Genomic DNA, 56,105 nt, shown 5'->3' on the forward strand with positions numbered 1-56,105 from the left:
GCCAGGATGACGCGCTGCTGGACATCTACCGCAAGCTGCGGCCGGGTGAGCCGCCGACCAAGGAGTCGGCGCAGACTCTGCTGGAGAATCTCTACTTCAATCCCAAGCGGTACGACCTGGCCAAGGTGGGCCGCTACAAGATCAACAAGAAGCTGGGCGTCGACTCGGAGATCACCCACGGCACGCTGACCGAAGACGACATCGTCGCGATGATCGAATACATCGTGCGCCTGCACGCCGGCGAGGCTTCGATGGGTGAGGTCGTCGTGGAGATCGACGACATCGACCACTTCGGCAACCGCCGCATCCGCAGCGTCGGCGAGCTCATCCAGAACCAGGTCCGCCTGGGCCTGGCCCGTATGGAGCGCGTCGTCCGTGAGCGCATGACCACGCAGGACGTCGAGGCGATCACGCCGCAGACCCTGATCAACATCCGCCCGGTCGTGGCGTCAATGAAGGAGTTCTTCGGCACCTCACAGCTGTCGCAGTTCATGGACCAGACCAACCCGCTGGCCGGCCTGACGCACAAGCGGCGCCTGAACGCGCTCGGCCCCGGTGGACTGTCCCGTGAGCGGGCGGGCATGGAGGTCCGTGACGTGCACCCGTCCCACTACGGCCGGATGTGCCCGATCGAGACCCCCGAAGGCCCGAACATCGGCCTCATCGGCTACCTCGCGTGCTTCGGGCGCCTCAACCCCTTCGGCTTCGTCGAGACCCCATACCGCAAGGTCGTCGACGGCAAGGTGACCGCCCAGGTCGACTACCTCACCGCCGACGAGGAGGACCGCTACATCATCGCCCAGGCGAACTCCGCGCTGACGGAGGACGGCAGCTTCGCCGAAAACCGGGTGCTCGTACGGCGCAAGGGTGGCGAGTTCGAGCACATCCGCTCGGGCGACGTGCACTACATGGACGTGTCGCCGCGCCAGATGGTGTCGGTGGCCACCGCGATGATCCCGTTCCTCGAGCACGACGACGCCAACCGTGCGTTGATGGGCGCGAACATGCAGCGGCAGTCGGTGCCGCTGCTCAAGAGCGAGGCGCCGCTGGTCGGCACGGGCATGGAATACCGTGCCGCGACCGACGCCGGTGACGTCATCAGCGCCGAGAAGGCGGGCGTGGTGGAGGAGGTCTCGGCCGACTACATCACCGTGATGAACGACGACGGCACCCGCACCACCTACCGGGTGGCCAAGTTCAAGCGCTCCAACCAGGGCACGAGCTTCAACCAGAAGCCCATCGTCGCCGAGGGCGACCGGGTGGAGGTCAACCAGGTCATCGCCGACGGCCCGTGCACCGACAAGGGCGAGATGGCGCTGGGCAAGAACCTGCTGGTGGCGTTCATGCCGTGGGAGGGCCACAACTACGAAGACGCCATCATCTTGTCTCAGCGGCTGGTCCAGGACGACGTGCTGTCCTCGATCCACATCGAGGAGCACGAGGTCGACGCCCGGGACACCAAGCTGGGCCCGGAGGAGATCACCCGGGACATCCCGAACGTGTCGGAGGAGGTCCTGGCCGACCTCGACGAGCGCGGCATCATCCGGATCGGCGCCGAGGTCGTGCCCGGCGACATCCTGGTCGGCAAGGTCACCCCGAAGGGTGAGACCGAGCTGACCCCGGAAGAGCGGCTGCTGCGCGCGATCTTCGGTGAGAAGGCGCGTGAGGTCCGCGACACCTCACTCAAGGTGCCGCACGGTGAGCAGGGCAAGGTCATCGGGGTGCGGGTGTTCTCCCGTGAGGAGGGCGACGAGCTGCCCCCGGGGGTGAACGAGCTGGTGCGCGTGTATGTGGCGCAGAAGCGTAAGATCACCGACGGTGACAAGCTGGCCGGCCGGCACGGCAACAAGGGCGTCATCTCCAAGATCCTGCCGGTCGAGGACATGCCGTTCCTGGAGGACGGCACCCCGGTCGACATCATCCTCAACCCGCTGGGCGTGCCCGGCCGGATGAACGTCGGTCAGGTGCTGGAGACCCACCTGGGGTGGATCGCCGCCCGCGGCTGGGACATCTCGGGCATCCAGGAGGCCTGGGCCGAGCGGCTGCGTGACAAGGGCTTCGAGAAGGTCGCCCCGCGCACCAACGTCGCCACCCCGGTCTTCGACGGCGCCAACGAAGAAGAGATCATCGGGCTGCTCGACAGCACTGTCCCCAACCGTGACGGGGATCGGCTGGTGGAGCGCAGTGGCAAGGCCCAACTGTTCGACGGCCGCAGCGGTGAGCCGTTCCCCTATCCCATCGCGGTCGGCTACATCTACATCCTCAAGCTGCTGCACCTGGTCGACGACAAGATTCACGCTCGGTCGACCGGCCCCTACTCCATGATCACCCAGCAGCCGCTCGGCGGTAAGGCGCAGTTCGGTGGCCAGCGCTTCGGTGAGATGGAGGTGTGGGCGCTGGAGGCGTACGGCGCCGCCTACGCCCTGCAGGAGCAGCTGACCATCAAGTCCGACGACGTCCATGGCCGCGTGAAGGTCTACGAGGCCATCGTCAAGGGCGAGAACATCCCCGAGCCCGGTATTCCGGAGTCTTTCAAGGTGCTCATCAAGGAAATGCAGTCGCTGTGCCTGAACGTCGAGGTGCTCTCCAGCGACGGCATGTCCATCGAGATGCGCGACACCGACGAGGACGTCTTCCGCGCCGCGGAGGAGCTCGGCATCGATCTGTCCCGGCGTGAGCCGAGCAGTGTGGAAGAAGTCTGAGCGCGTTAGAGCTTCAGGCCGTCCCGGCCGGTACCCGACCGGCCGGGACGGCTGGGATTTAGGCCTGTTTTGAAGCACCGCGCATGTGCGCGACGCTGGCGGCGGGGCGGGCGGCGAGGTGACGGGCCTTGCCCCGCTGCGTGCACATGCCGGTCAGGATCTGGGTGAGCTGATCCGCGGTCAGGGTGCGCTCGGTGATGATCGAGCGGAGGTGGGTGGTGGAGCGGATCATTTCCCGCGAGCGGTGTCGCGCCCGCTGCGCCACTTGGCGGCATGCGGCAGCACGAACAAGTACAGACCAGTGAACAGGAGCAGGGCGAGCGGGAGCAGTGGCACGTAGGACACCCAGACGACAGGCTCCTCCTGTATCAGGGCGATGGTGGTGACGATGACGGTCACCGTGAAGGCAATGGCCAGCCAGCGGTGTATCTGCCGAACCCACTTGTTCCCGTTCATTGAGGACCTCCTTTGAAGGCGCGCGACCCCAGGTCCCAGTGAGCCACCGGGTGGGGACGTTCAGCCGGTTGTAGACGTTGGTGATGGTCGACGGCAGCACCCAGACCTTTGTCGTGGGTGAGCCGATGCTCGGTGTGGCGATCGAGGCTGAGACGCGGGAGCGCTGATCGGCACTCGCCGGGCGGGTCAGCGAAGCTCCTGGATGCGTACCTGGTTGCCCGCGGGATCGCGGAAGGCGCAGTCGCGAACGCCCCACGGCTGCTCGGTCGGCTCCTGGATGACGTCGGCGTCGGTGGCCTGCAGCTTCTCGAAGGTGCCGTCGAGGTCCCGGGTGGCCAGCAGGATCCAGCCGTAGGTGCCCTTGGCCATCATCTCGGTGATGGTGCGGCGCTCGTCGTCGGTGATGCCGGGATCGACGGCCGGGGGCGCCAGGAGGATGGACGTGCCGGGCTGGCCGACAGGGCCGACGGTGATCCAGCGCATCGCGCCCTGTCCGACGTCGGTGCGAACTTCGAAGCCGAGGGTGTCGCGGTAGAAGGCCAGGGAGGCGTCCGGGTCCTCGTGCGGGAGGACGGTCGTGTGAATGGTGATGTCCATGGCCGTCACGTTAGCTGCGGCCCGCTGACCAGCGCTTCTCGATTCCTGATCGGTCTGGTCACCTGGCTCACCACTCGTCGTGGGCTGTCCGTACCGGCAAGACGCCCGACCAGGCCACCGCCTCTGAGGAGAGCCGCACCTGACAGACATCCGTTCACGGATCAGCCGCTCAAGCGCCGGCGCAGCAGGCAGAACTCGTTGCCCTCCGGTCGGCCAGGACGTACCAGGATTCCTCGCCCGTCTGACCCACGTCGGCGGGCTTGGCGCCGACAGCCAGCAGGCGCTCGAGCTCTTCATCCTGGTCACGATCGGTGGGGTTCACGTCGATATGCAGCGGCAGCTTGCCGGCCTTCGGCTGGTCGGTCGGACTGAAGACGATCGTCGGCTGGAGTCCGCCGAAGCCTTCGTCCTCAGGACCGATCTCGACGCTGTTCTCGACCCGATCGAGGACGACGTAGCCAAGCACGTCACACCAGAACGCGGCAAGGAGTTCAGGGTCTCGACTGTCGATCACCAGTTCACTGATACGGCATGCCATGCGGTTGCCGGTACCCGCCTCGGAGCTCGCCCATGCGCGCGCCGAGCCGATGGCAACCGGCCGCGAAGTCCGTGAGGGTGCGGGAGAACAGCCCCGGGTGCTCGAGGTTCCACAGGTGGCCGGCGTCGGGCACCAGGCGCAGCTCCGCGCCGGGGACGGCGGCGGCGATCCGCCTGGCGTGGGCGATGTTGGGCCTGTCCTTCTCGCCGCTCAGCACCAGGGTCGGCACGCCGATCTCGCCCAGCCGGGGCAGCAGGTCGAGGTGACCCAGCTCGCGCAGCCCGGCCAGCAGGGTCCGCTTGCCGGCCCGGCGCAGGTCGTCCACGGCGGTGGCCACGTACTCAGGGCGGCCGCCCGAATACATGCCCTTGAACATCCCGGCCAGCACGTCGGCGGGCAGCAGACCCATGATGGCCCGCTGCACCGCGTCCGTCCTGGCCGGCTTGGCGGAGGCTCCGGAGACGACCAGCCCGGCCAGCCGTTCCTGGACGGCCAGTGCCGTCAGCAGGGCGACGGTGCCGCCGCCGGAGATGCCGACCAGGTGTACGGGCTCGGGCTGCGCGATGATCACCTCACTGATGGCGGCGGTGGCGCGGTCAAGGGTCAGCGGGCCGGGGGTGTCGCCGTGGCCGGGCAGTTCGGGGGCGATGATCCGGTGTTCGGCGCCGAGGGCGTCGATCTGGGGTTGCCAGGCGCGGGGCCCCGATCCGAAAGCATGGATCAGTACGAAGGCTGACATGGCTTCTCCAAGTCTTGAGGTGCGGAAATATGCTGACCGGTGCCGGACATGGTGCGCCTGCGGATCGGGCCCGCGATGAGGAGCGCGCCCAAGGCCGAGAGCGCGCCGACGAGGCCGATGACGTTCCACAACATCTGCGGCCCCAGCGGGAGCAGCGCGGTGCCGAGCACCGGCGCGACGACCGCGCCCGCCGCCCAGCACATGCCGGAGACGCCGGCGTAGGTGCCCTGCTGTTCCGGAGGTGCGAGTGCCGCCACGATCGTGGGCAGGGTGCCTGCGATGACGATCTCCCCGGCGGTCCAGACCGCCACCGTGAGCGCGAGCCCGCGCACGTCGTGCACGAGCGCGGTGAGTGCGAAACCCGCCGCCACGAGTGCGGTGCCGGTGGCCAGGACGCGGCAGGGATCCCGCCGCGCCAGCCACGCTCCGGTCAGCGGCTGAACGGCAATGATCAGGATGCCGTTGAGCGCCATGGCCAGGCCGAAGTGCGTACGGCTGACGCCCTGCCCGGCCATGGCCAGCGGAAGGGTGGTGAACGCCTGGGCGTACAGCACGCCGTAGGCCATGGTCACGGCGCAGACGGCGAGCATCAGCCGGTCCCGCCGTACCGCTTGCAGGCCGGCGGCCGGCGCGGGTCCCGCGCTGGGGCGGGACTCCGGCACGGTACGCCACACCACGGCGGCGAAGGCCACCGCGACGGCCGCGTTCACGCCGAAGATCGCATGCGTGCCCTGATCGGCGAGCCGGCCGCCCACGACCATCGCGACGGAATAGCCGAGGTTCACTGCCCAGAAGAGCAGCCCGTACGCCCTCGGGCGCAGCGCGTACGGGACGAGGTCGGCCACCATCGCCTGCGAGGCCGGACGGTACGACTCGATGGTCAGCCCGAGCAGGAACGCGGTCGCCGCCACGACGGGGAACCCGCTCGCGGCGCCGAGGCCGGCCATCGCGGCGGAGGCGGCGAGCATGCCGCCGGTGAGCGTGATCCGGCGGCCGAACCGGTCGGCCAGCCAGCCGGCGAGCACATGGGACAGCAGCGAGCCGGCGCCGAAGGCCGTCATGACGGCGCCGGCCTGCGGGAGCGTGAAGCCCTGGACCTGGACCAGGTACACCGACAGGAACGGCTGCACGATCGCGCCGGTGCGGTTGATGACGGTGCCGAGCCAGAGCATCCAGAACGGGCGCGGTAACGACAGCGGGCCCGGGGGTTCCGGGGACGTCCGCGAGGTGAGGACTGCCATGGCGTTCATGGTTGACCCGGGGACCTGGAACCCCTAAATGTTTAATCCGTGGCTGAATCCTCGTCATCCTCGTTCGCCGAGTTCGACTTCACCTCTGTCGATCTCGCCAGGGTGAGGTTCGCCTTCTCGCCGGTGTCGGAGGCGGTCGCGAGCCTGCGCGTGTTGCAGGACCCCAGTCGGCAGGCGATGCATCTGCCGTGGATCCGGGCGGTCCGTCCCCGGCTCGCCGGGCTGGATCTGCGGCTGCTGTTCGCGCTGGTCCCGCTCGGCCCGTACTTCGCCGACTTCCTGACGCCCCCGCCCGCCACCCCGTTGCCGGACATCGCCGCCGAACTGGAGCTGGTCGGCGCGGCCGACCTGGACGAGGCCGTCTCCGAGGCCCGGCGGCTTCCCGGCGCCGACAGCCCGGTCGTGCGGGAGTTCCTCGACGACCCGGCGGCCGGTGTCGCGCGGGCGGTCGCCGAGCTGCGCTTGTACTGGGACGCGGCGATGGACAGATTCTGGCCGCAGATCCGCGGGCTGTTCGAGTCGGAGGTGCTGCGCCGTTCCCGGCAGCTGGCACGTGACGGCGCCGGTTCGATGTTCAACGACCTACACGAGAACATCACCTGGAGCGCGGGCCGCCTTCGCGTGCGGACCCGTGCTTGGCGGCGCAGCGGGCCGATCAGCGGCGACGGCATGATCCTGATCCCGAGCGTCTTCCACTGGCCGGACACGACCGTGATGGCCGAGCCGTACCAGCCGAACCTGGTCTATCCCGTGCCCGGCGTCGGCACGATCTGGTCGCAAGGGGCCGTGCCCACCCCCGATGCGCTGGACGCCCTCATCGGACGAACCCGCGCCCGGATCCTCGTCACTCTCAGCGACGCGGCCACGACGACCATCCTGGCGCGGCGGCTGGCGATGGCGCCCGGCGCGGTCAGCCAGCACCTGGCGGTGCTGCGACGGAGCGGGCTGATCACGCGACGCCGCAGCGGTCGCGAGGTCTTCTATGAACGATCCCAGCTGGGCGACACGCTCTGCGCCGCCTCCTGAGACCCACCTTCGCATTCCTATCGGTGCTCCCGGAACTCCGGGTCGAACTCCCTTAGACGCCCCTCGGAGAAACGCAAATGACGGGCAAGGGGCTCGAGCGCAAGAATGCGTCCCATGTCTCAGGCGATACTGCGAACCGACCGCATCAAGCTTGTTCCACTGTCCGACGAGCACCTCGAGCACGAGATCGAACTCGACGCTGACCCTGAGGTCATGCGTTACCTCGGTAACGGCCGTGCTCGTAGCCGTGAGGAAGTTGAGGTCCTCCACCGCCGGCGGCTTGCGGTCGCGAGCCGCGTTGCGGGACTTGGCTTCTGGGTCGGTTTCGTAGACGGACAGTTCGTTGGCTGGTGGATCCTGGAAACACCGGAGCGCATCGACCAAGGCCCGGTTGAAGGACAGGCTGAACTCGGATACCGGCTCCTGCGTCACCGCTGGCGCCAGGGATTGGCCAGTGAGGGAGCCCGTGAGCTCATTCGGCACGGGTTCGAAGATCTCGAACTGACCCGCATCTTCGCCGAAACCATGGCAGTCAACACCGCCTCCCGCGCGACGATGGCCGCACTTGGCATGCAGCACATCCGTACGTTCCACATGGATTGGGAAGAACCGCTCCCAGGCAGCCATCTTGGTGACGTCGAGTACGCGATTACTCGGGAGCAATGGCTCGCTCACCGAGCGACCAATACTTGAGGGCTCGTCAAAAGACCTCGCTGGTTTCCGCGTTACCGTCAGCTGGCCGGTGTGATGGTTCATGTCGGTGGCGGTGAGGGGAAGGAACGCGTGCGTGACCCTAACCGGTCCGTACACCTTGGTGTCGTAGACGGAACCGTACGGCGTCGGTCACGGACTCGTCCGAGGTCACGTCCAGGGGGACTCACCAGAGAGTCCTCGGAGGCCGGCACATCCCCGTGCTTGCCGGGGTTGGCGTGGAGCGTCTTCTCAGCCGAGGCCAGGGCGTCGAACAGTGCCAGGGCCTCCTCGCGCGGCACCCGTTCGTCGTCCCACTGCATCAGGAACTGCACGGGAACGGTGACCCCGGCGGCGGCCTCGGCCGAGGCCAACGACGTCCCGTTCAGCCCCAGCACCGCCGCGCGGATCCGCGGTTCGGCGGCGACCAGCGGAATGCCGAGAGCGCAGCCCAGCGACATGCCCAGTAACCCACTGGGCCCAGGTCCCCGAGCGCGTCCAGGACCGAGCGCCATTCCGGGACGGTCTGGGCGGCCAGCAGCGTGTGGAGCTCGGCCAGCAGCGGGACCGGGTCGCCCGCGTCCGCCATGCGGGCCTGCATCTCGGTGATGATCCGGTCGTGTTCGGCGGTCTTGGGCCGGTCGCCGTGAGCCGGGGCGTCGATGGCCGCCGCCGCGAAACCGCACTCGGCCGCCAGCCGGAGGGCGCGGCCCACGACACCAGGAGCCTGCTTGTGCTGTCCGCCGCCGTGTCCGATGAGGATCAGGGCACAGGGTTCAGCGTCTGCCGGCGTCCACAGCACGCCGGGGATCTCACCGAGAGTGAAGGATCGTTCGGTGACGCCGTCGGTCGACGCCTGCGAGGTGGCGCTGCTTCTGCGAATCCGGCAATGAAGGAGGAACGACTAGAGGTGTTCTGCGGGGATCGCTTCGTATTCCTTGCGGAGAGTCTCGAAGATCGGATGGTCTGCGGGCAGAGCGACGTCGTCGATGACGCTTATGGGGCGCACGCCGATCGCGGCGTTGGTTGCGAAGGCGGCCTGCATCCTCGGGATGTCGTCGACGTGGATGAGGGCGGTGCTCGTCCGGTCGTGGACCTGCTGGAGCAGCCGCATAGTGATTCCGTCCAAGATGTCGCCGCTCGGCCAGACGACCCGTTCTCCGTCGTAGAAGCCGACGTTCCAGGTCGTCCCTTCCGCAACGAGGGACGCCTGGTCGATGAGCAGCGCGTCATCGAATCCGTCGAGCTGAGCCGTTCGGCGGTTACGCAGCACGCCGAACAGGCCCACGTTCTTCACCTGCGGTAGATCACGCTGGTACCTGACCGTCTGAACACGCATCGGAGACAGCGGGAGGGCACCCGCCGGCCGAGTGGTGACCAGGATTCGAGGGTGCGCCGTAGCCCCTGGATGGCTCAGCTCCAGGTCGGGGTCGAAGACGGTGACTCGCACGACGATCGAGCCGTCCACGTCTTCTACTGCTTGCCGAACGTACTCACGCACCCGTTCGCGGTCCAGGTGAGCTGCGAAGATGAGGCGACAGTCGCGATCAAGTCGCTCCAAATGGTGTGTAAGGCCACGGATGCGCCCATTTTCCATACGCATCGTGGTGAAGTGGCCGTAGTTGACGAACCCCAGGGCTAGCAGTGTGTCGGGAGTGACAGGTGCCCCATCGAGTAGCGCCATGGCGCGAGTATGACACGGCCGCGAACGCCTGAAGCGTTCGGCCCCAGCCGGCGGCCGCGAGCGCGCCACCGCCTGGCGTGGAGCGGCGGTCCGATACGTGGGCGGAGGAGTCTACGCCTGGCACCGCATGTGGGCGGCGATCCTCTGCGCACACACCAGGGCCTCGGTATGTGTGGTGTCCACCTCCACGTCATAGACCACACCCTGGTGGACCAGCTCCGCCTGCGACACCGCCATTCCCCGGACCCGGTCCCCCCGGGCGACCTCGCGGCCCGCTGCGACCGAGCTCTCACACCGTACGCCGACCCACAGCACGTCCAGCCCGGCAAAAACCTTCTGCCATCGCTGCTGGGACCCTGCTCCACCGAGGAAGACGTCATCCACGATCACCCGCGCGCCCGCCCGGGCCGTTGCGGCGATGCCCTCCATCCACGCCGCTTGCAGCGCCATGAACTCCGGACCGACATTCACCCCACCGTCCGGCGCGAACTCGATCCCGGCAGCTGATGCCTGCATGGAGGCGGGCATTGCGTCGATCAGTGCGTCGACACCGAAGGCAAGCCATGGATCCGGCAGGACGGCCTGGAGACAGCGGGCGATTCCCGACTTTCCCGAACTGGAGCCGCCATTCAGAACGATCACCTGAGTCACCGGCCCACACTAGAAGCCCGTGCCCAGGATCCGAAAATGCTTTTCCAGCGGGCGTCGAGCGGATCAGTCACGCTCCTGAGAAATCAGTGTGCGAAGCTCCTTTTGCGCATAGAAGGCGGACCCGGTCAGGAGAAGCAGCCCTGACAGCACGCCGCTCAAACGTTGCTGCGGGGCATTCATCAGGCGCTGACCTTCAACTGATGGACGCGCTGCTTGGACAGCCCCATGACACGTGCGGTGTCGGGCTCCGACCAGTGGCTCGTGAGTGCCTTTGCGACCGTGACGGCCAGCTCCGCGGCACGCTGGCGTGAGCCTCGGCCAGCTCCTTCTCATGGTGGTATTCGGCTACCAAACCGGCCACGTCCTCTGGTAGGTCGAACACAAAGTCCACGCCGGGAGGGGCTTCAGGCCAAGCCCAGGCGTGGATCTCCGCCAGATCACGCTCCATCTGCGACAAGGAGCTCGCCACGCCGACGCCCTCGGTCTCCCCTGTCGGGCAACGAGACACCCAGCGCCCGTTCTCGTAGGTGATGACATAGGTGATCGTCTTGCTCATGGGCCCATCCTTTCGGTGACCGCCTCGAGGCGTTTGAGTGCTTCACGAAATAGTTCGGGGTCACGGTCCGGGTTGGCAGCCGCACCTACAGCGGCCACTATCGCTGAGTTCCGGTCCGGCTGAGCCCCGTGTGGAGCCTCTGGCGTCAGCACATGGGGCAGTCGCTCGCGCACACGCCTTCACGAGGGTCGGGCCTGCAGCGCTGCGGCGAGTGTGCCCAGCACCGCCCGGCTCAGCTCGTACGGGTCCACGCCCTCGTTCTGATCGGCCAGCGGGCCATCACGCCAGAGCACCGCGAGCCCGTGCACTGCCGCCCAGCCCAGCACGACCAGGTGCAGCGTGTCCGGCCGGGTGCTCCACCCTTCCTGCTGAGCTTGGACGATCAGCTCGGTCATCGTGTCCTTGGTGGCCTGGGCTCCGGCCTTCAGCGCCGGGTCGTCGCGGTGGTGCAGCTCGGGCCGCCACATCACCTCGAACAGGCCTGGCCGCTCCCGCGCGAACCCGATGTACACCATCCCCAGCTCCTGGATCCGCTCGGCGGCAGGCGCCGCGCCCAGGCGCGACAGCGCGCCCCGCATCCGCGTCCCCAGCTCCGCGAACCCCTCCACCGCCAAGGCGGTGAACAGCCCCCGCTTGTCCTGGAAGTGGTAGGCCGGGGCCGCATGACTCACCCCGGCCCGCTTGGCGATCGACCGCAGGCTCACCTGCGCGAACCCCTGGCCGGCCACCTCCTCTTCGGCCACCTCCAGCAAGGTGGCCCTCAGATCGCCCTCGAAGTAGGTCGGGTTACGCATTTCCGCAGCATGACGCCCGAGCTTGTCACTGTCAATCTGATGTGCCTATGCTGAGCTTGTCACTGTCAAGCTCAGCTCATGGCGAGGCGGGCCCGCATGTCACACCCCTTCGACGACCTACGCCCCCACCGCCACCTCCGCCTGACCACATACCGCGCCTCAGGCGAGGCGGTGCCGACCCCCGTCTGGTTCGTCTGCCACGACGGCGCCCTCTACATCAAGACCGGCGCCCACACCGGCAAGGTCAGACGGGTCCAGCGCAACCCCCAGGTCACCGTCGCCCCCTCCACCTCGCGCGGCACTCCCCGAGGGGCCGATCTCCCGGCGCTGGCCGAGGACGTCGGCCAAAAGGTCCCCGCCGCGGTGCATGCGGCATTCCTCCGCCGTTACGGCATCCTGCAACGCCTCCGCGACTTCCTGGTCGGACGCCGGCGCATCACCCCGACGTTCCTGAAAGTCACCCCGGCCGATGGCGGCTCGGATCCGTTCCCCGTCAGAAGTACCTCGGGGTGAGGTCCGTGGTGGGCCAGGTCCTCACGGTGCCGATCGCCTGGCCGAGGATGGGGTCGATCGCGTCGAAGTCGGGCGCCCCTTCCTCCTCCCTGCGGTTGAAGATCGCGCAGTAGCTGACGCCGTTCTGCACCCGGGCGAGGAAACTGAACGTGCCGGGCATACTGCCGTTGTGCCAGGTGTTCAGCCCTCCGGCGTTGTTGTTGCGCACGTTCCAGCCGAGGCCGTACCACGAGCCGCCGGCGGTCACGCCGGTCTCGGGCTTGGCGAACGTCCGGGAGATCGACGTGGCGTTGAGCACGGGACCGGCGCCGTTGAAGACGAAACCCCACTTGACCATGTCGACGGCCGACGCGAGCCAGCCGCCGTTGGCGTCCTGGTTGGGCATATTGAAGCCGCCGTACGGGAACGGCACGACGGTGCCCGACTGGTCCACGACGCTCTTGTTGGTGTACTGCGACTCGTAGGCGACCTCGGTGGAGAAGGCCCCGGAGCGGAGGCTGCGGCCGAGCCGCGGCCGGGTGATCCCGACCGGGGCGAGCAGCTTCTGCCGCACGTACGACTCGTAGCTCATGCCCGAGACCTTCTCGATGACCCGGCCGGCCAGCATGTAGCCGTAGTTGCTGTAGACGTACTTCGTGCCGGGGTCGAAGTCGAGCTTCCGCGCGGTGACGTACTTCATGATGTCGGCGTGGTCGATCGGCAGGGGCACGTCCAGCGACGCGGAGATCGTGTGGTCGATCCACAGCGGGTCCTTCGACACGCTCCTGTCCCAGCCGGCGGTGTGCTGGAGCAGTCGCCACAGGGTGACGTTCGCCAGCCGGGGGTCGGCCGCGGTCGACAGTCCCAGCAGGGAGGCGACCTTCGTCCCCAAAGTCACCTTGCCGTCCTGGACCAGCCGGACGATCGCGGCCGCGGTGAGGCTCTTGCTCAGGCTCGCGACCCGGAACAGGGACGTGGGCTGCACCCGCACGATGGGGGCGCCGGGCTTGGAGTAGTGCCCGTAGCCGCGCGCGAGCAGGATCTTGCCGTTCTTGGCGACCGCGAGCTGGGCGCAGGAAATGTCCCGCTCCGTGATGAACGTCTTCATCGCCTTGTCGAAACCGGCCAGCGCGCTCGGCACAACGCCCGTGGTCAGCGGCTCGCCAGAGTCGGCCTGTACGGGACCCGCGCCGAGCGCGATCGCCGGCACGGCGCCCGCACTTGCCTGGAGAAGCCGTCGCCGGCTGAGCATCGCCACTTTGCCCCCTATGGTCACAAAAACCTCAACAGGCGTCTTTACTACCACAGTCAGGACAAGCAGGTGATCTCGACCGGCTCGTGCAGGTCGATCAGCTGGTCACCGAACGCCTCCAGGCGTGCCTCACCAAAGGGTGACTCCTGGCGAGGCCACCGGCCGGGGCCGCGCACATGTGCTCGTGATGGTCACCGCCGCCCCGGAGTGCGCCGAGGCCAGCAGCGACTCCATGATGTCGAGCACGTGGAAGGCCAGCGTCCCGCCCGCGCGCGGCTCCTCGCCCACCGGGGTGGCGGCGAAGTCGGCCAGGCCCACGCCGCGCCCGGCCTCGAGGTAGCCGGCCGCCACGGGCAGGTCGCGCCAGCCGTCATCGCCGATGCTCAACACCTGGACGAGGCCGTCGAAGTGGTTGGGGTTGGGGACGACGAGCGAGCCTTTCTCGCCGTGCACTTCGATGTGGGGCGCTTTGGTCGTCGCCGCGTCGAAGCTCATCACCAAGGTGGACAGCGCTCCCGAGGCGTGGACGAGCACTCCGGTGACGTGGGTGTCGACGGTGACCGGGATCTCCTCGCCGCGACGGGGGCCCGAGCCGATCGTGCGCTTGGCGCGGGTGCGGCTTGCGGCGCCGATGACCGTCGTCACCGGTCCGAGCATGGTCACCAGGCTCGTGATGTAGTAGGGGCCCATGTCGAGGAGGGGGCCGCCGCCGGGGACGTAGTAGAAGTCGGGGTTCGGGTGCCAGCGCTCGTGGCCGGGTGTCACCATCATCGCGGTCGCCGCGACCGGTCTGCCGATCAGGCCGTCGTCGATGGCCTTGCGCGCCGTCTGCGTGCCCGTCCCTAACACCGTGTCCGGGGCGCAGCCGACCCGTACCTGGGCGGTGTCGGCCGCCTGCAGGATCCGCCCGGCCTCCGCGGCCGTCGCGGCGAGGGGCTTCTCGCAGTAGACGTGCTTGCCCGCGGCGATCGCGGCGAGCGCGATCTCGGCATGGGCGGCGGGAACGGTGAGGTTCAGTACGACGTCCACCCGCGGATCCGCCATCAGCTCCGCCACGCTCAGCACGTCGACGCCCGCGTAGGGCCGCACCGCCTCCCGCGCCCGGTCGGGGTCCAGATCGGCCACGGCCACCAGCCGCAGCTGCGGCAACCGGTCGATGGTCTGGAAGTATTGGGCCGAGATGGCCCCGCATCCGACGACGCCCACGTTCATCGGCTGGCCCACAACATTCCCCTCTCGATGATCGTGCGTACGCTGTCGTTCCGCAGGACGTCGAGGCTGTGCCCCGGAGTGGTGACGAAGATCCGCCCGCTGCCCCAGCGCCGGGTCCAGATCGCCGGCGAGGTGACCTCCCGGTGCCAGGGGTCCCAGGGGCGGATCTTCTGAGTCGTCGTCGCCAGCACGTCGATGTAGTCGTCCGTCAGCACCCAGTATTGCTCGGTGACCAGGTCGAAGTCGCCGATGCCCGCGGTGATGGGATGCTCGCTCGCCTCGGGGAGCATGTTCACGGTGTACGGCACGAAGTTGTCGGCCTGCGATCCTTCCCGCTCGGCCGGGTCCTTGCCCGGATGACAGGCGAACTGGCCGCCGATGAGGTGCAGGTAGTCCGAAGAGTTGCGGTAGGAGTCGGCGATGCCGCCGTGCCAGCCCGCCATTCCCGTGCCGGCCCGGATCGCCGCCTCCAGCCCGCGCAGTTCCTCCGGCTTGATCGTGCCCATGGTGTAGCACTGCACGATGAGGTCGACGCCGGACATGAACGCGGAGTCCGCGTACAGTGCCGGCGAGTCGGCCCGATGCACGTCGTACCCGTGCTTTTCGAGGAAGGGGACGAAGAGGTCGGTGGCCTCCACCGGGGCGTGCCCTTCCCAGCCGCCCCGCACCACGAGAGCCTTGCGGCCCCTGTCGTCTGTCATGCTGTCGCCCATCGATCGCTCATGAGTCATCGGGTCCGATCGTCGCATCTCCGGCCGAGGCTATCCAAAGCGGGGCATACTCCCCGGAAAATCGGTCGCCGGAGCGTTGGAACAGAGATACGGTCGCCGGGTGCCCGATGCGATCTTTGCGCACCACCGCCTCGCACCCGTCTACGACGCCTTCGACGGAGAGCGCGACGACCTGCCGGCCTATCTCGCCATCGCCGATGAGTTGGGCGCGGACCGGGTGCTGGATGTCGGCTGCGGCACCGGATCCCTGGCGGTCCTGCTCGCCGGGACCGGCCACACCGTCGTGGGTGTCGACCCGGCGGAGGCCTCGCTGCAGGTCGCGAGGTCGAAGGACAAGGCCGCGGCGGTCACCTGGATCCATGGCGACGCCACGACAGTCCCGACGCTCCATGCCGATCTGGCGGTGATGACCGGAAATGTGGCGCAGGTGTTCCTCACCGACGACGAGTGGTCGGCAACCCTCCGGGGCATCCACGCCGCTCTTCGCCCCGGGGGGCATCTGGTGTTCGAGACCAGGCGCCCGGAACGCCGGGCCTGGGAGGAATGGGCTGCCGACACCGCTCCCTTCGTCCTTGATGTTCCTGGGATCGGGCCGGTGGAGCGGCGTCTTGAGGTCGTCGAGGTGCGTCTTCCGCTCGTCTACTTCCGCTACGCCTACAGGTTCGTGGCGGACGGCGCGGTGGTGACCTCCGACTCGACCCTCCGGTTCCGGAGCCGCGACGAGGTGGAATCCAGCCTGGGCGACCACGGCTACCGAACGCTCGACGTGCGCGAAGCCCCCGATCGCCCGGGTCGCGAGTTCGTGTTCATAGCCGAGCGCACGACCTGAGCCGAACCAGCGGGCCGCCCGGATCGAGCCACCCGCCGGGCGGCTCGATCCGGGTGCACGATCGTCGGGTCAGCCGCAGTTCATGAACTTGCCCCGCCTGGCTGAGGCGATCCCGAAGTCCTTGCGGGTGTCGGTGGTGTGGCCCTCGAAGTCCACGCAGTAACCCTTGCCGTAACCGATGGCGGCGGCGTAGTGGCCGTACTTCCTCTTGGTGAGAGTGCCCGGGTCCCGATAGGCGCCGCCGCCCTCCACGTGGAGAATCGCCTGCGTGTACGTCGGCGTCCCGGCGTACGTGGTCTTGATCACCGTGACGCAGTTCTTCTGCAGGCCACGGTTCCACATCAGGTAGACATACCCCCAGGTGGATCGCCCGTTCTTCAGCGCCCTCTTGTTGTCCTTCACGTGCGTCCATCCACCACGCCCCGATTCCTTGGCGCACGCGCGTTCGGGGGTGTAGGGAGCGGCGGCCATGGCAGGGGCGGGGTGGGCGAGGACCGTACCGGCGGCGAACAGGGTGGCCGCGGCAAGGACCTTCGCTGACTTGCGCATGCGTTCATCCTTCTCAAGGCGGCCGGCCGGGGAGCCTGACCGCGGTCATGACAGCAGGTTGGCATGATCGCCAATTGTGGTCATGCTCTCACGGACAAGAACCAGATGTGACTGGTTTCGGCCGACAACGACCTATATTTCGGTCCTTCCGCTTCGCAGGTAGGCCGCCACGCGGTGCTTGCCGCCGTACTCGGCCCAGCCGAGCGGGGTCGCGTCGTACTGGGTGTCCTTGATCGTCGGGTCGGCGCCCAGCTCGATCAGCGTCCTGGCCGTCTCGACGTCGTCGTTCCAGGCCGCCTCGTGCAGCGGAGTGCTGCGGTGCCGGTGGTTCACGTCGAAGCCGAGACCGGCGAGCAGCCGCACCGCCGCGGGCTTGCGCTGCCCGGCCGCGGTGTTGATCAGCTGCGGGGATCGGGCAAGCGCTCGCGCCGCCGGTTCCGGGCCGAGGGCGGCCACCGCGTCGGCGTCGGCGCGCATGCAGGCGGCGGTGAACGCGTCCCTCTCATCCAGCACCGTCGAGGCGCCTGCCGCGGCGAGGAGCTCCGCGACCTCGGTGTGCCCGTTCAGCAGGGCAAGCTCGTACGGGGTGCGTCCGCCGTACGCCGGATGCCCGCCGAGGCCGTCCACCTGCGCGCCGTGCGCGAGGAGCAGCCGGGTCCGTCGCGGGCCGCCCCGCAGGGCGGCGGTGGCGAGTTCGTCCCGCATCATCTGCTGCGCGGAGTGCAGGGTCGGGCCCAGCCGGGCGTGCCACGGCCCGCCTTCGCCGCGGCCCAGGCCGAACTCCAGCAGCAGCTCAAGGTGCGTGGTGTCGTCGGAGAACGAGCCGCCGAGGCCGCGGTTGTACAGGGTCTGGGCGTCGTTGGGGTCCGCGCCTGCCTCCAGCAGCAGTCTGGCCAGCGCCAGTCCCTGCGGATGCGGCGGCTGGTCGCCCTCTCCCCCGCCGAACGCGCCGGTGAGCGCGGTGAACGGCGAGGTCAGCCCGTCCCACAGGAATCCGGCGTTCGGATCGGCGCCGCTCTCGAGGAGGAGCCGGGCCGCCGCCACGGACCGGCCTGGCGTTTGGAGGCGCGCGTAGGTCAGATACAGCAGCGGCTCCCACCCGAAGGGGCCGCCCTGCGCCCGGGCGAGCCTGGGATCGCCGGCCAGCGCATCGGCCAGTGCGTCGGCCGAGCCGGTGGCCGCCATCGTGAAGACGTTGGCGGTGGGCAGCTGCGGGTGCCGGGTCAGCAGGTGGTCGGCCTCCCCGGTCCGGCCCGGGTAGTCCGAGCCATAGGTGAGGCAGGCGAGGCGCAGAAACTCCTCCGGCAGCTCCTCGCTCGGCGGAACCCGGTGCGGGGATCGGGAGTAGCGGTCGACGGTGCCCAGGTGCTCCTTCAGCCTGGGCCAGCTGCTGAAGCCGTACATGCGGGCGGTGACGAGCTGCGCGTCGGACAGCTTGAGCGTCTCCGGCGGCCGGGGGTGGAACTCGGTGACGAGCCCGAGCGCCTCGGGAACTCCCGCCTTCACGTACTGGAGGAGTGTTTTGGCCTGCTTGCGGAGCCGTTCGATGCTGGGGTTGTCGGGCAGGCGATGGATAGGCACGATGGCCTCCTTTCCGTCTGGCCTGGCGTCCGCATGATCAGGCCGGAAAAGAGGTCGGGCCGAGGTAGTGCGACGAGCATCAGGTGGGCTTCGCCCTTCCCGCGGACCGGTGGCGCCCTGGGCGCACGTTACCCAGCATACGCCGAACGGGTTTTGGTGGTATTCCCACAATTGGAGCCGCGTAGCGTTCACGGTTGCGACATGGCGCCGCCGGCCTTGCAGAGGGAAAGGTGGAGACTACTGGGGGGAGCGCCGTCTCGCGGCGTGCAGATGTTGTCTACAGGAGGGCTCGGTCGAGTGTTCAGTCGTGTCGCCATCGTCAACCGTGGTGAGGCCGCCATGCGGCTCATCCATGCCGTACGGGACCTCGCCGCGGAGACCGGGACACGAATCGAGACCGTCGCCCTGCACACCGACGTCGACCGCACGGCGACCTTCGTCCGGGAAGCGGACCTGTCCTACGATCTCGGTCCCGCCTCCGCGCGCCCCTACCTCGACCTGAAGGTGCTGGAGCGCGCCCTTGTGGAGACCGGGGCCGACGCCGCGTGGGTCGGCTGGGGCTTCGTCGCGGAGGACCCGGCGTTCGCGGAGCTGTGCGAGAAGATCGGGGTCACCTTCGTCGGACCGAGCCCGGAGGCCATGCGCAAGCTCGGCGACAAGATCGGCGCGAAGCTGATCGCCGAGGAGGTCGGCGTGCCGGTCGCGCCGTGGAGCCGCGGGGCGGTCGAGACCCTGGACGCCGCCCTGGCGGCGGCGGCCGAGATCGGCTACCCGCTGATGCTGAAGGCGACGGCGGGCGGCGGCGGGCGCGGCATCCGGGTGATCACGAACGACGCCGAGCTCGCCGACGCCTACGAGCGCACCAGCCAGGAGGCCGCACGGGCGTTCGGCAGCGGCATCGTGTTCCTGGAGCGCCTGGTCACCGGCGCGCGGCACGTCGAGGTCCAGGTGATCGCCGACGGCGAGGGCACCGCGTGGGCACTCGGCGTCCGCGACTGCTCGGTGCAGCGGCGCAACCAGAAGGTCATCGAGGAGTCGGCGTCGCCAGTGCTCAGCCCCGTGCAGACGGCCGAGCTCAAGGCGTCGGCCGAACGACTGGCCGTCGCCGTCGGTTACCGCGGCGCGGCGACCGTCGAGTTCCTCTACCACCCCGACGACAAGCTGTTCGCGTTCCTCGAGGTCAACACCCGCCTGCAGGTCGAGCATCCGATCACCGAGATCACCACCGGGTTCGACCTGGTCAAGGCGCAACTGCGGGTGGCCTCCGGCAGCAGGCTCGAAGGGGAGCCGCCGGTGGAGCGCGGGCACGCCATCGAGGCCCGGCTCAACGCCGAAGACCCCGACCGCGACTTCGCGCCCTCCCCGGGCCGCATCGCGCGGCTGGACCTGCCCGCCGGGCCGGGCATCCGCGTGGACACCGGCGTCAGCGAGGGCGACACCATCCCCGCCGACTTCGATTCGATGATCGCGAAGATCATCGCCTATGGCCGCGACCGCGACGAGGCTCTCGGCCGGCTGCGCCGGGCGATGGCGCAGACCACAGTGATCATCGAAGGCGGCGCGACGAACAAGAGCTTCGTGCTCGACCTGCTCGACCAGCCCGAGGTGATCGACGCCAGCGCGGACACCGGCTGGATCGACCGCGTCCGCGGCCAGGGCAGGCTCGTCTCGCACCGGCACTCCGCCGTCGCGCTGGCGGCCGCCGCCATCGAGGCGTACGAGGAGGAAGAACGCGTCGAGCGGCAGCGGCTGCTGTCCACGGCGTTCGGCGGACGCCCGCAGGTGCAGCACAAGAGCGGCCGGCCGCTGGACCTGAAGCTGCGGGGCGCCGGCTACCGCGTGCGCGTCGCCCGGGTCGGCGCGCACCGCTTCCGCGTCGGCATCGAAGCGGGCGGCGACGTCCGCACTGCCGACGTCGAGCTCGACCGCTTCGACCGGCACACCGGGCAGATCAGCGTCAACGGCACCCGCTACCGCCTGCTCACCGGCACGCACGGGCCGATCCACCTGGTCGAGGTGGACGGCGTGACGCACCGGGTCAGCCGCGACGAGGGCGGCGTCGTCCGCTCGCCCGCGCCCGCGCTGGTCGTCGCCATGCCGCTCGCGGTGGGCGCCGAGGTCGAGGCGGGCGCACCGGTGCTGGTGCTGGAGAGCATGAAGATGGAGACGGTGCTGCGGGCGCCGTTCAGGGCACGGCTGAAGGAATGTGCCGTGTCCGTGGGCACCCAGGTGGAGACCGGCGCACCGCTGCTGCGGCTGGAGCCGCTCGCCGACGACGCCGAAGCCGAGGACACCACGACCGCCGGGTCCGTCGAGCTCGACCTGCCCGCCGCGCCCGGCAGGATCTCGGCGCGCGAGCGCACCACGCGCGGCCACGAGGACCTGCGCAGCCTGCTGCTGGGCTTCGACGTCGACCCGCACGACGACCGCCGGGTGCTCGACGACTACCTCGCCGCGCGCAAGGAGGCCGGCAAGGACGGTCACCGGCCGCTGGCCGAGGAGCTCGCACTCATCGACGCGTTCGCCGACCTGGCCGAGCTGAGCCGCAACCGACCGGCGGGCGAGGACGGCGGCGGTGACGAGCACGTCCACAGCGCCCGCGAATACTTCCACACCTACCTGCAGAGCCTCGACGTCGAGCGGGCCGGGCTGCCGGAGTCGTTCCAGGCCAAGCTCGCCAAGGCGCTCGGCCACTACGGCGTCACCGAGCTGGAGCGCTCCCCCGAGCTCGAGGCCGCGGTGTTCCGGATCTTCCTCGCCCAGCAACGCGCGTCCGCCGACGCCGCGGTCGTCGCGACGTTGCTGCGCGCATGGCTGCGCGAGCCGCCGCCGGACGAGACGCTGCGCGAGCCCGCCGGCCTGGCGCTGGAGCGGCTGCTGTCCGCGACGCAGGTCCGTTTCCCCGTGGTCTCCGACCTCGCGCGCGGCGTGGTGTACGCCTGGTTCGCGCAGCCGCTGCTGCGCCGCAACCGCGCCCGCGTCTACGCCCGCGTCCGCAAGCACCTGCGCCACCTGGACGCGCACCCGGACGCGCCGGACCGCGCCGAGCGCATCGCCGAGATGGTACGCACCACCGAGCCGCTGGTGCGGCTGCTCGGCCAGCGGCTCACCCGCGACGACCTGGACAACGCGGTCATGCTGGAGGTGCTGACCCGGCGCTACTACGGCAACAAGGGTCTCACCGCCGTCCGCACCAGCGAGGTCGCGGGCTGCAGGTTCGTCATCGCCGAGCGCGCGGGCTCCTGCGTGGTCTCCTCCGCGGTGAGCTTCGAAGCACTCGGCGGCGCGCTGCGCGGGCTCGCGGGCCTGGCCGACGGCGAGGACGCCATCGACGCCGACATCTATCTCGCCTGGGAGCACCAGCCTGAGGACTCCGACGCGATGGCGGCCGCGCTGCACGAGGTCATCAGCGCGCACCCGCTGCCGCCCCAGATCCGCAGGCTCACCGCCACCATCGCGGGCAGCGGCGGCGCGGTCATGCACCACCACTTCACCTTCCGCCCGTCGGCCACCGGGATGACCGAGGAGCGGCTGATCCGCGGCCTACACCCGTACATCGCGCAGCGGATGCAGCTGGAGCGGCTCAACAAGTTCGACCTCACCCGGCTGCCGTCGTCGGACGAGGAGGTCTACCTCTTCCAGTGCGTGGCGCGGGACAACCCGTCCGACGACCGCCTCGTCGCGTTCGCGCAGTTGCGCGACCTGACCGAGCTGCGCGAGCACGACGGCAGGCTGGTCGCCCTGCCGGCGGCCGAGGACACCATCGCCACCTGCCTCGACTCGATCCGCCGCGCGCAGTCGCGGCGGCCGACGAACAAACGCTTCAACACCAACCGGATCGTGGTCTACGTCTGGCCGCCGAGCGACCTCACCCGCGCGGAGATGGAGATGATCGCCAGGCGCGTGCGGCCGACGACCGCGGGCGCCGGGCTGGAGGAGATCCTGTTCATCGCGCGGCAGCGCGACAGGACGACCGGCGAGCTCACCAAGATCGCGGTGCGGATCGCCTTCGACGCCACCGGCGGAGCCGAGCTGACCATCGGCGAGCCGTCGGACGAGCCGGTCGAGCCGCTCGACGACTACCGGCAGAAGGTGCTGCGCGCGAGCAGCCGCAACACGGTCTACCCCTACGAGCTGACCAGCCTGCTCGGCTACTTCGTCGAGCACGACCTCGACGACGACCACGTGCTGGTGCCGGTCGACCGGCCGAAGGGGCACAACACCGCGGCGCTCGTCGCGGGCGTGGTCACCACTCGGACCCGGCGGCACCCGCAGGGCCTCACCAGGGTCGTGCTGCTCGGCGACCCGACGAAGTCGCTCGGCGCGCTATCGGAGCCCGAATGCCGTCGCGTGATCGCCGCGCTGGACCTGGCCGAGCGTATGCAAGTGCCGCTGGAGTGGTACGCGCTGTCCGCCGGCGCACGGATCTCCATGACGTCGGGCACCGAGAACATGGACTGGGTGGCCGCTGCGCTCAAGCGGATCGTCGAGTTCACCCAGGACGGCGGCGAGATCAACATCGTGGTCGCGGGCATCAACGTCGGCGCGCAGCCTTACTGGAACGCCGAGGCGACGATGCTCATGCACACCAAGGGCATCCTGGTGATGACGCCCGACTCGGCGATGGTGCTCACCGGCAAGCAGTCGCTCGACTTCTCCGGCGGCGTGTCGGCCGAGGACAACTTCGGCATCGGCGGCTACGACCGGGTGATGGGCCCGAACGGCCAGGCACAATACTGGGCGCCGAACCTGACCGCCGCGCGCGACCTGCTGATGTCGTACTACGACCACACGTACGTCGCACCGGGCGAAGAAGGGCCGCGGCGGGCGACGACGACCGACCCCGTCGACCGCGACATCTCCGACTTCCCGCATGCGATGGCGGACAGCGACTTCACCACCGTCGGCGAGATCTTCTCCGCGACGGCCAACCCGGACCGCAAGAAGCCGTTCGACATCCGGACCGTGATGCGGGCGCTCTCCGACCAGGACCATCCGGTGCTGGAACGCTGGAGGGGCATGGCCGACGCGGAGACCGCAGTGGTGCAGGACGTGCATCTCGGCGGGATGCCGGTGTGCCTGCTCGGCATCGAGTCACGGGCGGTGCCGCGGCGCGGCTTCCCGCCCACCGACGGCCCGGACACCTACACCGCGGGCACGTTCTTCCCGCGCTCGTCGAAGAAGGCCGCGCGGGCGATCAACGCGGCCAGCGGCAACCGGCCGCTGGTGGTGCTGGCGAACCTTTCCGGCTTCGACGGCTCGCCGGAGTCGATGCGGAAGCTGCAGCTGGAGTACGGCGCCGAGATCGGCCGCGCGATCGTGAACTTCCGCGGGCCCATCGTGTTCTGCGTCATCTCGCGCTACCACGGCGGAGCGTTCGTGGTGTTCTCGAAGGCGCTCAACCCGAACATGACCGTGCTCGCGCTGGAAGGCTCGTTCGCGTCGGTGCTCGGCGGCGCCCCGGCCGCCGCGGTGGTGTTCGCCGGCGACGTCAACGCCCGCACCGCGGCCGACTCGCGGGTGGTGGACATGGAGGCCCGCGTCGCGGCCGCCTCCGGCGCCGACCGCGCCGCGTTGACCGCGGAGCTCGACGAGCTTCGCTCGTCGGTCCGCGCGGAGAAGCTCGGTGAGGTGGCGATGGAGTTCGATCGCGTGCACAACATCCAGCGCGCGGTCGAGGTCGGCTCCGTGGACGCCGTCATCCGGGCCGCCGAACTGCGCCCACGCATCATCGAGGCCATCGAGGGCCGCCTGCGCCGACCGTGACGCGCGAGTGGCGGACGGCCGCACGGAACGCAGCGCAGGCCCCGGATTGCGAGGCGGAAATGTCGGTGTCGGCCGCAGTCCAGGGGACGGTTTGCCGGACCTGGAAATGTCGGTGGCTCCCGGCATGATGGGGTCATGACCGAGACGCCGCCCATCACCGTCCTGGCCGACGACACGGCCTACGCCGAGGCCGTGCAGCTGGCCGTGGACTCCGCCGCGGCCTACTACGGCGACGGCACCTCCACGCTCGACGACGACGCCTACGACCGGCTGGTCCGCGGCATCCAGGCCTACGAGGAGGAGCACCCCGAGTCGGTCCTGCCGTCCTCGCCCACGGGGAAGGTGGCCGGCGGAGCCGTCGTGGGCGACGTGCCGCACACGGTGCCGATGCTCAGCCTGGACAACGTGTTCAGCGCCGAGAAGCTGGCGGACTGGGCGGCCGCGCTCGAGCGCAGGCTCGGCCGGGCGGTCACGGTGTGGAGTGTGGAGCCCAAGCTGGACGGGCTGGCGATCTCGGCCCGTTACCGCAACGGCCGGCTGGCCCAGCTGGTCACGCGTGGCGACGGCAGCGCGGGCGAGGACGTCTCGCACGCCATCGGCACCATCGTCGGCCTGCCGGACCGGCTGGCCGACGCGGTCACGGTGGAGCTGCGCGGCGAGGTCATGATGACCGCCTCGCAGTTCGAGGACGCCTGCGCCAAGCGGCAGGCGCACGACGGCACCACGTTCGCCAACCCGCGCAGCGCGGCCGCGGGCACGCTGCGCACGCGGGAGCGGCCCTACGTGTGCGAGCTGACGTTCTTCGGCTACGGAGTCGTGCCGCCGCCGGACGACCACTCCGACCTGGCCGTGGGCCTGCGCGAGTGGCCGCACAGCCAGATCATGGACTGGGTCGCCGGTCAGGGCGTGCAGACCACGGCCGCCACGCCCGTTGCGGGGATCGTGGCCGAGACGCTGGAGCGGGTGCAGGAGCGCATCGGGGAGATCGCCGCCGCCCGCCCCGAGCTGCCGTTCGGCATCGACGGCATCGTCATCAAGTGCGATCTGGCGACCGACCAGGCGGAGGCCGGGTTCAGCTCGCGGGCGCCGCGCTGGGCGATCGCCTACAAGCTGCCCGCCACCGAGAAGATCACCAAGCTGCTCGGCGTGGAGTGGAACACCGGCCGCACCGGCGTCATCGCCCCGCGCGCCGTGCTGAAGCCGGTCGAGCTGGACGGCAGCATCGTCACCTACGCCACCTTGCACAACGTCGCCGACATCACCCGCCGCGGCCTGATGCTCGGCGACAGCGTGACCGTCTACAAGGCGGGCGACGTGATCCCCCGCGTCGAGGCGCCGGTCGTGCACCTGCGCACCGGCGACGAGCAGCCGATTCCGATCCCCCAGGCCTGCCCGTCCTGCGGGGACGCGATCGACAGCTCGCAGGAGCGCTGGCGGTGCGTGCGCGGCCGCGCCTGCCGCGCGATCGCGTCCATCATCTACGCGGTCGGCCGCGACCAGCTCGACATCGAAGGGCTGGCGGACAACCGCATCCAGCAGTTCCTCGACGCCGGGCTGATCGCCGACTTCGCCGACTTGTTCTCCCTGACCCGCGAGCAACTGCTCGATCTGGAGCGCATGGGTGAGACCAGCACGGACAACCTGCTGGCGGCCATCGAGCAGGCCAAGACCCGGCCGCTCAGCAGGGTGTTCGCGGCACTGGGCGTGCGCGGCACCGGCCGGTCCATGAGCCGGCGCATCGCCCGCCACTTCGCCACCATGGACGCCATCCGCGCGGCCGACGCGGAGGCGATCCAGCAGGTGGAGGGCATCGGCCCGGAGAAGGCGCCGGTGGTGGTGGCCGAGCTGATCGAGCTCGCCCCCCTCATCGACAAGCTCGCCAAGGCGGGGGTCAACATGACCGAACCAGGCGCCACGCCGCCCGCCGAAGGCGACCCGGCCCCGAGCGGGCTGCCGCTGGCCTCGATGTCGGTGGTGGTCACCGGCGCGATGACCGGACCGCTGGCGTCGCTGTCCCGCAACGAGGTCAACGAGCTGATCGAACGAGCGGGCGGCAAGGCGTCCTCCAGCGTGTCGGCCAAGACGTCAATGCTGGTGGCCGGAGAAAAGGCCGGCTCGAAGCGAGCCAAGGCGGAGACGCTGGGGGTCCGGATCGTCAGCCCAGAGGAGTTCGCCGCCGAGGTCAGCGCATTCCTCTGACGGGAGCGTCGACACGATCGTCGCTCGCTGCGTTCAAGTGCATGGCCGTCGCCGGTTGACTGCTGGCGGGCAGTCGTGCTGTCAGGGGCTCACATTTCCTCCCCGGAGGAGCTCATGACGGGACGGACTTCCACGGCCGCGAAACGAGCGTCGGGGAACCGCGCCGCGATCTCTATCGCCCGTTCCGTGCTCTCGCAGTCGACGACGACGTAGCCGGCAAGGTGCTCTCCTGCCGCGGCGAACGGGCCGTCCGTGGCCACGGGCGCGCCGCCGCGTACCCGGATGGTCTTGCTCGTCACCGGGTCGGCCAGGGCTTCGCCGCCGATCAGCTCGCCGGACTCGACGATCTCCTGGATCAGGGCCTCGACCTGCGCGGCCAGTTCGGCGCGCCCTTCCTCCCGCAGGGCGAGCGCCTCAGGGGTACGCAGGAAGGCGGGGCGGCCCCAGGTCTGGGCGACGGTGTAGATCATCAGCAGGTAACGCACGTGGGTTCCTTCACGTTCGTAGTGCCTTTGACCAGTGGTCGGAGCCCGCGGCCGGGAGTCGACATCGACCCGCCGGAAATCACGAACGCGGGCGCCGCCCTCCGAAACGCTGGTGAACCTGGGAGCCGCCCATCAGCAAGGCCCGGCCCAGCGGCGTGGCGGTGTGGATCACGTTGGGGCCCATTCGCCGGCTGACGATCAGCCCGGCCTCCCGCAGCACCTGCGTGTGCTGGCTGGCCGCGGAGGCGGAGATCTCGTGGAGCCGCGCCAGCTCACCGGTCGTCGCCCCGTTCACGGTGGCACGCAGGATCCCGGCCCGAGTGGAGCCGAGCAACCGCCCGACGGGGGTGCCCGGGTCGTCGGAGGGATCCTTCGGCACGCCCAGCAGGTGATCCCGCTGGATCGGGTAGACCAGGACCTGCGGCAGTTCGGGGTCCGCCAGGGGCACGGGCGCGCCCCAGCAGAAGTACGACGGGATCAGCACCAGCCCTCGCCCCTCGAGATGCACGTCCCGGTCCACCGGGTGATCCACCACCGTCAGCACGGGCGACTCCCATCGCATGGCCGGCCGGAAGGTCTCCAGCATGGCCCCGACCCCGCCGTCCAGGTAGGCGCGCCCGCGCATGGCCCGATCGGCGTCCACCATGCCCTGAATGTTCGACCAGTGCGGGCGGAGAGCGGCCTCGAAGTACGCATACAGGCCGTGCCGCAGCTCGTGGAAGGCGTCCTTGCGCCCGTCGGCCAGCCCCCAGGCCCATGACGGCGTCCTCGCCAGGCCCGCCAGCTTGTCGAGTTCCTGCCGGAGGAACGGCCGCGGCGTGCTCAGCACGGCGTCCACTCCGGCGTCCAGTCCGAGAGCCGCGTCAGCGGGAGTGAGGAAGTCGGGCATGTAGAGGGAGGTGCCTTGGTAGAGCGGCGCGAGGACGCGGCGCGCCGTGGCCAGGGCGTCCGCCTTGGCGAGGTTGTGCCGGGCCTGGTCCCGCCACGCGCCGAACACCGTCCTGCCCTTGCGCCCCGCCAACCGGCAGATGCTCAGCGCGACCTCCCACAGCGGGTCGGCCGCCGGGACGATTCGAGTCCGAACGAGATCATCGCTCGTGAAGTGAATCCGCAACATCTCTGTCGCCTCATGCTGGGCTTTTAAGCTGTGGTCTCAGAGAGTAGACGCGCTGTCACGGACGCGACACGATTATCAGCAAAGTGTTGGGAAGGCGTGAGGGGCGACCAGATGGCCGCACGGTTCCGGGTGCTCGGCGTCGTGGAGATCACCGCGGACGGGCACGTGGTCGGCCTGGGGAGCCGGCAGCGGGAGGTGCTCGCGCTCATGCTGCTCCGCGCCAACGACACGGTCACCGTGGGGCAACTGGTCGACGCCGTCTTCCCGGATCAGGCTCCCGAGTCGGCACGCCGGCTGATCCAGAACACCGTGGGACGGCTGCGCCGAACGCTGACCGCGGCCGGTTGCCCCGACGTGATCAGGACCAGGCCGGGCGGCTACCTCCTCGAAGCCGGTCCGGACACGCTCGACCTGCTGGAGTACGTCGAGCACGTCAAGGAAGGCCGCCGGGCGGCCGCCTACGGCATGGATCGGCAGGCCGTCATGTCGCTGCGCCGCGGGCTGGAGCTGTGGCGGGGCCCCATCCTGGCCGACGTCAACGCCGTGGGGCTGGAAGCGGAGAAAGCCCGCATGCGCGAGGCTCGCATGGCCGTCCACGAGGAATGCCTGGAGCTGGAGTTGCGGCTCGGCCGGCACCGTGAGCTGCTTCCCGAGCTGACCGAGCTGACCGAGGAGCATCCGCTGCTCGAGCGGTTCTGGGAGCTGCGGATGCTCGCCCTCTACCGGTGCGGCGCCAAGACGGAGGCGCTGGCGCTCTACCAGAACGCCAGGGCGATCTTCATCGAAGACCTCGGCCTCGAGCCAGGGCGCCGGCTGCAGCGGCTGGAGCAGGCCATACTCGCCGACGACCCGACACTCGACCTCGACATGCGCCCGGACCAGCTGCCCTCGGACGTGCCCGACTTCGCCGGGCGCGAAGAGGCCCGGTCCGCGCTGGAGGCGGTCCTGCGGCCCGACCCCGGGCACGCCACGCCCGTCATCGTCGTGGCGGGCAGGGCCGGGGTGGGCAAGACCACCCTTGCCGTCCACGTCGCCCACCGCCTGCGAGAACGTTTCCCCGACGGCCGGCTGTTCGCCCGGCTGCGTACCATTCACGATCGCCCCGTGGCGGCCGGCGAGGTGCTCGCTCATTTCCTGCGGGCGCTCGGCGAGCCGTCCCACGACCTCCCCGACGGTGTGAACGAACGCGCGGCCAGGTTCAGGGAGTGCCTGGCGAGCAGGCGGGTCCTCATCGTGCTGGACGACGCGGTCAACGAGGCGCAGGTGCGTCCCCTCCTCCCGGGCGGCGCGGAGTGCGCCGTACTGGTCACCAGCCGATCCAAGCTGGCCATCCTGCCCAGCACCGGCCGCCTGGAGCTGGAGGAGCTGGAGCCGATCCAGGCCATGCGCTTCCTCGCCAGGCTCGCCGGCACGGAGCGGCTGTCGGCCGAGCCGCAGGCCGCACACGAGCTCGTCGGGCTGTGCGAGAACCTCCCGCTGGCGCTCAGGATCACCGGCGCCACGCTGGCCGGCCACCCCCACTGGCAGGTCGCCCACCTGATGAAGCGGCTCAGGGACGAACGGCAACGACTCGAGGAGCTCGGCGACCTGGCGGTGCGCGGCGCCATCGCGCTGGCCGCCGATGGGCTCGACCCGGCCGCGCTCCGGCTGCTGTCCGCGCTGGCCCACACCGACACCCCGGAGATCCCCGCCTGGACCGCCCTGGCCGTGGACGGTACACCGGACCTGGTGGACAGCCTGGTCGACGCCCAGCTCCTGCACGTGGCCGGGCCCCAGCGTTACCGCCTGCACGACCTGGTCCGGGCCCATGCCCGCGAGCTCGGCGGGGCCGAGTCCGTCCCCCGCGTGCTCGGCGGCTGGCTGGCGCTGGTCGAGCGGGCGCACCGGACGGCGTACGGCGATCACGCGGCCCTGCACGGCACGGCCGCCCGCTGGCAGCCCCCGGGCGTGGACCTCGTCGATAGCGATCCCCTGACCTGGTACGACACCGAGCGCCCGAACATCGTCGCCGCCGTCAGCCAGGCCGCCGCGCTGGGCCTCGACGAGCTGTGCTGGGACCTGACCGTGAGCGCGGTGTCGTTGTTCCAGACCCGAGGGCACTACGACGACTGGCAGGAGACGCACCAGGTCGCGCTCAGCGCCACCCGCGCGGCGAACAACACCCGTGGCTCCGCGGCCCTGCTCACCGGGACCGCCCTGCGGGAGGCGTACCGGCATCGCTACCGGCCGGCCGGCGCGGCCATCGAGGAGGCCCTGGAGCTCTTCGAACGCTGCGGCGACCGGCACGGCTGGGGGTTGGCGAGCACGGTGGCCGGGTTCATGGCAGGCATGCGCGGCCGGTACGCCGAGGCGGTCGAACGGTGCGGTCAGGCGCTCGACGCGCTCCGCCAGGCCGGTGACGCGCGCGCGGAGGTCCTCGTGCTGCGCCTGCTCGGCCAGCTCCTCCTAGACGTCGGCCACGCCCGCCCGTTCCAGGACGAGACCGTCGCCGCCGACCAGCTCACCCATCCGGAGGTCGGCTACCGGATCGGCGAGCTACTCCTCACCTCGGGGCGGCTGCACGAGGCGGAGCAGGCGTTCACCGACCTGCTGTCCACCGTCACCGAGCTCGAGGATCTGCGGTGCGAGGCCTTCGCCCGCTACGGCCTCGGCTATGTGCATCTTGAGCGGCGCCGGTACGCCGCGGGCGAGGAGTACCTCCATCAGGCCATCGAACTGGCGAGTGCGGTGGACGCGCCGCTGATCGAGGCCAAGGCGTGGCTGGCGCTCGGCGCGGTCAGCAGGTCGCGCGGCGACTACGAGGCAGCGCTGCACAGGTTCGAGCGGGCCGAGCGGCTGGCGCAGTTCATCGACTCGCCCCTGTGGCAGGCCCGCGCCCTACGCCAGGCGGCCGTGGCGCACAGCGAACGGGGCTGCGAGACGGCGGCCGCCGCGGCGCGTGCCCGGCTGGGCGAGCTCCTCGCCTCCATCGGCGCCGTCGACTCCGACGTCGACGCGGGAGTCCCGTCCCTGCGGGTTTTCTGACGGGCCTTCCCCATCGACCCTTAATCGTCTATCGTCGATTATCGATGGACAGTCAAGAGGGGCCTTTGGCGCGGGCCGAGGCCGAGGAGTACGCCGGCTGGTTCAAGGCGCTGGCGGATGCGACGCGGATCCAGATCGTGTCGCTGCTGGCGCGGCGGCGGACGCCGATGAGCGTGGGTGAGATCGTGGCCGCCTCCGGGGTGGGGCAGTCCACGGTGTCGCATCACCTGAAGATCCTGACCGAGGTGCGGTTCGTGCTGGTCGAACGACAGGGCACCTCCAGCCTGTACCGGATCAACGAGGCCTGCGTGAGCTGCTTCCCGACCGCCGCCGACGTGGTCATGGGCAACCCGGTGCCGGCCGCGCCCACCTGCGAGTGAAGGGGACCGTGATGGCGCACGACGAGATCATCGATCGCTACTCGAGCCTGGCCGGACGGGCCGCCGCCGGTCCCGGGCTGGAGATCCGGCCCATGCGCGATGCGGACGCCGCCCAGGTGCTGGCCATCTATCAGGCCGGGCTGGACACCGGGCAGGCCAGTTTCGAGACGACGGCGCCGAGCTGGGAGGGGTTCACCGCGGCGCGACTGCCGCACCTGCGGTATGTGGCGGCCGACACCGGAACCGGCCAGGTCGTGGGGTGGGTGGCCGGCTCGGCGGTGTCGGCGCGGCCGGTGTACGCGGGCGTGGTCGAGCACAGCGTCTACGTGCATCCCGGCTGCCAGGCGCACGGCATCGGCACAGCGTTGCTGACGACGTTCATCGTGGCCTGCGAGGACGCCGGCGTGTGGACCATCCAGTCGGGCATCTTCCCGGAGAACGCGGCCAGCCTCGCATTGCACCGGGCGCTCGGCTTTCGCGTCGTGGGCACCCGCGAGCGCATCGGCCGCCACCACGGCCGCTGGCGCGACGTCGTCCTCGTGGAACGACGCAGCACCGCTGGCTGAGGCGCGGGCCCGCCTGCTGAGGCGCGGGCCCGCGGGGCGAGCGGCAGGGCCAGCGCCGTCTCAGTCGCCGCCGACCGACACGAACCCCGTCCCGGCCCGGTAGTTCGGCGACTGATGCCGGAAGTAGGTGTTGTAGACCTCGCAGTAGCGCCCTCCACGCGCCAGCAACGTCCCGTGATCACCTTCCTCCACGATCCGCCCGTGATCGAGCACGATGATCCGGTCGACGTGCTCGATCGTGGACAGCCGATGCGCGATGACGATCGAGGTGCGCCCGGCCAGCACCAGGTCCAGCCCTTCCTGGATCTGCGCCTCGGTCAGCGGGTCCACGCTGGCGGTGGCCTCGTCCAGCACCACGATCGCCGGGTCCTGGATGAGCAGCCGGGCCAGCGCGACGAGCTGCCGTTGCCCCATGGACAGAGCCCGCCCGTGCTCCCCCACATCGGTCTCCAGCCCATGGGGCAGGGCGTCGATCCAGTCGCCACCGCCCACGGCGGCCGCCGCCGCACGCACCTCCTCATCGGTGGCCTCCGGCCGCGGATAGCGGATGTTGTCGGCGACGGTGCCGCTGAACAGGAACGGAGCCTGGGGCACCGCGCCGATCTGCCGGCGATAGCTCCCCAGCTCCAGGCCGCGGATGTCCTGTTCGTCGAGCAGCAGCCGCCCTTCCTGGAACTCGTAGAAGCGGGTGATCAGCTTGCTGAGCGTCGACTTGCCGGCTCCGGTGTGCCCCACGAGCGCCACCGTCTCCCCGGCCTCGATGACCAGGTCGAAGTCACGCAGCACGGGATTGCCGGGATCGTAGCCGAACGTGACGCCCTTGAACTCGATGCGCCCCGCCAGCTTCTCGGCCGGCCGCGGATCGTTCTGCACCACCCTGGGGGGCGCGTCGATCAGCGCGAAGACCCGCTCGGACGCCGACAACCCCTGCTGGAACTGCGACCAGAACGCGGCAATGGACGTCAACGGGAACCAGAAGAGGGCGACCCCCTGCAGGAACAGGTACCAATCACCAGCGGACAACCCACCCGCCAGCACCGTTTCCCCGCCCAGCTGAACGAGGACGACCGTCGCGAGCCCAGCCACTGTGAACAGCACGGGGAAGATGGTGGAGAAGACGAACCCCTGCCGGAGCGTCACCTGATAGCTCTGCCGGTTGATGGGCCGGAACTCCTCGTAGACCTGCCGCTCCTGCCGGAAGTTCTTGGCCACCGCGATCCCGCCCATGGTCTCCTGGAGGTTCGCATTGACCCGGCTCAGCGACCGCTGCGCCCTGCGCGTGCTGGCCCTGGCCATCCGCCGGAACACCAGCGCCAGTGCCACCACGATCGGCACCACCAGCAACGTCAGCAGAGCCAGCTCCACGCTCCGCACGAACAGCAGCACCGTGACGAACCCCACCATCAGCACCTGGCTGATCAGGTCCATCGTCAGTGTGGACACGGCGGCGAAGTCGTCGGTGTCGGACGTCACCCGGCTGACGATCTTCCCCGACGGTGTCTCGTCGTAAAACGACAGGTCCCGCTCCAGCACCGCGTCGAACGCGTCCTCCCGCAGGCGCAGCACGACATCCCCGGTGACCTGCGCGCTGTATTTCTGCCGCACGAAGTTGACCACCCAGGAGAGCGCGCCGGTGCCGAGGATCCCCGCCGTGAGCATCCATCCCACCTGGCCGATCGTGCCATTCGCGATCGCGTCGACCGCCAGGCTGCCCAACGCCGGTATGGCCGCCTGACTGGCCGACATCAGCACGATCATCGTGGCGACGAGGACCATCGCCCCCAGCTTCGGCCGGAAGTAGGACAAGATGCGCCGCAGCAGGTCACGGTCGTTGTATGTCCGGTCGTAGTCCTCGGCGTCCAGGCCGTCCATGAGGAAGCCCATCAGCGCACCCCTCCCTGCTCGCCGGCCATGGACGGCTCGGCCTCCGCAACCTCATCACCCATCTCGACCTCGTCGTAATGGGCGAAGACCCGCCGGTAGAGGCGGCTTCGCGCGATCAGCTCGTCATGCGTGCCGAAGTCGACGACCTGGCCCCTCCTGAGCAACAACACCTTGTCCGCCCACCGAATCTGGGAGAGCCGATGAGTGATCAGCAGCGTCGTCCGGCCTTCGAGGATGCGGCCGATGGCCTGCTGAATCTTGTCTTCCGTCGCCGAGTCGATGGCGCTGGTGGAGTCGTCCAGGACCAGAATCGCCGGATCGGTCAGCAGGGCCCGAGCGATGGCCAGCCGCTGCCGCTGCCCACCGGACAGGGTGACCCCCCGCTCCCCGATCACGGTGTCGTATCCCTCGTCGAGCTCGCCGATGAACTCGGCCGCCTGAGCGTCCTCCGCCGCCCTGACCACCGCGTCATGATCGGCCCGCTGCCCCAGGCTGAAGGCGATGTTCTCGGACACGGACCGCGAGAACAGCACGATGTCCTGCTCGATCGTGGAGATCTGCGACCGCAGCGAATCCAGATCCCAGTCCCGCACGTCGACACCGTCGACCAGAATCCGGCCGCCCGTGACGTCGTAGATCCGCGGAACCAGCTTCGTCAGCGTGCTCTTCCCCGACCCGGTCTCCCCGACGATCGCCACCGTCTCCCCCGGCCGCACGGTGAAGGTGAGCCCACGCAGCACGGGCTCGCCGTCCTCCTGGTAGCCGAAGGTGACGTCCTCGAAGACGATCTCCCCGGTGATCGGCGCGGCATGCCCGTCCACCCGCTGCTCGATCTCGCTCTCCCCGGTGACGATGCTGAGGATCCTGCGCGAGGACACGATCCCGATCTGGATCAACGAGAACGTGAAGAGCGACATCTGCGTGGGGAACCCGAGCATCCCCATGAGCCCCATGAACGCGACGAGCTCTCCGAGGGTGATCGCCCCGATGCCTTGGAGGTAGAGCCCGTGCCACAACGCCCCGGCCATCGCGAAGGAGAACAGCAAGGTGGGCAGGTAGCGGGCCTGCACGAGCCCGTTGCGTACGAACGAGTCCCGATAGCGCCGCGCGTTGGCACGGAAGCGTCGCCGCTCCTGCCCTTCCTGCGCGGTCACCTTGATCACCTCAATGCCCCGCACCGCCTGGTTGAGCCCGGCGTTGAGATCCCCGAACTCCTCCCGCATCCGGGTCGCCACGGGGTTGAGCTGCCTCATGTAGTGCCAGAGCGCGACCGCGAAGACGACCGCGAAGACGCCCGGTGCCAGCAGCAGCCGCGGGTCGATGGCGGCGATGAAGAACAGCGGCACGATCCCGGTGAGACCCGAGTCCACGATCAGATCGACGCCCGGCGTGATCATGATGGACAGTTGCCGGATGTCGTTGGCGGCCCGCGCCATCAGGTCCCCGACCCGCTGCCGGTTGTGGAACGTCTGGCTCTTGCCCAGCAGGCTCACGTAGAGCTCGTCGCGCGCGTCCCGCTCCAGCCGCTTGGCGAGGACCTCGCTGGACATCCGCGCGACGAGGTCGAACACCCCTCGGGCGATCACGATCGCCAGCAACGCCAGCGCGATGAGCCCGAGCGCGTCCATCGGCCGGCCCCGCTCCCCCAGCACGGCGTCGAAGGCGTCGCCGGTGAGCTGCGGCACCATGGCGTTGAGCACCGTCATGACCACCGACCCGCCGAGGAACCCGACGAGGTAGAGCGGATGACGCCGCAGATGGGACCAGAGCCAGCGCACCGGACCACGCCGGCTATATCGTGGCCCGGAAACGGAGAACTCTGACGTGCTGGTAGTCACGGGCACCGCCCCCGATGCGGTTCGGCGAAACTTCGACCCCGCTTTCTATCACCGCCCACCGACAGTTTCCCAACGGTTTTCCCCCGGGCCTGTGGGTGACCAGTTACGGCGCGGTGAGCGGTTCGGCCTGATAGGCCCGGTGCAGCAGCTGTACGAACGCCGGCGCTTCAGGCAAGGACACGGAGCCGATCCGATGGACCGCCACTCCCGGCGTCCATGAGTTCATGACCACAGCCCCGGCCAGCGCGGGCAGGTCGGACACCGTGACCTGCTGGGCGCGCTGGGGCACACCGAGGCGATCGAGCTGTCGGCGCACGATGGCCATCGTGATGCCGCCCAGCATCTCGGCCTCCGGCCAGACGACCGCGGCGCCGTCCCAGAAGGCCAGGTTCCAGATCGAGCCCTCGCTGAGCCGGCCCCGGCGGTCGACGAAGGCGGCGTCGTCGAACCCCTGGCGGACGGCCTGCCGGAGAAAGTACGTCTTGGCGCCCTCGCCGACGTGCTTCACCGCCGGGAGGAACCGTTCGTGTTCGACCGCCGCCAGCGCGAGCGGCCCTCGCGGGCCTGACGCGGCCGGCCCCGTACGAATCAGCAGTTCGGGCTCCACCTCAGCCCCTGCCGAGGTGAACTCGCCGGCCGGGGAGTACGCGGTGGCCGTCAGCGACACGTCGGCCGGGCCGGCCTGCAGTGCCGCCCGGAGACAGGCCCGCACCCGCTCATCGGGCAACGCCCGGCCGAACAACTCGACGGAAGCGGACCGCAACCGCTCCAGGTGGAGGTCCAGGCCCCGCACCTGGCCTCCGCGCACTTGCATGGCGGTGAAATGCGCGTAGCCCGCGAAGGCGAGCGGCCCCAACTCCTCGGCCGTCGCCGCGCGGCCGTTGCGGTGCACCACATATGTCATGGGACGACGCTAAAGCTTCACACCGATATGAAGGTCAATCTGCCATGCGGAAGGCGTCGGCGTGTGCATGCGCCCATTCCTCGAACGTACGCGGCGGCCGTCCGAGCACGTCCTGCACCGTCGGGTGCACCTCGGACTCGTCGAGCGTGCCGTCCACGAAGAACTGGAAGAACGCGTCGACGTACTCGACCGGCATGCCCGCCTCCATCTCCGCCCGCGCCTCGCTGTTCGTCAGCCCTTCGCACCGCAGGTCCCGGCCGAGCACCCGGCCGAGGACGGCGACCTGGTCGGCGGGCAGCAACGCGCGCGGGCCGGTCAGCTCGTAGATCCGGTCCTCCTCGCCGTCACTCATCAGCGCATGGGCCGCGACGGCCGCGATGTCGTACGGGTCGACGGCCGCGACCGGCACCTCGGCGAACGGCACCCGCACCACGTCGCCGGCCGCGAGCTGCGGCAGCCAGCGCAGCGCGTTCGACATGAACGACCTGGGCCGCAACATGGTCCAGGACAAAGCCGACTCCCGCACGGCCCGCTCCGAGAGCGTCATGTAACGGGAGACGGCGTTGCCGAGGTCCTCCAGCGCGGCCGAGCCGCCGCTCAGGAGGACGACGTGGCGCACCCCGGCCTTACGTGCCCGGGCGAGCAGGCCAGGCATGTCCGCATAGCCCGACAGGAGGAACAGCCCGTCGACGCCGTCGAGCGCTTCGACCAGGCTTTCGGGCCTGTTCAAGTCGCCGGTCACGGGCTCGGCGCCGGGTGGCAGCGCGTGGCCGCGCGGGTCACGGACGAGCGCCCGGACCTGCCGGCCGGCCGAGGTCAGCGCGCCGACCAGCTCGGAACCCACGTTCCCTGTCGCACCTGCCACCAAGATCATACGAACCTCCGTGCCGCAACGAACCCGACCGCCAGGGTAGATCAACGCGGCCGCGATGCGCGATGCCCCGATCCACGGCGCTCCTAAGGTTGGGCACTGCCGAAATCGATGCCCGACAGGTCGGCGCGCGAGGAGACGCCCAGCTTCGGGAACGCCTTGTAGAGGTGGAATCCGACCGTCCGCGGACTCAGGAACAGTTGGGCGCCGATCTGCCGGTTCGTGGCGCCGGTCGCGGCAAGCCGTACGACCTGCAGTTCCTGAGGAGTGAGTGCGTCGAGCGGGTTCGGCGCGACGCCGAGCTCCGGCAGGTCGGCGCGGGCTCCTGCCGCGGCCAGCTCCGCACGGGCCCGCTCGGCCCAGGGGACGGCGCTCATCGCCGCGAACCGGCTCATCGCGGAACGCAACTGCACCCCGGCGTCGGAGCGCCGCCGCGCCCGGCGCAGCCATTCGCCGTACAACAACTCCGTCCTGGCCTGCTCGAACACCCGCCCACCGCGGGCGTGCCAGTCGAGCGCCGCCATGTACTGCGCCTCGGCCTCCTCGCGAGGGGCGAGCAGCGCGCGGCACCGGTACGCGACCGCGGTCGCCCACGGCCGGCCGCTGGCCGCCGCCCAGGCGTCGAACCGGGTGAACGCCTGGGCCGCCCGCTCCGGGACGCCCAGGCGGGCGCAGGCCTCGACATGGTCCGGTAGGGCGAAGGTGACGATCACGGTGTGGCCCAGCGGGCCTGCCAGCACCCGCGCCATCCGCTCGGCCACCGCCTCGTATCGGGCTCGTACGAGGTCGAGCAGGGTCAGCGCGCAGCCACCCCAGCCCGATCCGTTGCGTTCCTGGGCGGCGCCTTCGGCCTGCTGGGCGAGCCGCAGGCACCGGTCGTCCTCGCCTTGGATCGCGGCGAGCCGCGCGAGGATGCCATGCAGGTGCCGTAGCCGTCCCGCCTGCCCGGTGTCGTGCGCGATCTGCCACGCCTCGGCGCCTGATTCGGCCGCCTCGGCATGCCGTCCGCGCAGGATCCGCGCCTGCGTGAGGAGCTGCAGAGCGTGCGGCAGTGCACCGATCAGGCCCTGTTCCCGGCAGGTGCCGACGCGCGCGGCGGCCAGCTCACAGGCCGCGTCGTCGTCGCCGGTCATCAGCGCGCTGAACACCGCGTACGTACCGACGACCTGGTCGGTGACGCGGCCCGATGGAATGGCGGCGCGCAGGAGCGGTAGTCCCGCGGCCGGATCTCCGGCGGCCACCCGTTCCATGCCACGCACTGCCGCGGCCACGGGCGCGAGGCGGGGGTCGATGCCCGGCCGGAGGGATTCCAGCAGCTCCGCGGTCTGCCGCAGGGCGTCGTGGTCGCCGGCGAACCAGGCGTCGCCCGCGGCGGTCGCGAGCAGGGACGCCGCCTCGTCCGGCGCAGTACGGGCGATGCCGGAGGCGGCCTCGATCAGCGTGGACGCGGCCGGAGCGCCATGTTCGGCGTCGACCGCGGCCCGTACGGCGGCCAGCCGCGCCAGCACCGCGGCATCGCCGGTCAGCCGCCGCCCGCGATCGGCCGCGGCGCCCGCCCGGGCGAGCTGGCCGGCCCCGAGGGCCGCCTCGGCGGCGGCCATCAGCCGGCGCGCCCGTTGCCGCGGATCGACGGTGAGCTGCGCCGCGCGCTCGTACGCGGTGGCGGCCGAGGCATGGCTGCCGCGCCGCCTGGCGCGCTCCCCGGCGGTCGCCAGCACGGCTGAGATCTCCTCATCGGGTCCGACCGCGGCCGCGGACAGATGCCAGGCCCGGCGGTCGGCGTGCTCGTGACCGTCGAGCGCGCCGGCCAGCGCACGATGCGTGGCCACCCGCCGAGCGACGGGCGCCTCGTGGTACGCGGCCGCCTTGACCAGGGGGTGGCGGAACCGCAGCCGGCCCTCGGAGACCTGCACCAGCTGAGCGCGTTCACCCGGCTCCAGGTCAGGCAGCCCGATGCCGAAGCCCTCCGCCGCCTTCAAGACGAGCTCCAGGCTGCCGGAGTCCTCGGCTGCGGCGATCAGGAGCAGGAGCTGGGCGGGCTCGGGCAACCGGCGGATCGCGGCGCGAAAGGACTGCTCGAGCCGCCCGGCCAGGGGAAGCCGCGGCGGTTCCAGAGGCAGCGGGCTGAGCTGCCCCGCGCGCTGCGCAGGCGTGAGCGACCCGGCGAACTCCAGGAGTGCCAGGGGATTCCCCTCTGCCTCTTCGATCAGGCGGTCCCGGACCTCCGGCACCAGATCGGCCGCCGCGTCGGCGAGCAGCGTCTCGCAGTCCTCCCGTTCCAGCCCGGCGAGCTCCAGCTCGGGGATGCCGGGAACGGAGGACTCCCGAGCGGCCAAGATCATGGCAATCCGCTCGGCCCCCAGCCTGCGCGCCGCGAACGCCAGCGCGTCCACCGACGCACGGTCCACCCACTGCGCGTCGTCGACGAGACACAGCAGCGGACGGTCGGCGGCGAGGTCGGCGAGCAGGGTCAGGACGGCGAGACCGACCAGGAAACGATCCGGCCCGCCACCCTCGCCCTCACCCTCACCTTCGCCGAACGCACCGCGCAGTGCTTCCCTTTGCGCCGCGGGAAGTGCCGGGACGAGGTGCCGCACCGGTCTCAGGAGCAGATGCAGGGCTGCGAAGGGCAGCTCCGCCTCGGCCTCGACGCCGGTGATCCGCAGCACCAGCAGATCGTCTCCGGCCGTACGCGCGGCCTCCTCCAGCAGCGCCGATTTGCCGATGCCCGCCTCTCCACGCACGACAACGGCACCGCCCCGGCCGCTGCCGGCCTCAGCGATCATCCTCTGCAGAAAGGCGATCTCCGCATTCCGGCCGATCATGATGCCCTGACCTTACCTAACCGGCTCCGCAGGTCTGCGTGCGACTTCAGTCATCGTGACCTATTCGGCAGCGGCCCCCCTCTCGTACGGTCGGTCGTATGGAGATCGTGGAAACACAGCCGGTGGGAACCGTCGTCGGCGGGCGGAGCGAGGCGTTCGACGACGACTGGAACACCGTCGAGGCGTTGATCCGGCTCGACGAGACCCGCTTCAAGCCTGACGCCCTCGCCGGGCTGGACGCGTTCTCGCACCTGGAGGTGGTGTTCCTCTTTCACCTCGTGGAGCCGGCTTCGGTGCACACCTCGGCCCGGCGCCCCAGGGGCAATCCGGAGTGGCCTCGGGTGGGCATTTTTGCGCAGCGAGCCAAGAACCGCCCGAACAGGCTGGGCGTCTCCCGCTGCCAGTTGCTCACCGTCGACGGCCTCGACGTGCGCGTACGCGGCCTGGACGCCATCGACGGCAGCCCGGTCCTCGACCTCAAGCCGTACATGGCCGAGTTCGGTCCGCAGGGCGAGGTCGTGCAGCCGGATTGGGCGACCGAGTTGATGCGCAACTACTACTGAGACAAGGGGCCCCATATGTTCGCCGAACACACCACCGATGTGCTGGTCGTGGGCGCAGGCCCGACCGGGCTGCTGCTCGCCGGCGACCTCGCCGAAGCAGGCCTGTCCGTCACCCTCCTCGAGGCCCGCCCCCACAAGATCAGCAACCTGTCCCGGGCCTTGGTCGTCCACGCCCGTGTGCTGGAGCAGTTCGACGCCCGCGGGATCGCGGACGAGGTCGTCAAGCTCGGGCACCCCATCAACCGGCTGCAGCTGTTCGAGCGGGGTCAGCTCGACCCCTCCCGTCTCCCCAGCCGCTACCCGTTCGTCCTGTTCATCCCGCAGTACGAGGTCGAGCGCGTGCTGGAACGGCGAGCCCGCGCGGCCGGCGTCACCTTCGTCTACGACACCAAGGTCGTCGGTTTGGAGCAGGACCCTAACGGTGTCACGGCCCGCGCGGTCCCCGGCAAGGACGCGGATCCGAACGGCCCGTCCACCACCTACCACGCCTCCTACCTCGTCGGGACGGACGGCGTGCACAGCTCCATCCGGCAGGCGATCGGCCTGCCCTTCCCCGGCAAGTCCATTCTGAGCTCGCTGATCCTGGCCGACCTCAAGCTCGCGCAGGCGCCGGATCGGCCGTTCACGGTGAACGCCGTCCCCGACGGGTTCGCGTTGCTCACCGAAATGGGCGACGGCTTCCACCGGCTCACCGGATGGAACCGGCACCACCAGCTGCCCGACGACGCGCCACTGGACGTCGAAGAGATCAAGGAACTGCTGAGGCTCAACTTCGGCACCGACTACCGCGTCACCGAAGTCCGCTGGAAGTCTCGCTTCCACAGCGACGAACGGCAGGCGCCCGCCTACCGCGTCGGCCGGGTCTTCCTGGCCGGCGACGCCGCGCACGTGCATTCCCCGGCAGGCGCCATGGGCATGAACACCGGCCTGCAAGACGCCGCCAACCTCAGCTGGAAACTCGTGGCCGTACTCCGCGACGGGGCCGATGACCACCTCCTGGACACCTTCCAAACCGAACGGCACGCCGTCGGCAAGATCGTGCTACGGATGAGCGGAATGCTGGTACGCGCAGCACTGCTGCACGGGTACGCCGCCCGGCTGCTCCGCGCCACCGCCGGAACCATCCTCAGCAACGTCCGCCCACTCGCCGACAAAGCAGCCTCCATGATCTCCGGCATCGGCATCGCCTACAAAGCCCCGCGCGGCGCGCACAAGCTCACCGGACGACGCGCTCCCGACCTGCAGCTGGCGGAAGGACGGCTGAACGAGCTGCAGCGCGGCGGCAGGTTCGTGCTGATCACTCCCGCCGGGCAGCACGCGGACGCGCCCGTTCCCGACCAGGTCGTACGCGCCCACTGGACCGGCGACCGCCGCACCACAGCCCTCGTCCGCCCCGACGGCTACTTCTGCTGGGCAACAGACAAGCCGAACGCCGAGGCCGCGCTCCAAGCGGCACTGACCACCTGGGCGGGCCCTCCCCCCAGCCTGCGTGAATCCCGCCGGCGGTAGCGATGACCCGCCGACCCTGTGGTTGACCACAGCCCGCTTGCTCAGGAAAGCGCCAGCAAGATCGACGGCGTACCTCATGGGCCGGCCAGGCGCGGATTCGTAGCGTTACCCGACGTGAGAAGCAAAATCCTGATCGCCGGTCTCCTCGCGGCGATGCTGGCCCATACCCCTCTGCCCGCGTCGGCGACGCCCCCGGACAAACGGGAGGAGACGGCCAAGGCCCTGATCGCCAAGCTGGTCAAGGAGGACAAGGCGACAGCCGCCATCATTCGAGTGGACAGGGCCGTCGGCGGCTGGACACACAGCGCCGGCGTCCGCGACCTCGCCTCCGGCGCCCCCGCCTCGCCGAACGGCCATTTCCGCATCGGCAGCGTCACCAAGCTGCTGGTGGCCACGGTGCTGCTGCAGCTCGTGGACGAAAAGCGGCTCGCACTCACGGACCCGATCGAGCGTCACCTCCCCGGCGTCGTTCCCCAGGGCACGAAAATCTCCGTGCGACAGATCCTCAACCACACCAGCGGCCTGTACGACTACATGCACGAGCCCGGATACTCCACCAACCGCTGGCGGGGAACGGCCCGCTTCCGCCACTACGACCCCCACGACCTGCTCAAGGTGGCGTTCGCCGACCCCGCCAAGTCCACCACTCCCGGCGCGGCGTGGTCGTACTCCAACACCAACTACGTCGTCGCCGGCCTTCTGGTCGAAAAGCTGACCGGGCGCCCGTACGGACAGGAGATCAAGCGCCGGATCCTGCGCCCGTACGGCCTGACGCAGACGATGATCCCCGGCGACAAGCCCGGCCTGCCCACCCCGCACGCGCGCGGCTACGAGGCCTTCCCCGACGGCGACCTGGTGGACGCCACCCGCATGAACCCCTCACTCGACTGGGCGGCGGGTGAGATGGTCTCGACCGGCCGCGACCTCAACCGTTTCCTGGCCGCGCTGGCCGGCGGGCGAATCTTGAGCAGCTCCTCGCTTGCCGCCATGCGCACGGTCCAGGCGACCGATGCGGGCTTCGGCTACGGGCTCGGCCTTCAGGAATACCCGCTGCCCTGCGGCGCGAAGGCATGGGGGCACAGTGGCGAGCTGATCGGCTACCTGACGTTCGCCTTCACCTCCGACGACGGCACGAGGATGACGTTGTCCGTGAACCCGTCCAGGAAGCCTGTCACCACGAGCGAGATAGTCGCGATAGCGACGACGGCATTCTGCTGAGTGCGACGCCGGCGTGCACGCGTGAGATCGGCATCTCTAGCCTGCGGCTATCACTTCGATTTCGACCATCCAGTCGCTGACGAGAGTCTCGGCCACGATCGCCGTGGTCGGGACAGGCCTGCCTCCCAAGGCCGCTACGCGAGCCTTCGCGTTCGCCTCGGCGTAGGCGGCATCTCGCAGGTAACTCGTGAGCCTCACAATGTTGTCGACCGTCATACCCGCGGAGGCAAGAATCGTACGGAGGTTCGCCCAGATGAGTTCGAGCTGCTCATCAAGGGTTGCCGCGGGATTCCCCTCGGGGTCCAGGCCCATCGTCCCAGCGACGAACAGCAACCGTCCGGCGCCACGGACCTCGAGCGCGTGCACGTAGTCATCGGTGGCGGCGTAGATGCCTTCTTTCGGACTGTGAGTGACCGTTTCCATGGGGCTGCGGATCATGGAGCTCATACTCCCCCGGCGGATGGAGCCCTCCAAGAGCCAATCCAGCCCGATTGGTCCTCATCCGAAACCGACCTCACGGGTGCTGGGCCAGCCCGACGTGCTGGTTGCCGAATCAACCGCGCGCCGTCGAAGGCGCGGAGCGGCCCAGAGCATGACTCTAGGGAGCGGCGGTATAGAGCGGGTATGTTTGACGCTCCTCACCGCGGCAATCAGGTGGTCCTTTCGCCCGTTGATGGAAAGATCTCTGCGGTGATGACTTCCGCCGCCATGAACTCGACCTTCCCGGACTTCCGCAAGGTCCTCGCTGCGGCATTGCTTGCCCTCCCCGTCACCAGCCTCGCGACCGCGGATGCCTCGGCGTCGACCCCCGCGAATGTCTCAGCAGCCGCGGGGGGTAAATTCGCCGCCATTCTTCGGTTCGGCTATGAGGACGGGTCGAGGTCCTCCGGCAACCCGGAACTGGGATTCAATGAATGTTGCAGCCGTCCCTCGATCCAGGTCGATGATCTGCCGAGGACCGGGAAGTACGCGGTCCGCTCCTATCTGAAGTACGGCGATCACATGGTTGCCGGCGGCACCAGGGCGGAAAGCCACACGATGGACATTGATGCCAGCCATTTCAGATCTGGCGACACCGTCTACTATGGGTTCAGCATCTATCTGGCGAGCACCTGGCAGCGCGATTCAAGAGAAGACATCGTGTTCCAGTGGAAACCCTGGCGCGACAAGTGCGAATCCGACAAGTTTCCCAGCGCGTTCCTCAGCGTGCAGCCCACAGGAAAGTGGCGGTTGCGCGTCAACTCCGACAACACGGCCTGCTCCACGCCGGATTCCGTCCGCAAGACCAGCTTCGACCTCGCCGATGTGAAACCGGGGCAGTGGCACGACTTCGTCTTCAGGTACGAATGGAGCTACGGCAGCCAAGGCCAAATCGACGCCTGGTATCAGACCCACAAGAATCCTGGGTGGCACAAGGTCTTGAGCACCACCGGCCCCAACACGTTCAACGACGACGAGTCCACCAGCGGCTACCTGAAATGGGGCCTCTACAAGCCTGCGTGGAACAACGGACCGACCGACGTCGACAGCCGTACGATCTTCCACGACAACATCGCCGTGGGCAAATCCTTCAACGAGGTCAACCCGGCGGTCAACTAGGCTGCGGCCAGGCCGTCTGGATCGCCCCCTCGCCCCGGTTGCGTTCGACGCCCGCTCCACCGGCGATTCCGCGGCAACGCACCCACGACGGATCACTCATGTTCACCGTGGACATGGATTGAGTCACTTATCGGTTTGGCCGGTCGAGGACCCGTTCGACCAGTGCCGTGTCGCAGTGCTCGACCACTTCGGTGATTTGCCCGTCGACGACTCGAAAGATGTAGCAGTAAGTCTGGTGGTACGGCTCCCCGCGCTTGGTGGTGGCATATCCGCGGGCTTGGACCACGACACGGTCGCCTTCGGCGAGAATGAGGTCCGCCTCGCTGCGATAATCGGTGAGCTGCGCCATGAGCGGTCGCAGCAACCCGTTCAGTGCCACCTGCCTCGGTCCCCAGCTTCCCGACCATGACCAGCGCCCCGGAAACACCCACCGAAAATCATCGGCCATCACCTCGCTCATCGCTCGCGTGTTTCCCTGAGCCATCTGGTCGAAGACGTCCTGAAGAAGCCTCTTGTTCTCTGCGGCACCCATGCGAATGAGGCTAACCAGGACACCAGTCATGCGACAAACGAGAGTCTCGCATGTCTGATATGAATATTCCGCATGAGTGAGTTCACGATCGTCGGCCTGCGCGTGGTTCGCGAGGCGGCCCGCCACGGCTCGTTCTCGACGGCGGCCGAGCGTCTGGGCTACACGCAGTCCGCCGTCTCCCGCCAGATCGCGCTCATGGAACAGGCAGCCGGCCGGGCCCTGTTCGAACGCCATGCGCGCGGCGTGCAACCGACCTCAGCCGGCCGAGTCGTCCTCCGACATGCCGAAACGGTCCTCGGCGAACTCGACGCCGCCCGCCAGGAGCTCTACGACCTCGACGCGCGGCCGCGCGGCCGATTGCGCGTCGGAGCCTTCTCCACCGCCATGGCGGCATTGGTCCCCAGAGCGATCGCTGCTCTCGCCGAGCAGGAACCCCAGGCACAGCTGCCGTTGCGCGAGGGGCTGAGTCCTCGCCTGCTGACCGCTGTCGCCCGCGGACGCCTGGACCTGGCCGTGGTGACCTGCCCCCAGGACGCACCGCAGGGCGTCGAGGTGCTCCCCCTGATAGACGACCCCCTGCTCATCGCGGTCCCGCCGGACCATGCCCTCGCTGGCCAAACAAGCGTCACAACCGCGGTGCTCCGCAACGAACGATGGATCACCGCCAGCGCCGAACCCGGCACCACACTCCTGGGTACGTGGAGCGACGCCTCCTGGCAGCCCGATATCGCCTTCGTGGCGCGCGACTGGGTCGCCAAGCTCGGTCTCGTGGCCGCCGGTCTGGGCGTCACCGTGGTACCGGGACTCGCCGTACCGACGCTTCCCCCGAACATCGCCCTCGTACGCATCGATCACCCCGCCGCAGTGCGACCCACAGCGATCGCACAACGCTCCGACGCCCCCGACGAACACCTCCGGCGGACCTTCACCGAAGCACTCCGCGACGCCTCGGCCGGACTGTCCGCCCAGCTCCGGCACAGACTGCGATAGCGTCTCAGTCGTCCAGACCGGCGCGGATCAGGTCGCGGAGCTCGTCGTCGGAGATGCCGGCAGCATCGTCCGGGCGCAGCTGGATCGTTCCTTTGCTGGTCTGGAGTTGGGGATAGCGGGCGGTGAAGTCGGCGGCGCGGTCCTGGCCCCAGCCGTAGAGCGACACTCCATGCCGCCACACGCCAAGGTGGAGGCGGCGGGGGCCGACCTTGTAGGTGGGCATCTCGTAGGACAGGACAACGACGGCGTCGGGATGCACGTCCAAGATCAGGTGATGGAGGCGATCGAACAACGGCCGGTACGCGGGGTCAATGGCTTCGATGTAGTCCTGAACGGCGTCGCCCATCTCTCCATCATCGCGCCCAGCAAGCCGTTCCACCAGCGTGAATGAGCTCTGCCTGGTTGAATCCCGGTTCATCAGCGGAGGGCGAGCGTTATGGGATACGAACGTCAGATCAGGCCGCCGGGGTGCCGGTCGGCGAGGTAGGCGCGTCCGGCCTCGGCGTCGCGAGGGGAGAACAGGTAGCGGATCCAGGCCTGCTGCTCATGCAGGATGGCGCCCATCTCCCACACGCAGTAGGTCCCCTTGGCCGTCTCCCCGAACGGGATGAGCTCGAACCCCGCCGCATCCTTGAGGTAGGCCGTCTCCCACAGTTCGTTGTCGTTCAGCCACGTGCATACGAGCAGAAGATAAGCGTCCCCGACGCGGTGCAGGACGACGAAGCCGAGATCGCCCTTGGGACTGATCCCGCCGATCTCTGCCCGGAGGAACTCGCGTGCCTCCTTCCGTATGTCGTCGCCGATCTCGCGGTCCTCCCGGTGCAGGTCGTACCACTTGAAGCGAACGCCGGGCAGCTCGATGCCTTCGCCCGCCGAGAGCCGCTTGCGCACATGCGTGTAGTCCGAGGAAACACTCGTCATGGCTTGACATTAGGCGCGCAGCGGGGCCCGGTTTCGATAGCCACTTCCGATCATTAACGGGAGACCACTTCGCCGCTTTCGAGCCGAGCGCATTGAGACCCGCACACCTGGCGCGGCAAGCACTATGGGTTGCGCGCCTCCAAAGCAGCAAGATCCCGTTCGGCGTAGAGCCGATGCTCCCATTCCTCGTTGAGAATGCACAGCAGGCATTCACGCACCGGGAAGCTACGCGATGGTGGCCATCCCGTCCCCTCGACTGGTTTGGTATGGCTGTCCAGTGACTCGTCGGTGAGCCCGTCGATGACCTCGCGCACGGTGGACATCCGGTCACGACGGAGCTCGAGCACCGTGTCCAGCGACGGTCGCGCCTTGCGGTCGCGGGGTATCCCCGGCGTGTCCGGCATCTCGTCCCACGGCAGATCCAGCGGATCCCACGGAGCCGGATCGCCGAGAACGGCCCTTCTGACCCATGCGTCAGTGGCGAACACGAGGTGCCGCAAGGTTTCGACGAAGGACCACTCGCCGGCGACGGACTCGTGCAGCAGCGCGGGATCCAGGCGGCGGGCCTGTTGGACGGTGCCCTCCCAGAGCCGCTCAATGATGTCCCATGCGTCTCGGAAGCCGGCGGGCGCGGCCGGGCGCATCTTGACCCGGTCGGGGTGCCGCCGGTCGAGCTCGGCGTTGATCAGCGGTCCGATGTCCACACCGTTGATCGTCACGTTCGTGATCTCGCCGTGGATGTCGACGTTGACCAGCTCGACTCCGCGCATCACGACACCGCTCATCCCCACGCCGCGGAAGCTGGCGCCGGACAGGTCGCTGGCGCGAAACTCCGCGCCGCTGAGATCAACGCGCTCGAAGCGCGACCCCCTGAGCTCATCACCGATGAAGTCAGCCATGGCGCGACCGTAACGCCACGGACCGACAGTTTGACCACTCAGCGTGTGGTCCGGGCGGTGGTTTTACGAACATGGTCAGCTGCCCACGCGTGGCCGGTTGGACTTCGCCTGCCAGCCGGCCGGAGGGTCCTCGCCGACCCGCCCGTCCACGGCCTCGCGGAGCAGGTCGGCTTGCCCGGTGTGCCGCCCGTACTCCTCGATCAGGTCGCAGAGCAGCCGGCGCAGGCTGACATGGCGCCCGTCAGAGAAGGCGAGGTGGACGAGCTGGTCGAGTCCGCCGGCGGCCATGGCCGCGTCGAGCCTGGCCCGGGACCGTTCGACGGTGGCGTCCCAGAGCGCGTAGAGGTCGTCGGGGGTGTCTTTGGCGGCCGAGTTGAAGTCCCAGTCGGGGTCGGTGTCCCAGTCTCCGGCGTTCCACGGAGCGCCGAGCGGCGCGCCGCTGAGTTTGCTGCTGAAGATCTGCTCCTCGACGTGCGCGAGGTGCTTGAGCAGGCCGCCCAGCGTCAGCGAGGAGGCGCCGATGCGGGTCTGCAGCCCGGCCGCGTCCAGATCGTCGGCCTTCCAGCGGAAGGTTGCGCGCAGGCGGTCCAGCGCACCGACGAGGTGCTCAGCCTCGGTTCCGGCGAGCGGCGGTTCCCACCAGTAGTCGCTGTTGGTCATGTCGCGACCGTAGACCCCATTCCGGACGTTCTGCGTCCGGACGCCGTCGGCGCTTGTGCGCCGGCGGTCTGTTCGTCGAACGGTCGCAGCCGGCGACGCAAAACCGGTGGCGAACCGGCTCGGACTTTCGAGATCGTCCAACCATGTCGAACGGTGCTTCAGGACGCTATCGAGCAGGCCACACGGCTTTGCTGGCCGCAGTGGAAGAGGTTGAGCCGCTGGTCGGGCAGTGGCGGCGGCGTTTCGATGCCTCTGCGTCGGCCGGCGTTCCCGCGCATGTGACGGTGCTCTTTCCCTTCCTGGATATCGATCACCTGGACCATGCAGTGATGGACGATCTCAAAGTGCTGGTCGGCGAGCACAGCCCCTTCACCATCCGGTTTGACAGGTGCCGGCGCTTCCCTGGCGTGCTCTATCTCGCGCCGACACCCGACCAGCCGTTTCGCGCGCTGACCGAGGCCGTGGCGGCGCGATGGCCGCAGACGCCTCCCTACGGCGGCCTGTACGCCGAGGTCATCCCACACCTGACCGTCGCCCATGGCCAGCAGACCCACGTGTTCGATGAGGTAGAAAAAGAGCTGACCGCGCAGCTGCCGGTGACTGCGAACGTCGCGTCGGTCGGCCTTTTCGTCAGCGATGGCGACCGCTGGCGTCAATGGGCCGAGTTCCCTCTGCTCGGATGATCCTCGCGTAAGTCGCCGAATGGCATACCTGCGCCTGGCGGCATCCAACGCAGCCCTTGGCTACGCCACTCCGGCCTCGCGTGCGCGCACGACCGCGGAGGGGCAGCTCAAGCCGTGCCGGCGACGCCGATCAGATTGCCCTCGGGGTCGGTGAAGTGGCCGACCACGAGGGCGCCCGGTATCCCGTCGGGGCCCATCCGTCGCGTCCCGCCGAGGCTTTCGGCTTTTTGCAGCGCGGTTTCCACATCGGGAACGCCCACGTAGAACAGGACTCTGGGCTGATGGTCCGGACCACCGCCGATCCCGCCGTTGAGACCGGTTCCCTCGCCGGTTGTGCTTCCATCCACGAATCCGTACATGCCTGGCTGTGAGACGTTCCGGCTGACCGCATCACCCACCTGGTACTCCCAGCCGAACAGCTCGCTGTAGTAGTCGCGAAGCTTCGCCGGGTCGTTCCCGATGATCTCAAAGTGCACGACTGGCTGCGCCATGGTCGATTCTCCACTCCGATAGCCCGAAGTCGACGGTCGTCAACCCGGCACGAACCCGCTCGATGCGGATCAGACCCGGGCGGACACCATCACCCTACCCAGCATCAGTTGTTAAAAACAACTGGCTAGTATTAAACATAAACCACTGCAAGGAGGAGGTGAGTCGTGCCAACGAGTCGCAGCTACGGGGACGCCTGCGGGATAGCGCGTGCGCTCGACGTCGTCGGGGAGCGATGGGCGCTGCTGGTGGTACGCGAACTGTTCCTCGGGCCACAACGCTTCACCGAGCTCCGCCGAGCCCTCCCCGGCGCGAGCTCGAACCTGCTTTCCGACCGGCTTCGCGAGCTGGAAGGCCGGGGCGTGGTCCGTCGCCGCAAGCTGCCACCCCCGGCCGGCGCTTGGGTGTACGAACTGACCGACTGGGGCCGCGAACTGGAACCGATCGTGCTCGCCCTGGGCATCTGGGGTATCCGCGTCCCGCTCCCGCCGTCACCGACAACCCTCAGTGCCACCTCCATCCTGCTCTTCCTGCGAGCCGCCGCGCGCCCCGACCCCAACGCGCCCGCGACCACCTTTCGCATCGAACTCGACGACCGCGCGTGGACCGTCCACACCGCAGGCGGTCAGGTGCACGTTGAGTCCGGCGAACCCACCAGCGCAGACGCCTGCCTTCGTACCGACCCCAAGACTTTGAACGCCCTACTCGACGACCCGGCCCTGCTCGACCCAGCCATGTCCGACGGAAGAGTCGTCGCCACCGGCGACCTGTCGGCTCTTCGCAGCCTCCTGCGGTCAGCCACCACCCCGACGCGCGACGCCGGATGACCACACGTGCTGAGCACCGGGCCGGTCGTCCGGCACGCGACGGGGCGGCCTGTCTATATGCGGCGACACACCCTGACTATGGCGTTGTCCGCAGTCGAGGCGGCGGAACGTACCCATCCTTATGCGTCTAGGGGGCCCGGGTCAGCACCGCCGACAACACCACACTGGTCTTCACCGCCGGCAGCGGCGTGGACAACAACCTGTCCATCGGGACGATCCTCGTCAACGGCCAGGAGAGGATCACCTTCTCCGACCAGGCCGCGCTGCTCACCGAAAGCCTCGCCCACTGCGTCACGACCAACAACGGCCACCTGGTCCACTGCGACCTGGCCCTGGTGAGCCGCCTGAAGGTCACGCTGGGCGGTGGCGCCGACCGGATGGTGGGCAGCGTCACGCTGTCCATCCCGATGGTCGTCGATGGCGGCACCGGCGACGACACCATCTCCACGGGCCGCGGCAACGACACGGTCGACAGCGGCTCCGGCAACGACTCCGTCGTGCCCAACGGCGGGCGCGACACGACCCTCCTGGGACTCAATGCCGACACCGCCGACGTGCGCGACGGCCAGTCCGACTCCGTCGACTGCGGCGCGCGCGGCGTCTTCGAAAGGCCCGACGAGATCAGGGCCGACGCGGGGGACACCATGTACCGATGCGAGAAGGTGATCGTGGGCTGACGCGTGCTAGAAGGGGGTACGGCCGGCCGTATCCCCTTCAGGACTGCCCCGATCGAGCGCACGGGCACCCCCTAGCGGCGGACTCGATAGAGCAGGTGCAGCACCCGGGCGCCCTGGATCACCACGTGCGCGTCCTCGAGCAGATGCTGGGCATCCACCGACCCGAAGTACCGCTTGCCCGAGCCGAGGACCACCGGCACGACGTCCATCGCCACCTCGTCCACCAGACCGAGAGCGAAGGCCTGGCCCCCGGCGTCACCGGCCGCCACGGCGACGGTGCGCTCGCCTGCGAGCTCCTTCGCCTTCGCGATCGCCTCTGCCACATCGTCCACGAAGTGGTACGACGCCTCCGGGTGCCACCCGTCGGGCTTGGGCCGGTGTGACACCACGACCACGTGCTCCCCCGCCGGCGGCTTCCCCTCCCAGCCGTTGGTCATGTCGAACAGGTGCCGCCCGATCACCATCGACCCGATGCCCGCCCACATCGGCTTGACGTACTCGGCCGAGACCCGCGAGACCTTCATCCTGCCCGCTTCGTCGAGCGCGACGTCGCCGTTGGAGTACCAGTCGAACAGAGGGCCGACCTGATCCTTCGCGTCGGCGATGAAGCCGTCCACCGACACGACGTTGTGCATCACCACTTTGCTCATTTCATCTCCCAGGTGCTTCGAGGGCTTGGCCTCGCCTGTCCTTTTGCCAACGCGTCGATCGCGTGTTGCCGGAATCGACACGGCCCCGGGAAATCTCGTGAAGAGAAATCGCCGGGGCCGGGCGGTGGTCTCACTACTTGTCGGTGATCGTCGTGTCCAGTTGCCAGCCACCGGTCAGATCGTTCGCGCCGAGGTTACGGACGCACATGCGCCAGTTGAGCCGGCCGTCGCGCCCCAGGTCGGCGGAACGGATGGCATATTTCTCGACGGGATTCCTGTCGCCGCTGCCGTCCACCCGCGTCCAATCCTCGGTGTTGATCTTGGTGTTGATCGGATACGACCCGTGGTAGAACTCCAGGCGCCAGGCGGGGACTCCGCCCGAGGAGTTGCCCTTCCAGGTCACCACATAGTTCTTGCGCTCCAGGTCGGGTGTCCTGACACCCAGGGTCTGGCTGCATGCCGCGCCACCAGGTCCCACCGTGGGGAACGTCCCTTCGTGCGGAGAGCCGGGGACGGCCTCGATGGAGTCGGAGTCGGTGGTCCCGCTCTCCTCCTCTTCCGTGGGCGTGCTGTCGGTGGCCTCGTCCGTTGCGGACGTCTCGTCCTCCAGAGTCGCCTCGGACACGGCATCCCAGTTCTCCGTCTTGACGGTGATCTCCTCGGAGACGGGCTCCTCGGTCTCGTCGGTGATGGGCGCGTCGGCGGTGCCAGCCGACTCCTCGGTCGTGCCGTCGGTCGTGTCGGTCACGTCCGCCGGGTCGGTCACGTCGGTCGGGTCGGTCTCGTCGTCGGACATGCCCGCCGCGGCCAGGGACGCGTCGGTGCACTCCAAGCTCGCGTCCGCGCTGCACGGGTCAGGATCCGCGATGGCCTGGCTCATCGCCAGCTGCCCTCCGCCGGCCAGGACGGCGAGCGCGCCGGCCACGGCCACGAGGCGTATACGAGTTGATCGGGACTTCAGATTCATGGGTTTACCTCGTCAAATGGGTCGGGTGACAGGCCGGGCGTCGACTCGGCTCGGCTCTGTCTTGGCTTGAGGGCTGAGCCGGGCGGGAGCGTGTCGGCTCCCGCCGGGCGACTGCTGCGGGGCACGTCTTCGCGGCGGCTCAGCGGCGCCGGACGCGGCCCAGCACGTCGACGACCTGCTCGTTGCAGGTGTTGACGTACTTGACGAGCACGGTGTAGGTGACGCCCCGGTCCAGGAAGTTGGCCGAGTAACGGGTGCGGTCTTCCAGAACGGTGTTCTTGGCGACCCTGGGCTGCGGGCTGAAGGACTCGGCGTTCCGCCGCGACAGGAAGAAGTAGCTGGCGGTGCTCCGCGGCTTGAGCTTGTCGCCGAAGGGGGCCAGGAAGGCGTTGCGGCCGACGATCAGCGTCTTGCCGAGGTTCCTGCCGCCGATGAAGGCCTGGGAGGCGAACCTGCCGCTGCGGACCGTGGTCCCGAACAGGCGGACGTAGGCGGGCGGGCGGCACCTCTGCCCCTGCAGGCCCGGCCGGATCCGGCCGTACCAGTCGTTCGTTCCGAACGAACCGCCGTTGCGAGACGTGTTCTTCGACTTGGTGCTCTTCTCGTACAGCCGCTTCAGTGCCTCGCTGCCAAGCTTCTGCAGCGTGTTCTTGGCGAAGGTGGGGAAGTCGAAGCCGCCACCGGACGTGCTCGGCGACGTGCTGCCGGTGCGCGGGGCGGTCAGCCCGGAGCTGCCGAAGAAGTCGTCGACGAGACCGTTGAAGGTGTCGTCGAGGGGGCTACCGCCGCCGCCGAATGAGTCGGGCAGGCTGAACCCGCCCGGGTCACTCGAACCCCCGGACCCGAAGAACCCGCTGGAGCCGAACCCGTCGAACGGGTCAGGGGCGCTGGCGCTGGCGCTGGTCGTGTCGATGGCGAACACGCCAGTGGCGACGGCGCTGCCCACTGCCAGCCCGGCCACCGTACGACGCAGCTTTGAAGGTGATCTCACCTGTGACTCTCCTCTCGCGTGGATGTGCTCCGGCGAGAGCGGCACCCGTGAGCGAGAGCCGCCGGAGCGCCGAACCGCATCCGGACGTTTCCAGCGACTCCTGCGTACGTGTCCTGTCGATGACCATCCAGGTGGCGACGTTGACCACTTGACCGCGAACATTGACCAGCCAGGTCCACCGGGCGCCACCCGCGGCGGCGTCGACCTCACGCGTCGCCGGGGACTCAAGTGGTACGTCTGGAACAACACCGGGCCACCGCACTGAGCCGAGGTACGGCGTGATCACAGGCGGGTCTACGATCTGTCGGAGTTGTCGCTTCTCCGAAAGGATCTGACGTGTTCGGCGCAGACGTCCACGCGTATCTCCGTTCGGCCGCCGGGGCTCGGGCGCGGCGGCGTGGGCCGTTCACGATCAGGTTGGACGAGCACAACGACGCGCTCCCGTTCAACTACGCCATCCCCGACGACGACGCCGACCCCACCGAGAACCAGGTCGCCGCGCTGGTTTCGGCGTTCCGCGAACGGGCCAGGACGCCTCGTCTGGAGTACGTGCCCCAGGCAGCGCCGAAAGTGGAGGGCGCGCTGCTCGCGGCCGGGTTCACCGTGGAAGGGCGCTACCCGCTGCTGGTGTGCCCGCCGGACGAGGTCGTGGACACGCCCGTGGATCCCACCGTACGGATCGAGCTCGTGACCACCGACGCAGGCCTCTGGCAGGTCGCCCATGTGATGAACGCGGCGTTCGAGGCGCCGGAGGCGAACGAGTATGACGTCGCACGGCTACGGCGGATCCTGGACGGCGGCGGGATCGTGGCCGCCGTCGTGGACACCACGACCGCGGACGTCGTCGGCGCCGGCCAGACCGGGAGCCCGTACCAGGGGGTCGCCGAGGTCGCCAGCATCGCCGTACGCGTCTCGCACCGGCGGCGCGGCATCGGGGGCGCGGTCACGGCGCTCCTGACCCGCGCGGGCGCCGATGCCGGCATCACCATCCCGTTCCTCACCCCAGCCGACGACGACGCCGCCCGCGTCTACGCCCGCGTCGGCTACCGCAAGGTCGGCGAGGCTCTGCACATCTCGCTGCGCGCGTAGCACGAGTGGGGCGAGCAGATTGCCCCGTCGCGGCCCGCAGCCCAGGTCGACCGGCTCGCCAACGTGGTGCGGAGTGAGATCGGGCGTTATACGGCATGCGCCTGGCCTGCCCGTCCCGCGGAGCGTCGTCTGCCGCGGTGGCGGACGAGCAGGGCACGGGCGGCCAGGGCCGGGTTGAGCAGGGACATGGTGGGGGCGACCTGCATCCCGACCAGCGCCAGGCGGCGGGCCACCTCCGGGTCGTGCACCGCGGCCTCGTGGAGCAGTCGTTGCACCGGGTTGGATGGGGCGGCTTCGGCGCCGCCCCGCATGAAGGCGTGTTCGCGCTCGAGGGCGCGGTGGGCCCGCCGGTAGCGGCGCAGCGCGGACGCCGGGTCGTCGCCGGCGAGCAGGGCCGGCGCCGTGGCGTCGGCGAGCCATTGACCCGACAGCAGCGCCCAGGTGCAGCCGGGGGCCGGTGTCGGGTCGGCGGTCAGGGCCGCGTCACCGATCAGGGCCAGGCCTGGCGCGGGGGTGGGGTGACGGCGGATGAGCGGGTAGTCGGGGGCGATGACGACCTTGGCAGCCCGTTCGGCGAGGGTCAGGTCGGGGGCGTCGGGCAGCGAGGCGACGTAGCGCTCGATGTAGCCCGCGTGGTCGGTCAGATCTGGGGG

General features: G+C 69.3%; 52 protein-coding genes and 1 pseudogene (1 of these 53 running past the window's edge). 19 read left to right on the forward strand and 34 right to left on the reverse strand.

From position 1 onward, the window contains the following. Positions 1–2,702: DNA-directed RNA polymerase subunit beta (gene rpoB / locus Q9G87_RS27240; RefSeq protein ID WP_305919326.1), on the forward strand; the 2,702-nt coding region annotated here is incomplete at its 5' end. Between the two features lie 58 nt (positions 2,703–2,760). Here rpoB and Q9G87_RS27245 read toward each other — a convergent pair. From Q9G87_RS27245 to Q9G87_RS27270, 6 genes and pseudogenes are all read right to left on the reverse strand, one after another. Beyond that, positions 2,761–2,934: a hypothetical protein gene (locus Q9G87_RS27245; protein ID WP_305919327.1), complete on the reverse strand. Its 174-nt coding sequence runs from the start codon at positions 2,932–2,934 to the stop codon at positions 2,761–2,763. Next, positions 2,931–3,158 carry a hypothetical protein gene (locus Q9G87_RS27250; protein ID WP_305919328.1) on the reverse strand — a complete coding sequence of 76 codons (228 nt, stop codon included), beginning with the start codon at positions 3,156–3,158 and terminating at the stop codon, positions 2,931–2,933. The genes Q9G87_RS27245 and Q9G87_RS27250 overlap by 4 nt, the downstream gene beginning before the upstream one ends. Positions 3,159–3,344: 186 nt before the next feature. Further along, positions 3,345–3,755 (reverse strand): VOC family protein, encoded by a 411-nt coding sequence (locus tag Q9G87_RS27255; protein ID WP_305919329.1) that lies wholly within the window; start codon positions 3,753–3,755, stop codon positions 3,345–3,347. 161 nt (positions 3,756–3,916) lie between these two features. Then, a pseudogene (locus Q9G87_RS27260) lies at positions 3,917–4,293 on the reverse strand (VOC family protein). Then, positions 4,274–5,032 carry an alpha/beta fold hydrolase gene (locus Q9G87_RS27265; RefSeq protein WP_305919330.1) on the reverse strand — a complete coding sequence of 253 codons (759 nt, stop codon included), beginning with the start codon at positions 5,030–5,032 and terminating at the stop codon, positions 4,274–4,276. Before Q9G87_RS27265 ends, Q9G87_RS27260 begins: the two are co-directional and overlap by 20 nt. Then, complete coding sequence (locus tag Q9G87_RS27270; RefSeq protein ID WP_305919331.1) at positions 5,014–6,273, reverse strand: MDR family MFS transporter; 1,260 nt, start codon at positions 6,271–6,273, stop codon at positions 5,014–5,016. The genes Q9G87_RS27265 and Q9G87_RS27270 overlap by 19 nt, the downstream gene beginning before the upstream one ends. A 48-nt stretch (positions 6,274–6,321) precedes the next feature. Here Q9G87_RS27270 and Q9G87_RS27275 point away from each other — a divergent pair, with 48 nt between their 5' ends. Then, complete coding sequence (locus Q9G87_RS27275) at positions 6,322–7,308, forward strand: ArsR/SmtB family transcription factor (protein WP_305919332.1); 987 nt, start codon at positions 6,322–6,324, stop codon at positions 7,306–7,308. 114 nt (positions 7,309–7,422) lie between these two features. Next, positions 7,423–8,001 carry a GNAT family N-acetyltransferase gene (locus Q9G87_RS27280; protein ID WP_305919333.1) on the forward strand — a complete coding sequence of 193 codons (579 nt, stop codon included), beginning with the start codon at positions 7,423–7,425 and terminating at the stop codon, positions 7,999–8,001. 382 nt (positions 8,002–8,383) lie between these two features. Here the strand turns inward: Q9G87_RS27280 and Q9G87_RS27285 are convergent, their stop codons facing one another. The 5 genes from Q9G87_RS27285 to Q9G87_RS27305 form a co-directional block, all read right to left on the reverse strand. Continuing rightward, entirely contained in the window at positions 8,384–8,713 is a 330-nt protein-coding gene (locus tag Q9G87_RS27285) for a hypothetical protein (protein WP_305919334.1), read from the reverse strand. Positions 8,714–8,902: 189 nt separating this feature from the next. After that, entirely contained in the window at positions 8,903–9,682 is a 780-nt protein-coding gene (locus Q9G87_RS27290) for an aminotransferase class IV family protein (RefSeq protein WP_305919335.1), read from the reverse strand. 111 nt (positions 9,683–9,793) lie between these two features. Then, complete coding sequence (gene cpt / locus Q9G87_RS27295; protein WP_305919336.1) at positions 9,794–10,333, reverse strand: chloramphenicol phosphotransferase CPT; 540 nt, start codon at positions 10,331–10,333, stop codon at positions 9,794–9,796. A 193-nt stretch (positions 10,334–10,526) separates the two neighbouring features. Beyond that, a complete protein-coding gene (locus Q9G87_RS27300; protein WP_305919337.1) occupies positions 10,527–10,889 on the reverse strand; it encodes a hypothetical protein in 363 nt (120 codons plus the stop codon). Between the two features lie 179 nt (positions 10,890–11,068). Continuing rightward, positions 11,069–11,683 (reverse strand): TetR/AcrR family transcriptional regulator, encoded by a 615-nt coding sequence (locus tag Q9G87_RS27305; protein WP_305919338.1) that lies wholly within the window; start codon positions 11,681–11,683, stop codon positions 11,069–11,071. Between the two features lie 78 nt (positions 11,684–11,761). On the opposite strand from Q9G87_RS27305, the gene Q9G87_RS27310 reads away from it, so the two are divergent. Beyond that, on the forward strand, positions 11,762–12,196 hold the full coding sequence (locus Q9G87_RS27310; protein ID WP_305919339.1) for a PPOX class F420-dependent oxidoreductase: 435 nt from the start codon (positions 11,762–11,764) through the stop codon (positions 12,194–12,196). Here Q9G87_RS27310 and Q9G87_RS27315 read toward each other — a convergent pair. The 3 genes from Q9G87_RS27315 to Q9G87_RS27325 all read right to left on the reverse strand — a co-directional run bounded on the left by Q9G87_RS27315 (position 12,177) and on the right by Q9G87_RS27325 (position 15,340). Next, positions 12,177–13,427 (reverse strand): serine hydrolase domain-containing protein, encoded by a 1,251-nt coding sequence (locus Q9G87_RS27315; RefSeq protein WP_305919707.1) that lies wholly within the window; start codon positions 13,425–13,427, stop codon positions 12,177–12,179. The genes Q9G87_RS27310 and Q9G87_RS27315 overlap by 20 nt on opposite strands. Positions 13,428–13,556: 129 nt before the next feature. Continuing rightward, positions 13,557–14,651 carry a Gfo/Idh/MocA family protein gene (locus Q9G87_RS27320; protein ID WP_305919340.1) on the reverse strand — a complete coding sequence of 365 codons (1,095 nt, stop codon included), beginning with the start codon at positions 14,649–14,651 and terminating at the stop codon, positions 13,557–13,559. Further along, entirely contained in the window at positions 14,636–15,340 is a 705-nt protein-coding gene (locus Q9G87_RS27325; protein WP_305919341.1) for a ThuA domain-containing protein, read from the reverse strand. Before Q9G87_RS27325 ends, Q9G87_RS27320 begins: the two co-directional genes overlap by 16 nt. A 130-nt stretch (positions 15,341–15,470) precedes the next feature. On the opposite strand from Q9G87_RS27325, the gene Q9G87_RS27330 reads away from it, so the two are divergent. Continuing rightward, the gene (locus Q9G87_RS27330) at positions 15,471–16,199 is read left to right on the forward strand and encodes a class I SAM-dependent methyltransferase (RefSeq protein ID WP_305919342.1); all 729 of its coding nucleotides are present in this window, start codon (positions 15,471–15,473) and stop codon (positions 16,197–16,199) included. A 69-nt stretch (positions 16,200–16,268) separates the two neighbouring features. On the opposite strand, the gene Q9G87_RS27335 is transcribed toward Q9G87_RS27330, so the two are convergent. Together Q9G87_RS27335 and Q9G87_RS27340 are read right to left on the reverse strand one after the other, a co-directional pair. Further along, entirely contained in the window at positions 16,269–16,748 is a 480-nt protein-coding gene (locus Q9G87_RS27335) for a hypothetical protein (protein ID WP_305919343.1), read from the reverse strand. A 132-nt stretch (positions 16,749–16,880) separates the two neighbouring features. Further along, positions 16,881–18,329, reverse strand: a complete 1,449-nt coding sequence (locus Q9G87_RS27340) for an ankyrin repeat domain-containing protein (RefSeq protein WP_305919344.1) — start codon at positions 18,327–18,329, stop codon at positions 16,881–16,883. 297 nt (positions 18,330–18,626) lie between these two features. Between Q9G87_RS27340 and Q9G87_RS27345 the strand changes: the two genes are divergently transcribed. Continuing rightward, positions 18,627–24,095 (forward strand): ATP-binding protein, encoded by a 5,469-nt coding sequence (locus tag Q9G87_RS27345; RefSeq protein ID WP_305919345.1) that lies wholly within the window; start codon positions 18,627–18,629, stop codon positions 24,093–24,095. A gap of 135 nt (positions 24,096–24,230) precedes the next feature. Continuing rightward, complete coding sequence (gene ligA / locus Q9G87_RS27350) at positions 24,231–26,294, forward strand: NAD-dependent DNA ligase LigA (protein ID WP_305919346.1); 2,064 nt, start codon at positions 24,231–24,233, stop codon at positions 26,292–26,294. An 89-nt stretch (positions 26,295–26,383) separates the two neighbouring features. Here the strand turns inward: ligA and Q9G87_RS27355 are convergent, their stop codons facing one another. Both Q9G87_RS27355 and Q9G87_RS27360 read right to left on the reverse strand, forming a co-directional pair. Next, positions 26,384–26,779, reverse strand: coding sequence for a YciI family protein (locus tag Q9G87_RS27355; protein WP_305919347.1), 396 nt, complete (start codon positions 26,777–26,779; stop codon positions 26,384–26,386). A gap of 79 nt (positions 26,780–26,858) precedes the next feature. Next, complete coding sequence (locus Q9G87_RS27360) at positions 26,859–27,896, reverse strand: ArsR/SmtB family transcription factor (RefSeq protein WP_305919348.1); 1,038 nt, start codon at positions 27,894–27,896, stop codon at positions 26,859–26,861. Positions 27,897–28,007: 111 nt separating this feature from the next. On the opposite strand from Q9G87_RS27360, the gene Q9G87_RS27365 reads away from it, so the two are divergent. From Q9G87_RS27365 to Q9G87_RS27375, 3 genes are read left to right on the forward strand one after another with little or no spacing between them, the layout of a single operon-like run. Next, the gene (locus Q9G87_RS27365) at positions 28,008–30,920 is read left to right on the forward strand and encodes an AfsR/SARP family transcriptional regulator (RefSeq protein ID WP_305919349.1); all 2,913 of its coding nucleotides are present in this window, start codon (positions 28,008–28,010) and stop codon (positions 30,918–30,920) included. A gap of 44 nt (positions 30,921–30,964) precedes the next feature. Continuing rightward, on the forward strand, positions 30,965–31,300 hold the full coding sequence (locus Q9G87_RS27370; protein ID WP_305919350.1) for an ArsR/SmtB family transcription factor: 336 nt from the start codon (positions 30,965–30,967) through the stop codon (positions 31,298–31,300). A gap of 11 nt (positions 31,301–31,311) precedes the next feature. Then, positions 31,312–31,866 (forward strand): GNAT family N-acetyltransferase, encoded by a 555-nt coding sequence (locus Q9G87_RS27375; RefSeq protein ID WP_305919351.1) that lies wholly within the window; start codon positions 31,312–31,314, stop codon positions 31,864–31,866. A 60-nt stretch (positions 31,867–31,926) separates the two neighbouring features. Here Q9G87_RS27375 and Q9G87_RS27380 read toward each other — a convergent pair whose 3' ends face one another. The 5 genes from Q9G87_RS27380 to Q9G87_RS27400 form a co-directional block, all read right to left on the reverse strand. After that, complete coding sequence (locus Q9G87_RS27380; protein WP_305919352.1) at positions 31,927–33,750, reverse strand: ABC transporter ATP-binding protein; 1,824 nt, start codon at positions 33,748–33,750, stop codon at positions 31,927–31,929. Next, positions 33,750–35,528 carry an ABC transporter ATP-binding protein gene (locus tag Q9G87_RS27385; RefSeq protein ID WP_305919353.1) on the reverse strand — a complete coding sequence of 593 codons (1,779 nt, stop codon included), beginning with the start codon at positions 35,526–35,528 and terminating at the stop codon, positions 33,750–33,752. The genes Q9G87_RS27380 and Q9G87_RS27385 overlap by 1 nt, the downstream gene beginning before the upstream one ends. Before the next feature lie 163 nt (positions 35,529–35,691). Beyond that, on the reverse strand, positions 35,692–36,492 hold the full coding sequence (locus Q9G87_RS27390) for an aminotransferase class IV family protein (RefSeq protein WP_305919354.1): 801 nt from the start codon (positions 36,490–36,492) through the stop codon (positions 35,692–35,694). A 34-nt stretch (positions 36,493–36,526) separates the two neighbouring features. Continuing rightward, positions 36,527–37,366: an NmrA family NAD(P)-binding protein gene (locus tag Q9G87_RS27395; RefSeq protein WP_305919355.1), complete on the reverse strand. Its 840-nt coding sequence runs from the start codon at positions 37,364–37,366 to the stop codon at positions 36,527–36,529. An 83-nt stretch (positions 37,367–37,449) separates the two neighbouring features. Further along, positions 37,450–40,188: a helix-turn-helix transcriptional regulator gene (locus tag Q9G87_RS27400; protein ID WP_305919356.1), complete on the reverse strand. Its 2,739-nt coding sequence runs from the start codon at positions 40,186–40,188 to the stop codon at positions 37,450–37,452. 98 nt (positions 40,189–40,286) lie between these two features. Here Q9G87_RS27400 and Q9G87_RS27405 point away from each other — a divergent pair, with 98 nt between their 5' ends. The 3 genes from Q9G87_RS27405 to Q9G87_RS27415 all read left to right on the forward strand — a co-directional run bounded on the left by Q9G87_RS27405 (position 40,287) and on the right by Q9G87_RS27415 (position 43,478). After that, positions 40,287–40,751 (forward strand): SAM-dependent methyltransferase, encoded by a 465-nt coding sequence (locus Q9G87_RS27405; protein WP_305919357.1) that lies wholly within the window; start codon positions 40,287–40,289, stop codon positions 40,749–40,751. A gap of 15 nt (positions 40,752–40,766) precedes the next feature. Beyond that, positions 40,767–42,260 (forward strand): FAD-dependent monooxygenase, encoded by a 1,494-nt coding sequence (locus tag Q9G87_RS27410; RefSeq protein ID WP_305919358.1) that lies wholly within the window; start codon positions 40,767–40,769, stop codon positions 42,258–42,260. 114 nt (positions 42,261–42,374) lie between these two features. Further along, positions 42,375–43,478, forward strand: a complete 1,104-nt coding sequence (locus tag Q9G87_RS27415; protein WP_305919359.1) for a serine hydrolase domain-containing protein — start codon at positions 42,375–42,377, stop codon at positions 43,476–43,478. A 36-nt stretch (positions 43,479–43,514) separates the two neighbouring features. Here Q9G87_RS27415 and Q9G87_RS27420 read toward each other — a convergent pair whose 3' ends face one another. Beyond that, complete coding sequence (locus tag Q9G87_RS27420) at positions 43,515–43,916, reverse strand: RidA family protein (protein ID WP_305919360.1); 402 nt, start codon at positions 43,914–43,916, stop codon at positions 43,515–43,517. A gap of 186 nt (positions 43,917–44,102) precedes the next feature. On the opposite strand from Q9G87_RS27420, the gene Q9G87_RS27425 reads away from it, so the two are divergent. Beyond that, on the forward strand, positions 44,103–45,077 hold the full coding sequence (locus tag Q9G87_RS27425) for a polysaccharide lyase (protein WP_305919361.1): 975 nt from the start codon (positions 44,103–44,105) through the stop codon (positions 45,075–45,077). Positions 45,078–45,204: 127 nt separating this feature from the next. Here Q9G87_RS27425 and Q9G87_RS27430 read toward each other — a convergent pair whose 3' ends face one another. Next, positions 45,205–45,609 (reverse strand): nuclear transport factor 2 family protein, encoded by a 405-nt coding sequence (locus Q9G87_RS27430; protein ID WP_305919362.1) that lies wholly within the window; start codon positions 45,607–45,609, stop codon positions 45,205–45,207. 72 nt (positions 45,610–45,681) lie between these two features. Here Q9G87_RS27430 and Q9G87_RS27435 point away from each other — a divergent pair, with 72 nt between their 5' ends. Beyond that, positions 45,682–46,599, forward strand: coding sequence for a LysR family transcriptional regulator (locus Q9G87_RS27435; RefSeq protein ID WP_305919363.1), 918 nt, complete (start codon positions 45,682–45,684; stop codon positions 46,597–46,599). 4 nt (positions 46,600–46,603) lie between these two features. Here the strand turns inward: Q9G87_RS27435 and Q9G87_RS27440 are convergent, their stop codons facing one another. The 4 genes from Q9G87_RS27440 to Q9G87_RS27455 form a co-directional block, all read right to left on the reverse strand. Continuing rightward, positions 46,604–46,945: an iron chaperone gene (locus Q9G87_RS27440; protein WP_305919364.1), complete on the reverse strand. Its 342-nt coding sequence runs from the start codon at positions 46,943–46,945 to the stop codon at positions 46,604–46,606. Positions 46,946–47,049: 104 nt separating this feature from the next. Next, positions 47,050–47,520, reverse strand: a complete 471-nt coding sequence (locus Q9G87_RS27445) for a hypothetical protein (RefSeq protein ID WP_305919365.1) — start codon at positions 47,518–47,520, stop codon at positions 47,050–47,052. Between the two features lie 122 nt (positions 47,521–47,642). Then, on the reverse strand, positions 47,643–48,419 hold the full coding sequence (locus tag Q9G87_RS27450; protein WP_305919366.1) for a DinB family protein: 777 nt from the start codon (positions 48,417–48,419) through the stop codon (positions 47,643–47,645). A 75-nt stretch (positions 48,420–48,494) separates the two neighbouring features. Beyond that, positions 48,495–49,079 (reverse strand): mycothiol transferase, encoded by a 585-nt coding sequence (locus Q9G87_RS27455; RefSeq protein ID WP_305919367.1) that lies wholly within the window; start codon positions 49,077–49,079, stop codon positions 48,495–48,497. A gap of 143 nt (positions 49,080–49,222) precedes the next feature. Between Q9G87_RS27455 and Q9G87_RS27460 the strand changes: the two genes are divergently transcribed. Next, the gene (locus Q9G87_RS27460) at positions 49,223–49,762 is read left to right on the forward strand and encodes a 2'-5' RNA ligase family protein (protein ID WP_305919368.1); all 540 of its coding nucleotides are present in this window, start codon (positions 49,223–49,225) and stop codon (positions 49,760–49,762) included. 107 nt (positions 49,763–49,869) lie between these two features. On the opposite strand, the gene Q9G87_RS27465 is transcribed toward Q9G87_RS27460, so the two are convergent. Then, entirely contained in the window at positions 49,870–50,253 is a 384-nt protein-coding gene (locus Q9G87_RS27465; protein ID WP_305919369.1) for a VOC family protein, read from the reverse strand. 165 nt (positions 50,254–50,418) lie between these two features. On the opposite strand from Q9G87_RS27465, the gene Q9G87_RS27470 reads away from it, so the two are divergent. Together Q9G87_RS27470 and Q9G87_RS27475 are read left to right on the forward strand one after the other, a co-directional pair. Continuing rightward, positions 50,419–51,078: a winged helix-turn-helix transcriptional regulator gene (locus tag Q9G87_RS27470; protein ID WP_305919370.1), complete on the forward strand. Its 660-nt coding sequence runs from the start codon at positions 50,419–50,421 to the stop codon at positions 51,076–51,078. 188 nt (positions 51,079–51,266) lie between these two features. After that, a complete protein-coding gene (locus Q9G87_RS27475) occupies positions 51,267–51,755 on the forward strand; it encodes a hypothetical protein (RefSeq protein ID WP_305919371.1) in 489 nt (162 codons plus the stop codon). Between the two features lie 71 nt (positions 51,756–51,826). On the opposite strand, the gene Q9G87_RS27480 is transcribed toward Q9G87_RS27475, so the two are convergent. From Q9G87_RS27480 to Q9G87_RS27490, 3 genes are all read right to left on the reverse strand, one after another. Further along, positions 51,827–52,405 carry a dihydrofolate reductase family protein gene (locus tag Q9G87_RS27480; protein ID WP_305919372.1) on the reverse strand — a complete coding sequence of 193 codons (579 nt, stop codon included), beginning with the start codon at positions 52,403–52,405 and terminating at the stop codon, positions 51,827–51,829. 133 nt (positions 52,406–52,538) lie between these two features. Next, positions 52,539–53,372 (reverse strand): hypothetical protein, encoded by an 834-nt coding sequence (locus Q9G87_RS27485; RefSeq protein WP_305919373.1) that lies wholly within the window; start codon positions 53,370–53,372, stop codon positions 52,539–52,541. Positions 53,373–53,511: 139 nt separating this feature from the next. Beyond that, a complete protein-coding gene (locus Q9G87_RS27490; protein WP_305919374.1) occupies positions 53,512–54,363 on the reverse strand; it encodes a hypothetical protein in 852 nt (283 codons plus the stop codon). 336 nt (positions 54,364–54,699) lie between these two features. Here Q9G87_RS27490 and Q9G87_RS27495 point away from each other — a divergent pair, with 336 nt between their 5' ends. After that, complete coding sequence (locus tag Q9G87_RS27495; RefSeq protein WP_305919375.1) at positions 54,700–55,452, forward strand: GNAT family N-acetyltransferase; 753 nt, start codon at positions 54,700–54,702, stop codon at positions 55,450–55,452. A gap of 86 nt (positions 55,453–55,538) precedes the next feature. On the opposite strand, the gene Q9G87_RS27500 is transcribed toward Q9G87_RS27495, so the two are convergent. Further along, a protein-coding gene (locus tag Q9G87_RS27500; RefSeq protein ID WP_305919376.1) for an FAD-dependent oxidoreductase crosses the window boundary here: on the reverse strand, positions 55,539–56,105 show its end. Its footprint extends 684 nt past the window's final position; only the last 567 of its 1,251 coding nucleotides appear in the window; its start codon lies beyond the right edge, outside the window; it ends in the stop codon at positions 55,539–55,541.

This window comes from Nonomuraea turcica (genome assembly GCF_030718205.1).
Taxonomy (GTDB): Bacteria; Actinomycetota; Actinomycetes; order Streptosporangiales; family Streptosporangiaceae; genus Nonomuraea.

What these genes read in the sequence shown, in the direction of transcription:
- Q9G87_RS27390 (WP_305919354.1), bottom strand. Translation starts at nt 36,492, where the DNA reads ATGACATATGTGGTGCACCGCAACGGCCGCGCGGCGACGGCCGAGGAG.
- Q9G87_RS27450 (WP_305919366.1), bottom strand. Translation starts at nt 48,419, where the DNA reads ATGGCTGACTTCATCGGTGATGAGCTCAGGGGGTCGCGCTTCGAGCGC.
- Q9G87_RS27250 (WP_305919328.1), bottom strand. Translation starts at nt 3,158, where the DNA reads ATGAACGGGAACAAGTGGGTTCGGCAGATACACCGCTGGCTGGCCATT.
- Q9G87_RS27310 (WP_305919339.1), top strand. Translation starts at nt 11,762, where the DNA reads ATGGCGAGGCGGGCCCGCATGTCACACCCCTTCGACGACCTACGCCCC.
- Q9G87_RS27280 (WP_305919333.1), top strand. Translation starts at nt 7,423, where the DNA reads ATGTCTCAGGCGATACTGCGAACCGACCGCATCAAGCTTGTTCCACTG.
- Q9G87_RS27290 (WP_305919335.1), bottom strand. Translation starts at nt 9,682, where the DNA reads ATGGCGCTACTCGATGGGGCACCTGTCACTCCCGACACACTGCTAGCC.
- Q9G87_RS27375 (WP_305919351.1), top strand. Translation starts at nt 31,312, where the DNA reads ATGGCGCACGACGAGATCATCGATCGCTACTCGAGCCTGGCCGGACGG.
- Q9G87_RS27400 (WP_305919356.1), bottom strand. Translation starts at nt 40,188, where the DNA reads ATGATCGGCCGGAATGCGGAGATCGCCTTTCTGCAGAGGATGATCGCT.
- Q9G87_RS27465 (WP_305919369.1), bottom strand. Translation starts at nt 50,253, where the DNA reads ATGGCGCAGCCAGTCGTGCACTTTGAGATCATCGGGAACGACCCGGCG.
- Q9G87_RS27360 (WP_305919348.1), bottom strand. Translation starts at nt 27,896, where the DNA reads ATGTTGCGGATTCACTTCACGAGCGATGATCTCGTTCGGACTCGAATC.
- ligA (WP_305919346.1), top strand. Translation starts at nt 24,231, where the DNA reads ATGACCGAGACGCCGCCCATCACCGTCCTGGCCGACGACACGGCCTAC.
- Q9G87_RS27445 (WP_305919365.1), bottom strand. Translation starts at nt 47,520, where the DNA reads ATGACGAGTGTTTCCTCGGACTACACGCATGTGCGCAAGCGGCTCTCG.
- Q9G87_RS27245 (WP_305919327.1), bottom strand. Translation starts at nt 2,934, where the DNA reads ATGATCCGCTCCACCACCCACCTCCGCTCGATCATCACCGAGCGCACC.
- Q9G87_RS27380 (WP_305919352.1), bottom strand. Translation starts at nt 33,750, where the DNA reads ATGGGCTTCCTCATGGACGGCCTGGACGCCGAGGACTACGACCGGACA.
- Q9G87_RS27370 (WP_305919350.1), top strand. Translation starts at nt 30,965, where the DNA reads ATGGACAGTCAAGAGGGGCCTTTGGCGCGGGCCGAGGCCGAGGAGTAC.
- Q9G87_RS27395 (WP_305919355.1), bottom strand. Translation starts at nt 37,366, where the DNA reads ATGATCTTGGTGGCAGGTGCGACAGGGAACGTGGGTTCCGAGCTGGTC.
- Q9G87_RS27315 (WP_305919707.1), bottom strand. Translation starts at nt 13,427, where the DNA reads ATGCTCAGCCGGCGACGGCTTCTCCAGGCAAGTGCGGGCGCCGTGCCG.
- Q9G87_RS27430 (WP_305919362.1), bottom strand. Translation starts at nt 45,609, where the DNA reads ATGGGTGCCGCAGAGAACAAGAGGCTTCTTCAGGACGTCTTCGACCAG.
- Q9G87_RS27305 (WP_305919338.1), bottom strand. Translation starts at nt 11,683, where the DNA reads ATGCGTAACCCGACCTACTTCGAGGGCGATCTGAGGGCCACCTTGCTG.
- Q9G87_RS27255 (WP_305919329.1), bottom strand. Translation starts at nt 3,755, where the DNA reads ATGGACATCACCATTCACACGACCGTCCTCCCGCACGAGGACCCGGAC.
- Q9G87_RS27335 (WP_305919343.1), bottom strand. Translation starts at nt 16,748, where the DNA reads ATGCGCAAGTCAGCGAAGGTCCTTGCCGCGGCCACCCTGTTCGCCGCC.
- Q9G87_RS27440 (WP_305919364.1), bottom strand. Translation starts at nt 46,945, where the DNA reads ATGGGCGACGCCGTTCAGGACTACATCGAAGCCATTGACCCCGCGTAC.
- Q9G87_RS27265 (WP_305919330.1), bottom strand. Translation starts at nt 5,032, where the DNA reads ATGTCAGCCTTCGTACTGATCCATGCTTTCGGATCGGGGCCCCGCGCC.
- Q9G87_RS27455 (WP_305919367.1), bottom strand. Translation starts at nt 49,079, where the DNA reads ATGACCAACAGCGACTACTGGTGGGAACCGCCGCTCGCCGGAACCGAG.
- Q9G87_RS27410 (WP_305919358.1), top strand. Translation starts at nt 40,767, where the DNA reads ATGTTCGCCGAACACACCACCGATGTGCTGGTCGTGGGCGCAGGCCCG.
- Q9G87_RS27460 (WP_305919368.1), top strand. Translation starts at nt 49,223, where the DNA reads ATGTCGAACGGTGCTTCAGGACGCTATCGAGCAGGCCACACGGCTTTG.
- Q9G87_RS27435 (WP_305919363.1), top strand. Translation starts at nt 45,682, where the DNA reads ATGAGTGAGTTCACGATCGTCGGCCTGCGCGTGGTTCGCGAGGCGGCC.
- Q9G87_RS27270 (WP_305919331.1), bottom strand. Translation starts at nt 6,273, where the DNA reads ATGGCAGTCCTCACCTCGCGGACGTCCCCGGAACCCCCGGGCCCGCTG.
- Q9G87_RS27420 (WP_305919360.1), bottom strand. Translation starts at nt 43,916, where the DNA reads ATGATCCGCAGCCCCATGGAAACGGTCACTCACAGTCCGAAAGAAGGC.
- Q9G87_RS27425 (WP_305919361.1), top strand. Translation starts at nt 44,103, where the DNA reads ATGTTTGACGCTCCTCACCGCGGCAATCAGGTGGTCCTTTCGCCCGTT.
- Q9G87_RS27405 (WP_305919357.1), top strand. Translation starts at nt 40,287, where the DNA reads ATGGAGATCGTGGAAACACAGCCGGTGGGAACCGTCGTCGGCGGGCGG.
- Q9G87_RS27485 (WP_305919373.1), bottom strand. Translation starts at nt 53,372, where the DNA reads ATGAATCTGAAGTCCCGATCAACTCGTATACGCCTCGTGGCCGTGGCC.
- Q9G87_RS27365 (WP_305919349.1), top strand. Translation starts at nt 28,008, where the DNA reads ATGGCCGCACGGTTCCGGGTGCTCGGCGTCGTGGAGATCACCGCGGAC.
- Q9G87_RS27300 (WP_305919337.1), bottom strand. Translation starts at nt 10,889, where the DNA reads ATGAGCAAGACGATCACCTATGTCATCACCTACGAGAACGGGCGCTGG.
- Q9G87_RS27325 (WP_305919341.1), bottom strand. Translation starts at nt 15,340, where the DNA reads ATGACAGACGACAGGGGCCGCAAGGCTCTCGTGGTGCGGGGCGGCTGG.
- Q9G87_RS27480 (WP_305919372.1), bottom strand. Translation starts at nt 52,405, where the DNA reads ATGAGCAAAGTGGTGATGCACAACGTCGTGTCGGTGGACGGCTTCATC.